Consider the following 54,561-nt stretch of genomic DNA (forward strand, 5'->3'; position numbering starts at 1 on the left):
CTGGTAGGCCGATTGGCCTATGCGGCCGGCATCCTCCCGTGTGGCCCGAACGTGGAATCCCTGGTGCGGCGCGTGTTGACGGGTCGTGTTCGCGCTGTGGCGTCGCGCGGGTACCGTGTGCTTACCAGGAGTCGTCCAGCTCGACCGCCGACCGCAGCGTCGCCGCCGGGGTCCACTGGCGTCGGTGGTCACGCACGGGAGACGGAATGCCGGACAACACCGAGTTCGCCAGCTCCACCGAGAGCTACCGCGGCGAGCTGCTGGCGCACTGCTACCGGATGCTGGGTTCGGTGGACGACGCCGAGGACGTGGTCCAGGAGACGTACCTCCGTGCCTGGCGTTCCTACAGCGGGTTCGAAGGGCGTTCGTCCGTTCGGGCGTGGTTGTACCGGATCGCGACGAATGCCTGCTTGACCGCGTTGCAGCAGCGGAGCCGGCGGGTGCTGCCCTCCGGGCTCGGTGGGCCGGCCGACGATCCCGACACGCCGCAAGTGCCCGCTGGTCCTGGGGTTTTGTGGCTCCAGCCGATCTCCACCTCCACCACCCGGGGGCACGACGGGGTGCGGGAATCCGGTGACCCCGCGGTGATCGTCGCGGAACGGGAAAGTCTGCGGTTGGCGTTGGTGGCCAGCCTCCAGTACCTGCCCGGTCGGCAGCGGGCCGTGTTGCTGCTGCGGGACGTTCTGGCGTTCCCGGCCAGCGAGGTCGCGGAAATGCTCGACACCACGACGCCTGCGGTCAAGAGCATGTTGCAACGGGCGCGGGCTCGACTGGAAGAGGTTTCGGCCGACATGGATCGGGTCACCGAACCCGACGAGCCGGAATTGCGGGCACTGCTGGACCAGTACATCAAGGCGTTCGAGAACTCCGACGCCGCGGCGCTGGAACGACTGCTGCGCGCGGACGCCACCCTCGAAACCGTCCCCAGCGCGACCTGGTTCGCGGGCAAGCAGACTTGTGCGCCGTTCGTCGCCCGGCACGCGATCGGCACGCCCGGCGAATGGCGGCTGGTGCCGATCGAGGCGAACGGGCAGCCCGGCACGGCCGTGTACCGGCGGGGCGAGGACGGGGTGCGCCGGGCTTTCGGCGTCTCGGTGCTCACGCTGGCGGCGGACGGGATCGCGAAGATCGTGCTGTTCGTCGACCCCGGCCTGGTGGCGCGGTTCGGACTCCCGGACGTCGAGCCGGTCGCCACCACCGGCTGAGCAAGAAAATCGCGGTTCCTCCGCGGCCACCCGGGAGTCTCATCTTCCGGGGGCCGCCCGGCCCTCTCCCGGTCGGATGTCCGCACGCTGTGCGCTCACCACAGGAGGCTGCGAGATGAAGTACAGCCTGTTCCTCCCCACCGGCTTCGGACAGGACCTGGTGGGCATCCCGGATCCGGCGGAGGCGTTCGAGACCATCGTCGCCATCGCGAAGGCCGCCGACGACAGCGGGTACCACTCGTTGTGGGCGCCCGACCACTTCCACACCGTCCCGGCCTCGCAGGCCAACTTCTTCGAGGTCTGGTCGACCCTGACCGCGCTGGCCCGGGAGACCACGAACGTCCGGCTCGGACCGATGGTCACCGGCAACGACTACCGCAACCCCGCGCTCCAGGCCAAGATGGCGTCCACTGTGGACGTCCTCTCGAACGGGCGGCTCACGTTCGGCATCGGCGGCGGGTGGTACGAGGCGGACTACGTCGGCTACGGCTACGAGTACCCCACCACCGGTGAGCGGCTGCGCCGGCTGCGCGAGGCCTGCCAGGTGGTGCTCGCCCTGTGGACCGAGGAGGAAGCCACCTTCGAGGGCAAGCACTACCAGGTCAACTCGGCGATCAACCAGCCGAAGGGCGTGCAGACGCCGCACATCCCGCTGCTGGTCGCGGGGTCCGGCGAGAAGGTGACGCTGCGGATCGTCGCCGAGTTCGCCGACCAGTGCAACGTGATCGAGGCGCCCGAGGGCATCGCGCGCAAGCTCGACATCCTGCGCAAGCACTGCGAGGACGTGGGCCGCGACTACGACAGCATCTGGAAGACCACCACCACCCACTGCATCATCCGCGACACCGACGCCGAGGCCCGGGCCGCGATCCCGGTGTGGGCCCCGGACAACTACCCCGGCGACCTCGCCGAGTACGGGCTGATCGGCACGCTGGACACGATCCGCGAGCGCATCGCGGCGTACGAGGCGGTGGGTGTGCAGGAGTTGGCGATCAGCTTCGAGGACCCGACCCGGCTCGACGTGATCCGCGAGCTGGCCACGGCTTTCACGTCCTGACCGACCACCGCCGCCCTCGTCGCCGCCCCCGACGGTGACGAGGACGGCGGTTCCCGGACGGTTCAAGCGGCACAAGGGAACCGGCCGGCGTGGTGGGCGCCGGCCGGTTCGGTGTGCGAGGGGTCAGCTTCGGCGTTCGCGGTCGGTGGTGTCCACCAGGGAGTAGCGGATCGACGCCGCGGCGGCCCTGGTGGCGGAGAGCGCGCCGCGGAGTTCGTCGATCAGGGCCTGCTCGTCCGACCCGGTCCGGGCGTGCTGCGCGGAGAACGCCCGGCCCACCGTCGTCGCCGCCTCCAGGCAGCTCAGCCACGCGTCGAACAGCGGGTCGTCCCACTCCCCCGCGGCGTCGAACCAGGGCAGCTCCGCCTGCTGGCGCACGGTGTCCAGCAGCCGCTGCACGCCCAGGTGGACCGGTGGCGGGACGTCGGGTTCGCGGTCGGACACGGACATCGTCAGACGTCCCCGCGCGGCAGCAGTTCCACCAGCCTGCCCTGCCACAGGTCGTGGAACACCTTCCGCACTTCTTCCGACACCTCGCCGCCGGCCAGTTCGGACAGCGTCCGGCGACCGTCCACAGCGGACAGCAGCGCGAACACCTCCGCCGAGACCACGGTCCGGGGACCCTTGGTGTAGTCGAGGTAGATCTCGTGCTCGGCGTCGGGACCGGCCACGTGGTTCCAGGACATGCGCAGCCGGGTCACCGGCCGGAACCGCACGACCAGGTCGTCCAGCACCGCGCCGGGACGGCGGCGCACCAGGAAGTCCTCGACCACCAGGTAGTCCAGGTCGGTGGTCAGGTAGCTGGTCACGACGTCGTCCACCGTCTGCACGATGGGCTCGGCGTTGTTGTTGAACGAGGTGTTGAGCAGGACCGGCGTGCCGGTGATCTCGCCGAAGCGCTGGATCAACCGGTGGAACCGCGGGTTGCTCTCCGCCTCGACCACCTGCACGCGCGCGGAACCGTCGACGTGGGTGGTCGCGCCCAGTTCCTCGCGCCGGTCCTCGTGCACGTACACCACGAACGACATGAAGTCGTGGTCGGCCTTGGTGTCGGTGAGGTCGAAGTAGGTGTCCGCCGCCTCCGCGGTGACCGCGGGCGCGAACGGGCGGAAGCTCTCCCGCTTCTTCACCATCGCGTTGATGCGGGTGCGGTTGTCCGACGGGCGGGCGTCGGCCAGGATGCTGCGGTTGCCCAGGGCGCGGGGGCCGAACTCGGAGCGGCCGTGCGCCCAGCCGAGCACCTTGCCCTCGGCCATCAGGTTCGCCGCGACCTCCACGATGTCCTCGTGCGGCTCGACCTCCACCTGGTCGCCCCACGCCTTGAGGCGCGCGGCGATCTCGTCGCGGTCGCCCAGGGTCGGGCCGAGGCTCGCGGTGCGCATCCGGGGCTGGGTGGTGCGGTTCCAGCCCGCCTGGAGCGCCGCCGCCAGCGCCGCGCCCTCGGACGCGCCGCCGTCGTGCGAGGCCGGGTGCACGAAGACCTCGTCGAACAGGCCGGACCGCAGGATCAGGCCGTTGAGGCTGCTGTTGTGCGCGACACCGCCGCCGAAGCAGAACTTGCGCAGGCCGGTCACCTTCGCCCAGTGCCGCAGGACGTGCATGACCACGTTCTCCAGCATCTCCTGCACGCCGGCCGCGAAGTCCTGGTGCTGCTGGGTGACCGGCTCGCCGGTGCGGCGCGGCGCGAAGCCCTCGGCGAGGAACCGGGACGCCACGGTGTTCAGCCACGGCGTGCCCGGCGTCAGCTCGTAGCGCCCCTCGTCGTGCAGGGTGTAGAGGCTGTCGAAGACCTCGCGGTACTTCTTGGCGTCGCCGTAGGGCGCGAGGCCCATCACCTTGTACTCGTCGCCGAAGCCGTAGCGCACCAGGCTGATGGCCTCCTGGTAGAACAGGCCCAGCGAGGCGTGCACGGGCTGGGTGTCGAGCAGTTCGAGGTCGCCCGCGCCGGCGCGGTAGAGCGTGCCCGACTCCTCCTCGCCGCGGCCGTCGAGCACCGCCACCAGCGCCTGGTCCATCCCGGACCGCAGGAACGACGACCACGCGTGCGCGTCGTGGTGCCGGGTGAAGCGGACGCGCTCGTCGGGCACCTCGACCCCGAGGCCCTCGGCGAGCTTGTCCTGGATCAGCCGGCGCGCCGAGCGCACCGGGATCTGCGGGATGGCCGCGTACCACGTGTTGAGCGCGTTGTCGCTGAAGACCTCGTCGAAGTAGTAGCCGACCACGTCGACCTCGTCGAGCCCCACGCCCGCGATCTCCAGGCAGGCGCGCACCGCGTTCACCGGGAACTTGGTGGTCTTCTTGATGCGGTTGAAGCGCTCCTCCTCCACCGCGGCCACGAGCTTGCCGTCGGCGACGAGGCACGCCGCGGCGTCGTGCGAGTACGACTCGGGCAGTCCGGGCACGAGGTCGGTGTCCTCGCCGCCGAAATGACCGCTCAATCCCAGTGCCAGCATCGCGTCACCGATCCAATCCAGGAACTCGCGCCGTCGGAACTTGAGACTTCCCCTGGCGGCGAAAGGAAGCGCCGCCGCACGCCCTCAGTCGCCGCGCACCACGCGCAGGTCGTCGCCGTCGAACAGGTCCGGCCGGGTCCAGCCGTCGAGGTCGTACTCGGCCATGCACTGGTCGGCGAACGCCTTCAACGGCTCGGCGCGGCCGGTGGCCTGGTACATCATCATGGTCTGCACGCGGATCGACTCGTTGTCGCCGGAGTAGTTGCGCTCGTACAGCTCGTGGCGGCCACCGAACTCGGTGCCCACGGCGTCCCACAGCAGCTTCATCAGCTTCACCCGGTCGACCGCCAGGCCGCCGTCCGAGCCGCGCAGGTACCGGTCGAGGTACGGCCGCACGTCGGGGTTGCGCCAGTCGTTGGCGTGCGAGTTGAGGTAGATCAAGCCGCTGCCCAGGGTCTGCTGGACGATCTCCTTGACGCGCGGGTAGCCCATGCCCATGAAGATCCGGTACGCGAACCCGTAGTTGGCGTTGGGCTGCACCATGCCGCCCAGCCACTGCTCGGGCGACTTGGCCATCGCGTCGGACATGCCCCAGAACAGGTCGCGCCAGCTCAGAATCTCGCCGACCTGCGCCTGCACGCCGCGGAACCCGGACGTGCCGGTGAGTTCGACGGCCTTCATCACGCAGCCCGCGATGAAGTCGAGCTTGACCGCAAGCCGGGTGCAGCCGTGGAAGGTGAACCGCTCGGCGAAGCCGGAGGCGTTCATGAAGATGTTCGCGATGTCGGCGTCGTAGACGAACACGTTCTCCCACGGCACGAGGACGCTGTCGAAGACCATGATCGCGTCGTTCTCGTCCAGCCGGCTCGACAGGGGGTAGTCGAACGGGCTGCCCATCACCGCGGCCGTCATCTCATAGGACGTCCGGCTGATCAGCTTCAGCCCCGGCGCGTCCATCGGGACGGTGAACACCAGGCCGAACTTCTTGTCCTTGACCGGGAGTCCGTAGTGGGCGATGAAGTTGGCGTTGGTCAGCGCGGAGCCGGTCGCCACGACCTTCGCGCCGGAGACGATCAACCCGGCGTCGGTCTCCCGCTCCACGTGGACGCACACGTCGGCGATCTCGTCGGCCGGCTTGCTGCGGTCGATCGGCGGGTGCACCAGGGCGTGGTTGAAGTACAGCACCCGTTCCTGGGACTCGCGGTACCAGCGCAGCGCGTTGTCCTTGAACGGGCCGTAGAAGTCGGAGTTCGCGATCAGGGTGCCGAAGTACGCGGCCTGGTAGTCGGGGGTGCGGCCCATCCAGCCGTACACCATGCGCTGCCAGGCGGCGATGGCGTCGCGGGAGCGGACCAGGTCGTCCACCGAGCGCGGGGCCTGGAAGAAGGGGTGGGTGAAGCCGCCGTTGCCGGTGTCGGTCGGCACGCGCAGCACGCCCTCGGCCTCGGGCGCGTGCAGCGCGTCGTAGAGCTGGGCGACGGAACGGGCGCTGTTGCGGAACGCGGGGTGCTTGGTGACGTCGTCCACCCGTTCCCCGTACACGTAGACCTCTCGGCCGTCGCGCAACGAGTCCAGGTACTCCCGGCCGGTCATCGGGCGGATGTCGTTGGTCGCCGCGAGGGTCTCGGCGGCCCCTTCCGTCATCGTCATCGCTTGCCTCCAGTGGGGGACACCGGTCTGATGGGGCAGCACGGTGCCCCCGGCCCGCTGATCGTGCCTGCCTTAAATGCCGGCGTGCTTCTTCGAGACTGCCGTTCCCGCCGGACGCCCGTGCGCCCGGCGGGAAGGCGCCCTGATCAGCCCAGCTCGCGCAGGAGCGGGACGACGTCCTCGGCGAACTGGGTGAGGAACCGCTCCTGGTCGTGCCCGGGTCCGTGGAAGACGAGGTGGTTGAGCCCGGCGTCCACATAGGGCTTGATGCCCGCGAGGGCCTGCTCGGGGGTGGAGGCGACGATCCACCGCTGCGCCACCTGTTCGATGGGCAGCTCGTCGGCGAGCCGCTCCATCTCCTCGGCACTGTCCACGGTGTGCTTCTGCTCGGCGGTGAGCGAGAGCGGGGCCCAGAAGCGGACGTTCTCCAGCGCCGCCACCGGGTCCCGGTCGTAGGACAGCTTGATCTCGATCATGCGGTCGACCTGGTCGGCCTCCCGGCCGGACTCCGCGACGCCCTCGGCGAGCGAGGGCAGCAGCTTCTCCTCGTACAGGTCCATGCCCTTGCCCGAGGTGCAGATGAACCCGTCCGCGATGCGCCCGGTGAACTTCGCCATCTGCGGGCCGCCCGCCGCGACGTAGATCGGGACGGGCTGCTCGGGACGGTCGTAGATGCTCGCGTTGACGAGGGTGTAGTACTCGCCCTGGTGGTCGACCTTGTCCTCGGTCCACAGCCGGCGGATCAGCGTGATCGACTCGCGCAGCCGACCCAGCCGCTCCTTGAACTCCGGCCACTCCCGGCCGGACACGGCGATCTCGTTGAGGGCTTCGCCGGTGCCCACGCCGAGGATGATCCGCTCCGGGTAGAGCAGCCCCATCGTCGCGAACGCCTGCGCGATCACCGCCGGGTTGTAGCGGAAGGTCGGGGTGAGCACGCTGGTGCCGATCCGCACCCGCGAGGTCCGCTCACCCACCGCCGCCATCCACGAGAGGGCGAACGGCGCGTGCCCTCCCTTGTGCCGCCAGGGCAGGAAGTGGTCGGACACCATCACGCTGTCCAGACCCACCTCCTCCGCTCGCACCGTGTGCTCGACGAGATCACGCGGTGCGAACTGCTCGGCGGACGCCTTGTAGCCGATCTGCAATGCCATGACGCTCCTTGCGGCTCGACGCTTTCTTCAACGCGGGGTGCGGGCTGTGGGCGGCGGAGTCTGGGAGTGGCGGACTCTGGGGGCGGAGTCTGGAGGGCGGCGGAGTCTCGGGGGCGGCGGAGTCTGGGGGGCGGCTGCGGGCAGCCGGGAACCCGCCGCCGGCGTCGAGCGGCCCGGCCCGTGCGATCGCGTTCGTGCGGTCGTGCTCGTGTGCTCGGGCTCGTGCGCTCGCGCTCCTGTGCTCGCCCGTGTGCTCGGGCTCGTGTGCCGGCGGCGGGTATCAGTGTGTCCATGTGCGCGGGTTGTGCGGTGTTGCGGTTGTGCGGTGTTGCCGTTGTGCGGGTGGTGCGGTGTTGCGGTTGTGCGGAGTGCACTTGCGGATCATGCCCCCGGCAGCCGCACCGACTGGCCGTGGCGGAACACGTTCAGCGGGTCGTAGGCCAGCTTGGCCTGCTGCAGCCGCGGGTAGTTCTCCTTGTGGTACAGGTCGTGCCACGGGACGTCCGACTTGTTCAGCGACGGGTCGTTGAGGTCGATGTCGGCGTAGTTGACGTAGCAGCCGTCGGTGACGTCATTGGGCACCGGCACGCCGCCGGTCTCGACGTACACCTCGCTGTAGACGTCCCGCGCCCAGCCGATGTGCTTGTCGTCCTCGGCCGGGTCGGTCCAGTACGCGGAGTACAGCATCTTGAACGCCGCACCGCGGTGGACCGACGCGGTGTCGTCGGGCGCGGGCGCGGCGATCTCGCCGCCGTACGGGGTGAGCTGCACCGTGACGTTGGGGTTGTTGATGTCGTCCCGGGTCAGGTGCCGGTGGAGGGCGTCGAGCTGGCCCTCCGGGAAGTTGCCGACCATGAACGTCGACTTGTACTCGGCGCGGAAGGTCGGGTCGGTCACCTGGACGTTGGCCATGCCGAAGAACCTGGTGGCCTGCAACCACGGCAGCCTGCGCTGGAAGAAGAACTGCGGCAGGGCGCCGAGGTCGCCGACGGACGCCGTGAGGGCCTCCGGCTCGACGTTGACGCCGTCGTTCATGAACCGGAAGAACTCGGTCAGCCGCTCCTCCGCGTCCGGCGCGTCGGCGTCGATCTGGGCGATCAGTCCGATCTGACCGGCGGCGCGGTGGTTGAGGCCCATGAACGCGGCGATGTCGCGGTTCGGGTTGTCCGGCGCGAAGTTGTCCAGGTGCCACTGGGCGTAGTTGCGCGCCAGCCGGCCGAACTCGGCCCGGTCGATGCTCGCCCACGACCAGCCGACCGCGGCCAGGATCACCTCGCGCGGCGGGCGGGGCAGCAGGTGGCGCGGGTCGTCGCCCTCCGCGCCGGGCGAGCGGAAGAGGTAGCGGGTGACGACGCCGAAGCTGCCGCCGCCACCACCGGTGTGCGCCCACCACAGCTCGCGGTTGGGGTCGTCCTCGTCGCGGGTGGCGACGACGATGCGCGCCTTGCCGGAGGCGTCGACGGTGACGACCTCCACGCCGTAAAGGTGGTCCACGACGAGGCCGAACTTGCGCCCCAGCGTGCCCCACCCGCCGCCGCTGACGTACCCGCCCATGCCGACGGTCGGGCAGAACCCGGCCGGCACGGTGACGCCCCACTTCTTGTAGAGGGTCTCGTACATGCGCAGGATCGTGGCGCCGGCCTCGACCGCGACCGCCCGGTGCTTGCGGTCGAAGTAGACCTCGTCCAGCTCGGTCATGTCGATCACGACCTGCGTCTCGGCGTTGTAGACGAAGTCCTCGAAGCAGTGCCCGCCGGAGCGCACGCTGATCTTCTTGCCGTCCCGAACCGCCTCGCGCACCACCCGCCGCACGTCCTCGGCCGTGCGCACGACGACCACCCGCTCGGGCGCGCCGACCCACCGCTGGTTGACCCCGCGCACGAGGTCTTCGTACTGGCTGTCGGTAGCACCGATGGAGATCTCGTCACCGGCGGACCCGGCGGCGACGAGCGCCGTGCCCTGTTCCATTTCGTCGATCATGGCAATCCCCCGTCCCTGGTCATACCCGGCAATGGCGGACCCATAGCCCGGTTCCCCCGACCGATTTGCGACATTTTCGCAACGCACGGCATTGAATTGATCGCGTATGGATCACTCGCGGCGGCGCGTCACGCCATATGTGACCACAGTCGGACGGGAAAGGAATCGCGACTGCTCGAACTCGTCACCCCCAGTTCACGCGCACTGCCCCCACAACACCTGTTCCGCACACACTCCGCGTCGGGGTCGACCGGCGGCGCGATCATCCTGAAAGGACGGTGGCGGACGGCATCAGTCCTCGCCGGGCTTGAAGTAGGTGTGGTGGTCGGAGCAGAGGATCTTGGCCTTGCGGCGGGCCGGGTCGAACGGGTGGAACTGTTCGGGGACGGTCAGGTCGATCTCGCCCGGGACGCCGTTCGTCCGCAGGCACTCCGCAATCCTGCGGCCGTCCTCCGCCGCGCGCGGGTCTTCGCGGTTGGTGTAGGTGGCCGGGTGCAGGTCCTGACAAGTGAGCCGGGCCGTGTTGAGGACCTCGGCGTCGGTGTCGGCGGGGAACGCGCCGATGACCGCCGTCCCATCGCTTCTCATCGTCGGGGGCGCGAGGTCCACGCCGTTGTCGCGCATGCAGTTGGTGAACTTGTGCGCCCGGTCCGCATTGTCCGTGCCCTCGCACGCGGTCAGGACCGCGACCAGCACGACGACGATGCCCGCCCAGCGAAGTGCCCCCCGACCCCCGCCCCACGCCGCCAAACCTCCGCCCTGCGCCGGCCGACCTCCGCCGCCGCCGCCGCGGCCAGCCGGGCCCGCGGCACCTCCGCCCGCGCCCGCTGCCACACGTGCGCCACGGCCGGGCGGTGAGCCGGGTGCCGACGCCGCGCGGCTGGATGGTGATGAGCGCCGAGGCGCTGGACGGGAGCCCCGCACACCGTCCACGACCACCTGAAAGCGGTGTACCGCAAGACCGGCGTCGGCAGCCGTGAGGAGCTGATGGCCTGCCTGAGCGCGTGAACCCGGTGCCACGCGGGTAATCCATCGTCGCAGAACCCCCTGACGCCGAGACCGTGGAGCAGCCATGCCCTGGGTTCGCCGACACCACCGCCGCACGCCGTACAGCTGGTTCCGCGGCACCACCGTCCGCAGCCACTTCCGCCGGTCTCCCGGCCGGGTCCCCGTGGTGCCGATCGCCATCGCCGTCGCCGTGATCCTGCTGCTCATCGCCATCTTCTGACCCCTTCGACCGGTAACGACCGCCGGTCCGCGACGACATCCCCGGTGTAGGCCTGCCACCCCGAACGACGGGAGGGCCGATGGACACGGAGGACGAACGCGTCGTGCTGCTGGTGGTCGAACCTGACCCGGACGTCGACCCGGACAGCGCCGACCACCTCGCGCGCCGCCTGCGCGCCGAGGTCGCCGCACTCGACGTCGACGCCCGGCTGGCCGCCGACGGACCGCCACCCGACGGCGCTAAGGGGGCCGACGCGGTCACCCTGGGTGCGGTCGTGGTCGGGATGAGCGCCGCCGGCGGGGTGTTCCCGCTGGTCATCGAGACGGTCCGGGACTGGCTCGCCCGACAGTCCGCGCGGCACCGGGTGTCGGTCACCATCGACGGGGACACCATCGCGCTGGAGAAGGCGTCCCCCGAGGAGCGACAGGCGCTGGTGGACGCCTACGTGCGCCGCCACTCGGGGTGACCCCGTGAGCCGGCGACTGGCGCTGTTGATCGCCACCTACGAGTACGAGGACGCCGGACTCCGCCGCCTGACCACGCCCGCCCACGACGCCGAGACCCTGGCCGAAGTGCTGGCCGACCCGTCCATCGCCGGCTTCGAGGTCACCACGCTGGTCAACGAGCCCCTGCACCGGGTGGGCCGCGCGATCGGCGAGTTCTACCGCGACCGCCGCCGCGACGACCTCACCCTGCTCTACTTCACCGGCCACGGCCTCAAGGACGACGAGGGTCGGCTGTACCTGGCGATGACCAACACCATGCGCGACAACCTGCTGTTCACCGGCCTGCCCGCCGAGCAGGTCGACCTGGCCGTGGAGGGCTGCGCGTCCCGCCGGAAGATCCTCGTGCTGGACTGCTGCTACAGCGGCGCGTTCCCGGCCGGCCGCCGCACGAAGGCCGACCCGACCGTCCACACCCTCGAACGCTTCCAAGGCCGCGGCCGCACCGTGCTCACCGCGTCCGACGCCACCCAGTACTCCTTCGAGGGGACCGGCGACCGGCCACAGGGCCGGGCCGCGCAGTCGGTCTTCACCCGGTACCTGGTGGCCGGCCTGCGGGACGGCAGCGCGGACCTCGACGGCGACGGCGACATCACCGTGGACGAGCTGTACAGCTACGCGTACGACCGCGTCGTCGAGGAGATGCCCCAACAACGCCCGAAGAAGCAGGACGACGTCCAGGGCCGCACGATCATCGCCCGCAACGTCAACTGGACCCTGCCGAGCTACCTGGCCAATGCGTTGGCCAGTCCCATCGCCACCGACCGCCTCAACGCCCTGGAGGGCTTGGCACACCTCCGCCGCGTCGGCAACGAGATGGTCAAAGCCCGCGCCGAGCAAGAGATCCGCCGCCTGGCCGACGACGACAGCCGCCAAGTCTCCACCGCCGCGGCCGCCCTCCTGACTCCGACCGAACCGACCGCCACAACCACCGAACCAGCCACCGCGAAACCCGAGCCCGAGCCACCCCGGCCCGCGCCACCCCGGCCCGCGCCACCCCAACCCCAGCCCAAGCCGCGCCAGCCCCAGCCCAAGCCGCGCCGGCCCAAACCCGAGCCGCCCCAGTTCGCCGAAGCCGCCCAGCCCACCGCCGCGACACCGAAACCCCGCCGGCCCGAGTTCGACTTCCGCCGCCTCCTCACCTCCCGCCGCGCCCGGCTGATCGCCGCCCTGATCACCGCACTGGCCCTGATCGCAACCGGCGTCCTGTGGCTGAACCGGGACAAGACCGAATCCGGCGGCACCCAAACAGCCAGAGGCGCGGCCCACGTCATCGCCGGCACGGCCGACAAGGTCGTGCTCAGCCCCGACGCCAAGACCATCGCCGGCTTCACGAGCACGGCAGGCGAACGCGTCCGCCTCTACGACATCCAGACCGGCCAACAGGTCGACGACCTCGCCGGCAACGCGAACTCCTTCGCCTTCAGCCCCGACCCGAACACCCTCGCCCTGGGCAACGAAACCGGCGCGGCGGTGCTGTGGGACCGGACCGCCCGCCTCGCCCGAGCCACCCTCGCAGGCACCACCACCGGCCCGAAACTGGCGTTCACCCAGGACGGGAAGATGATCGCCACCGCCTCCACGTGCGCCTGCAACGACCCGTTCGACAACCCGGTCCGCCTGTGGAACACCGCCGACGGCCAAGGAGAAGCCACCCTCCCCGGCCACACCAACGGCGTCCAGGACATGTCCTTCAGCCGCGACGGCCGCCTCCTCCTCACCGCCGCCGTCGACCGAACCGTCCGGGTCTGGGACGTCGCGACCGGCAAGAACACCGTCACCTTGGACGCCGGCTACATCGCCACCTTCAGCCCCGACGGCACGACGATCGCCGCCAGCAGCCACTACACCGAGAAGATCAGCCTCTGGGACACCGCCACCGGCCGCCGGATCAGGCTCCTCGACGGCACCGGCCAACCGGTGTCCTTCAGCACCGACGGCAAGACCCTCGCCACCACCGACTTCGACGGGAAAGTCGGGCACCTGTGGGAAGTCGCCACCGGCGAGCTGATCAACACCGGCACCGCGGGCGGCCCCTTGGCGATCAGCCCCGACCACCGGACCCTCGCCATCGGCGCCGGCAACGACGTGCAACTGCTCGACGCCACCACCGGCAACCTCAAGGACTCGCTCACCGGGCACACCGCCCGCATCACCGACCTCACCTACAGCGCCGACGGCCGAACCCTGGTGTCCGCCGGCACCGACAGCACGATCCGCGTGTGGCGGGTCGGCTGAGGACATGTCCCGGGTGCCAGACGCTCGCGCTGTTTCAGGACCGAAAACAGCGCGAGCGTCCAACAGTCGATCAGGGGTACTCCACCACGTACACCGGCACGCCGACGCGAGTGGTGTCCGCCGCCTCGCCGAGCCCGTTGACGACGTGGTCGATCGTGCCCGCGCTGAGGTTGACGGTCATGATGTGGTGCAGCCGCACGCCCGGTGTCGACGGCACCTCGAAGCCGTTCTCGGTGTGGATCGACGGGTTGTTCTGGTTGAACACGTACACACCTCCGCCGTGCAGGGTGTGGTGCTTCACGCGATCGCCGACCTTGTAGCCGGCGAAACCCTCGACGGGGCCGTTCATCCAGTCCGCCTGGGTGGGCGGGTCGTAGGGCAGTTCGTTCTGGTACAGCACGGTGGTGCCGTGTTCGCCGTTCCAGACCGTGTTGTACCGCTGGAAGTGCTCGACGAACAGGCCGGTCGCGGTGACGTGGTCGCCGTTGACGACGACGCCGGTCCGGCCGGTGTTGGTGTGCCAGCGCTGGGTGTCGGTGAAGCCCTCGACGCCGTGGTCGCCGCGCCACACCCACGTGTGGTCGATCAGGACGTGGTCGCTGTTGACCTCCAGCGCGGTGTCGGTCTTGCCGACGTGCGGCCCGCCGACGCGGAAGTACACGTCGGACAGCGTGGTCGGGTTGCCCGGGACGCTCCAGCCGCGGGTGTTCTTGCGGCCCACGCGCAGCAGCACCGGCGATTCCTCGGTGCCCGCGTCGACCGTGACGCCGGCGATGACCACGCCCGGCACGTCGGCGACGTCCAGCGGGGTCGAGCCGGCGACGGCGGTGAGGGTGGCGTGGCCGAGGCCGAGCACGACCGTGCCGGGGCGCTTGACCTCGATGCTGCGCGCGACGTCGTACACGCCGGGGGTGAGCAGGAGGTGCTTGCCGCGGGCCAGTTGCCGGTTGATCTCGCGGACGGAGTCGGTCGGCTTGGCGACGAAGAAGTCGGTCAGCGGGACGGTGCGGCCGGGCGTGGGGCCGTCGGCCCACGAGACGCCGCGGGTGTCGCGGCGGGCCTGCGGGACGCGGACCTGGTAGCGGCCGTTCTCGACGAACAGGTACGGCTTCTCGCGGCTGATCGGGGTGCGGTCGAGGGTGGTGTAGGGCGGGGTCGGGAACGTGGCGGCGTCGGGTGCGCCGACCACGCCGGCGAAGACCTGGTTCCAGACGCCGTTGGACCAGCCGGCGACCTCGCTGTCCCGGGTCAGCCACTGCTGCTGGGAGCCGTTGACGACCTGCGGCAGCCGGGAGTCCGCGATGAACCCGCCGCTGGCGTACTGGGGGCCGGCCGGTGCAGTAGTCCATCAGCGAGAACGTGCCGCCGGTGACGTTGAGGCGGCGCACCGAGACCGCCTGCGAGACGGCCCAGAAGTTCGCCGACGAACGGCAGCCGTCCTGGCCCTTGGCGTCGATGTTGACGGTCAGGTTGGACAGGGTGCGCCAGAAGTTGACCAGGGCGAGGCAGTTGCCGGTGCCGCCGTCGGCGAGGCAGCGGTTGTAGACCTCGACCTCGCCGTTGACGACGACGTCGGTGGGCGACGCGCCGAGGCCCGTGATCTCGGTGTAGTAGCCGACCTTGATGTGCAGGGGCTGCTCGGCGGTGCCGTAGGTGCCCGGTTTGAACAGGAACGCGTGCCGGCGGGTGCCCATCTCGTCGTCCACGCGGGCGGCGTGGGTGGCGTCGACGGCGGCCTGGATCTCGGCGACCGGCGTGCTCGGGTCGAACACCCGGACGTCCGCGCCGAGGTCCTGCGATCGCGACGGGCCACCGGACTCGTCGAGCGCGGCGGCAGACGCGGTGCCGGGGGCGGCGGGCGTGGCGGTGGCGGGGGCGGCGAGGGTTGCCGCGGCCAGGGCCAGGGCGAGGGCGAACGCCGGTCTCCGAGCGCGTCGCGGGAAGGGGGCCATGATCGTCATCGACCTGCCTATACCGGTGAGTTGGGGGCGGAACCGGCCGTGAGAGAGCGCTCTCACGAGCGGTGCGCCATTCTTACTCCGCCCGGTCCGCAATTCCAGGGAGGTGACGACTTCCGGTACTTCCCGGCACCGGCGGATCGGCCCTCGGCACCGCCGCACACGGAAGAAGGACCCGTGCGCCCCCGACAGCCGCACGAGCCCTTCGAGTCATCCGCCCTTACCGCTGGGGCTTGACCCCGATCGCGTCGACCACCCCGGTCTCGACCGCGGTGAACTCCAGCACCGTGCCCGCCTTGAACTGGTCCATGTCGGACGTGGTCACCTGGCGCTCACCGATGAACTGGCCGGTCTCCGGGTCGATGATGATGTCCTGGCGCATGTCGCCATCGTCGATGCCCAGCGCGGTGCCCAGCCGGCCGCCCAGGTTGGCCTGCTTCTCGGTCACCTGGAGGCCGGGCACCTTCGCCAGCGCCTTGTAGATGTTGGCCCGCACGTCGCTGCGGATCAGGCCGCTGCGCAGCGCGTCCGCCGCGTAGACCAGCAGTTCGGCGTCACCGCGGTCGTTGTCCGGGGCGTCGTCGCTGAGCCGCTTGAACAGGGCGTCCGGGTCGGTGGGCAGGCTCGCCTGCCACTCGGCGGTCGGGTGCTGCCAGCTGCCGCGGTCCGCGCACTCCTTGCCCTTGTCGGCGAAGAACCCGCCGCACTTGGCGCGCCACTCGCCCTCCGGCCACCCGCCCTCGGTCGGGACGCCCGCGGCCTTGGCCGCCTCCTCGGTGCCGACGACCCACTGCTGGTTGCCGGTGACATCGCGGCGCAGCAGCCACTCGCCCTGCTCGTCGGCCGGGGCCCAGGTCTCCAGCAGGTTCTCCGCCAGCCGGGAGAAGTCCCCGCTGGTGGCCATCCACCAGGCGTGCGTCGCCACGTACCGGTACTGGCCCGGCCCGACCGGCGGGTCCACCGCGCCGATCGCCTGCGCGGCGGCCCGGTCCAGCGTCGCCGCGGCCTCGGCGCTGGCGGGCGCGCGGCCCCGGCCGAACGACACGGTCTGCACGACCAGCCCGGCCGCCACCAGCACGGCCACGGCCGCCGCGCCGAACACCCAGCGCCGCTTCGAGCGCACCTGCTTGGTCTCCCCCGGTTCGGTCACTTCGGTCTCCCCTTCCTCGGTGGTCCGCATGAGCGCCGCCCGCGCACGGGCCAGCACCTTCTCGTCGCTGTCGACGTCGGCGTTGAGTGCGTCCAGCGCGGCGTCCAGCTCGTCGTCGGTCCAGATGCGGTGGATGTTGTCGTCACTCATCGCCGGTCCTCGCGTGGTCGGTCTCGGGTGCGTGGGCGCGCAACCGGCGCCGCACGCGGTGCAGCCGGGAGCGGACGGTCCCGACCGGGATGCCGAGCGCCTCGGCCACCTCGTTCGAGTCCAGCCCGGCCCAGCTGGTGAGCAGGAGGACGTCCCGGTCACCGGCGTCCAGCTCGGCCAGCGCGCCCGCCAGCAGCCGGGTGCGCGCGGCGGCGTCGACCTGGTCGGCCACCCGGTTGCCGTGGTCCTCCTGGCCCGCGGTGGACCCCGCCGCGCGGGCGGCGGCGGCCAGGCCCCGCACCTCCTGGCGCACGTGGCGGCGCAGCAGGTTGGTGGCGATGCCGTAGAGCCACGAGCGGGCGGTGCCGCGTTCCGGGTCGTAGCCGTCCCGGGTCTGGTAGGCGACCAGGAAGGTCTCGCCGACCAGGTCGTCGGCCAGGTCCCCCACGCGGCGGGCCAGGTAGCGGTGCAGCGGCCGGGCGTGCCGGTCGAACAGCTGCCCGAAGACCCGGCTGCGCCCCGGCCCGGACAGGTCCGGCCGGTCGTCCGCGTCGGACGCCTGCGCACCCGCCGGCGTGTGTTGGGTCATCGTCCTCACATCTGGTGTTGCCCGGAACCGCCCGCCACGTTCACGGCGACTTTAGGTGACCAGACGCTCACCGTCCGTCCTGGCCCGCGCTGCCGCCGAGTTCACTCGAACGGGTGGAGTCGGGTGCCACTGCCGGGATCGGGAGCGACAGCACGGGTGCCGGCACCTCGGGAGGTCGCCGTGAACCAGAAGCTGACGCTGAGCCGTGCCGTGCTCAGCGGAACGTGGTCGGCGTGGCCTACCGGTCCGTCACCGACCTGCCGCCGTTCACGCTCTGCGTGGCGTGGCCCCAGGACTCGCGCGCTCCGGCGGTCGCCGCGTTCGTCCGCGCGGCCACGGAGGTCGCGGGTTCACCGGTCGCCACCGACGCGCCGGCCCAATCCGGTGGGTGAGCGCAGAACCCGCCGCCCAACGACATCTGGCTGGACGACGGCGAGTTGCGGGTCTTCGACGGCCGCAAGTGGGTGGCCTACCAGCACGTGCCGGCCGACGCGCTCGGCCCGAACGTGGTGGTGAAGGGCGACGACCCGTCGCCGGGGCGGTGACACCGGTGGGCGACCTGCCCTCGCCGCTGGACGCGATCGGCGCGCTCGACCAGGCGGACCCCATTGTGGCCAAGCTCGCGATCACCGTCCACAGCCCGCGTACCTGCGGTTTTCCGGTCTTCTTGATCGGAACAGGAAAACGTGTGGTTTGGCGGCTCACCCGTTCGGGGTATGTCGGCGAGGCGTCAAGCAGTCGGCGCCCGGGTTTGGGTTGGGATGAGGGCGGTGGCTATGGGTTTGGACTTCGAGGACGCGGTGACGAGGGCGTTGCGCGAGTACGTCCGGCGCGTCACGGCGGCGTTGGGGTTGAGCGGCGAGTGCTCGTTCGTGCAGGCCGAGTGGCCCGCGAACGCTTACATCGCGGTGGACGGCCACCTGCCGGGGTTCCCGGACCGCGACGTCGCACTCCTGTGGGACGAGCGGGACGGGTGGGCGGCGGCGGTCGAGACGCAGGGCGCGGAGGACCTCGTCGTGCGGGCGCGGCTCGGTGGCGACGTCCTGCCCCCGCCCGCCGTGGTCGCGAACTGGCTGACCGGCGTCCTGCACGGTGAGCCGGTGACGCTGCACGCGCCCCGCCGGGGCGGAGACCTCACGGTGCGGCTGCGCACCTACAACGCGTCCGAGTTGTCGCGGACGGCGTGAACGGGGTCGTCGCGGACGGCGTGAAGCCGAGTCGTCGCGGAGAGCGTAAGGGCGAATCGCGTGCGGTCCGCTTGTCGGATCGTCGCGGCGGTCGTACGTTCGAAGTGGACGTGAAGGCGTCACCAGTGCCTCAGGAGACTTGGGCGATGACGGAACCCGAACTCGGCCGGGCGCTGCGGGTCACGACCACCGAGTCCGACGGCGTCGTCGTCCTCGAAGTGGTCGGCGAAGTGGACATGGCCACCTCACCGCGACTGCGCGCTGAGGTGTCGCGACTGCTGGACACCCGGCCCACGGTGCTCGTGATCGACCTGCGCGGGGTGGTGTTCTTCGGGTCGACCGGCATTTCGATGCTGGTGGAGGCCGAGCACCACGCCCGGCGCCTCGGCGTGCCGATGGGGATCGCCGCCGCCCAGCCCACGGTCCTGCGCCCGCTGGCCGCGACCGAGGTGGACGCCCTGGTGACGGTCCGACCGGACCCCGCGACGGCCGCCGCGGCGGTGCTGGGCGACACCCGACCGGAAGCCTCCTGAGCCGACCACCACGAGCGGCTAGCCGAGCTGCGGGCGCCACTCCTCCTGCCAGGCGTGGTGGGAGTCGTAGGCGGTGGCGAGCAGGCGCAGAGTCGCGTCGTCCGCGCCGGCCTCCAACTCGTCGCGCAGGAGTGCCGCCTTCTCCGCGAACGGGACGGGCGCGTGGTCGTCCTCGAACGGTCCGGGGAGCAGGAGCAGGCCCCCGCCCTCGTCGGCGCGCACGATGCGCAGCCGGCCGCGGCCCTCGGCCTCGTCCAACACGGTCGACCCGCCCTCGGCCAGCCGCCGCTCGTCCTCGGCCAGCCGGTCGAGCACGAACCGCCGCAGGTTGTCCCTCACGTCGACGTCCATGCCATCGGGGTGCCCGGTCGCGTCCCGTTTACGCCGACCCCGTCCGGGTAGTCGGGCGGCATGAGCGACACCACCACCGTCGACCGGCTGCGCACCGCCCTGCACGACGTCCGGTACCCGGCGGACAAGGCGCAACTGGCCGACCACGCTTCCCGCAACAACGCCGACGAGGACACGGTGCACGCGCTGCGCTCGATCCCCGACGGCGTCTACGGGTCGTTCGACGAGGTCCTCGGCTCGGTCGCGATCGACCAGAGCCGGGACCGCTAGGCGGTCGGCGGCTCCCGCCGGCCCTGGTCGAGGCCCAAATCCGCGGACTCCTCCGCGTCGGGCATCTCCGGGTCGCGGAACTCCTCGGCGTGGGTGGGACCGCCGGCCCGCAACTGGTCCTCCACCTCGTGCTTCAGCTCGTCGTCCACCGCCGGACCGTGCTGGGTGCTCTCCCGTTCCACGGCACGTCCTCCTCGTCACCGTCGGCATCCACTTCGGACACTCCGGGTACCCCGGATCAACGGGATCCCACCAGTTCGGCCAGCGCCCGGCGGAGGTCGGCGGGGTCGGTGCCGGCCCACCCGACGTAGCCGTCGGGGCGGACGAGCACGAGCGGCCCGCCGTTGCCCGGGACGACCTCGACGCGGTCCTCCCACCCGGTCACGTCCGCGTCCCCCACCAGCACGAACCGCTGGCCGCGCAGCGCCTCGTACAGGCGGCGGCCACCGACCTCGACGTCCGCGGCGCGGGTGCCGACCAGTTCGTGCGCGCCGGCGGGCCGGGGGTAGGTGTAGCCCACCCCGCTGAGCTGCCCGGTCGCCTTGCGGGTGATGGCCGGCACCGACAGCGCCAGCCGCGCGACCGCGCCCCGGACCAGCCGACCCACCCACGACTTGATCATCGCGGCCCGGATGATGCCCCCGCTGCTGCGCAGCACCGCGCGCCCGACCGGGTGGCGTTCGGCCTGGTAGGTGTCCAGGAGCCGGTCGGGCGCGCCGCGCAGCACGGCGGCGAGCTTCCAGCTCAGGTTCGCCGCGTCCTGGAGCCCGGTGTTCATGCCCTGACCACCCGCCGGCGAGTGGACGTGCGCCGCGTCGCCGGCCAGGAACACCCGACCCACCCGGTACTCCGGCACCTGCCGCTCGTCGCTGTGGAAGCGCGACAGCCAGCGGGCGTCGTGCATGCCGAAGTCGGTGCCCAGCGCGCGCTTGGCGACGTCCCGGACCTCGTCGAGGGTCAGCGGCTCGCCATCGGGCACGGCGCGGCGGCGGTCCCAGGCGAACACCCGGTAGTAGCCGTCCCCGAAGGGCGCGATGAACGCGAACGCGTCGCCGACGCCGTTGACGGTCAGCAGCTCGGCGGGCTCCTCGGCCACCTTCACGTCCGCCAGCATGATCGACTTGAGGACGGAGCGGCCGGGGAACGGCTGCCCGATCGCGGCCCGGACCGAGCTGTGGAACCCGTCGGCCCCGACCACGTAGGCGGCGCGGTAGGTCTGGTCGGCGGTGGTGACGGTGACCCCGTCGGCGTCCTGGTCGAGGCCCTTGACCTCGGCGTTGTGCACGATCTCCGCGCCCGCCTTGAGCGCCCGTTCGCGCAGCAGGTCCTCGACGTTGTACTGGGGCGTGATGAGCAGGTAGGGGAACCGGCTCGGCAGGATCCCGAGGTCCAGCTCCACCCCGCCGAACAGCCGGACCTGGTCGAGCGCCGCGCCGGTGGGCACCAGCCGGTCGGCCAGGCCGCGTGCGTCCAGTTGCTCCAGCGAGCGGGCGTGCACACCGAACGCCCGGGACAGGTTCGAGATCCGCCCGTCCCGGCGTTCGAGGACGAGCACCTCGACACCGGCCTCCGCCAGGTCCCCGGCGAGCAGCAGCCCGGTGGGACCGGCTCCGACCACGATCACCTCGGCCATGACTCCTCCTGCGGGTCAACGCTTGTTTGCCAACGCGTGTTGGCATGAAGGTACCGAGCACGCGATGGCGATGTCAACACTTGTTGGCCTACACTCGTTGGCATGACCACTGCCAAGCCCCGCCGCTCGGACGCGACCAAGGAGGCGATCCTCGTCGCGGCCCGCGAGCGCTTCGCCGAGGACGGTTACGAGAGGGCCACCATCCGGGCCATCGCGGCGGACGCCGGGATCGACCCGTCGATGGTCATGCGCTACTTCGGGAACAAGGAGAAGTTGTTCGCGGCGGCGGCCGAGTTCGACCTGCGGTTGCCGGATGTGGCCGGGATGGCGAGGGAAGAGGTCGGCAGAAGGCTCGCCGGGCACGTGGTGGACCGGTGGGACGGCGACGAGACGTTGATGGCGCTGCTGCGGGCGGCCGTGACCAATGCGGCGGCGGTTGAGCGGATGCGGAAGATTTTCGCGACCCAGTTGGGGCCGGTGGTCGCGGCGATCGCCCCGGATCGGGTGGGGACGAGGGCCGGGTTGATTGCGACGCAGGTGTTGGGGATCGCGTTCACGCGGTATGTGCTGCGGTTGCCGCCGGTGGTGGCCATGGAGCGGGACGAGTTGGTGGAGTGGATCGGGCCCACGCTCCAGCGCTACCTGACAGGGACGCCGGACTAGCCGGCCTTCGCCCGCTTTTGATCCCGAGAGCACGTCAGGGCAGGCCCGGGGGCAACCTGCTGCTGCTCACCACCGTGGGCGCGCGGACCGGCATCCAACGCGTGACGCCGTTGGCCTTCGCGCGCGACGGTGAGCGGTACGTGGTGGCCGCTTCCTACGCGGGCGCGTCGAAGCACCCGGCCTGGTACCACAACCTGGTCGCGACCCCGAAGGTCGCCGTCGAGGTGGGCGAGGAGACGTTCGAGGCGGTCGCGACCCCGGTCGAGGACCGGGCCGAGCGGGACCGGCTGTACGCGGCGCTGAACGAGATCTCGCCCATGTTCGGGGAGTACCAGGCGAAGACCGAGCGGCTGATCCCGGTCGTGGTGGTCGAGCGGGTCTAGTCGCAGCTCTCCAGGAGGCGGCGGCCGAGGTCCTTGACTGCGGCGCGCAGTTCGGGGCAGCGCACCACGCGGAACGCCGCGGGCACGGCCGCCAGTTGTTCGGCGTACCAGGTCGGGTTGCTGGTGCTGCCCACGAGGAGCGTGGTCGACGCGTCCCTCTCGGACAGCCGGCCCAGGATGCGTGGCACGCACGGGGCGACCCGGGACAGGGGCGCGTCGATCAGCACCTCGACCTCGTACTCCCAGCCGACGGCCAGGTGGTCTTCGAGTTCTGCCACCGGGTCCAGGCCGGCGGGTGGGGCGAAGGTTTCCTCCAAGACGGTCACCGCGCGGACTCGGTCCACGCGGTAGGCGCGGCGGTCGTCGGAACGGTGCGAACGGCACAGCAGGTACCAGCGGCCGTGGCGGACGACGACCGCCCACGGGTCGACGTCGGCCACCCACTCGGAACCGGACTCCGAGCGGTAGTCCAGGCGGACGCTCCGCTGGTCCGAGCACGCCCGCACGAGCGCGGCGGTGGTTTCCGGCGCGGGTCGGGCGGCGGACCGGTCGGGGGCCGGGGACGTCGTCCGCCGCACCTCCTGGGCCTGCGCGGCCACCGGCTCGGGCAGGGCGTGGATGAGCTTGCCCAGCGCGCTGCCCACCGGGTCGGTCGGGTCGGCGGCGTCGTGGTGGCCGTCGAGCACGGCCATGACCAGCGCCAACGCCTCCGCCGCGGTGAACATCAGCGGCGCCGGGCGCAGGCCCCGCCCCACCCGGTAGCCGCCGTACGGGCCGCGCTCGGACTCGATCGGGACCCCGGCCTCGCGCAGGATGCCGACGTACCGGCGGGCGGCGCGCTCGGACACGCCGAGCTTGTCCCCCAGGCGGTCGGCGGTGATGCCGGGACTGTTCTGGAGGACCTCCAAGGCCAGCAGCGCGCGGGCCGTGGGACTCACATCGGGGGACACGGTCACCATTTCCGGAAGCGGAACGTCCGGAACGCAGCCTAACGTCCGGGGCCATGACCGGCGACACCACGATCCACGAGCCGTCGATGACGGCGGGCGAGGTCGAGATGATGCTCTTCGCGCTGGAACGCTCCCGCGCCCAGTTCGCCTGGAAGGTCGGCGGGCTGGACGCGGCGGCCCTGCGCAAGCCCCACCCGCCGTCCGCGATGACCCTGGGCGGCCTGCTCAAGCACCTGACCCGGGTGGAGGACCAGCGCACCGACCTCGACCTGCTGGGCCGGCCGATCTCCCCGCCGTGGGACACCGCCCCGGACGAGGAGTGGGAGTGGACCTCCGCCGCCGAGGACGACCCGGGCGAGCTGTACGCGCGGTGGCGGGCGGCGGTCGAGCGGTCGCGGAAGGCGTGGGCGGAGGCACTGGCCGACGAAGGGCTCGACCGGTTGTCCGCGCACGCCTACGGCAACGGTGCCCGGCCGAACCTGCGGCGGATCCTGTGCGACCTGCACGACGAGTACGCCCGGCACACCGGCCACGCCGACCTGATGCGCGAAGCCGTGGACGGACTGGTCGGGGAGGATCCGCCCCGGTGAAGATCGGGCCGACCAACGAGGCGTCACAAGAGGACGTGGACGCGATCTTCGGGACGGCCGATGCCGGGCGGTGCCGGTGCCGGCGGTTCAAGGTCGTCGGGTGGATCTGGCGGGACTCCACGCTGGACGAGCGGGTCGACCGGCTCTACGAGCAGACCGCGTGCGGCGAGCCGGACGCGCCCTCGACCAGTGGCCTGGTGGCCTATGTGAACGGCGAGCCGGCGGGGTGGGTCGCGGTCGAGCCGCGCACGGCGTACCCGGAGCTGCGCGGGCAGCGGGTGCCGTGGGCGGGTCGGGACGAGGACAAGGACGACGGCGATGTGTGGGCCGTGACGTGTTTCGTGGTGCGCAAGGGTTTCCGGGGGCGCGGCCTGACCTACCCGCTGGCCCGCGCGGCGGTCGAGCACGCGCGGGACAACGGGGCCAAGGCGCTGGAGGCCTACCCGATGGTCGTCCCGCCGGGCAAGCACATCACGTGGGGCGAGACGCACGTGGGCGTGCGGCAGGTGTTCGAGGAGGCCGGGTTCGTCCAGGTCGCCCACCCGACGCCGCGCCGGGTGGTGATGCGGGTCGAGTTCGGCTGACCCTCACATCCGGGACCAGGCCACGAAGAACAGCACCACCAGCCCGATGACCACCACGACGCCCAGGGTGCCGCCGAGGACGAGACCGGTGCCGAACGCGCCACCCGGCTTGTCCAACCGGAACAGCTTGACCAGGCAGCCGAGCAGGATCGCGCCGACCGCCACACCGATGAACGCGTACGCGTACTCGCCGCCCTTCCAGCCCCAGGAGCCGAAGGTGTCGGACGAGTAGGCGAAGTACAGCGCCACCAGCAGCGCGCACGGCAGCAGGAACCCGCTGAGGCCCAGCAGCCGCCGCCTGTCGATCTCCGTCATGCCGTCGAGTCTGCTCACGCGCCCGGGCCGGGCGCATGAGCAGTTCTACGCGATCACGGGGCCGTGACGACCTGCCCGGCCCACGACAGCCCGCCGCCGAACGCGAACAGCAGCACCGGAGCGCCCGACGGCAGGTCGCCCCGGTCCACCAGCTTGGACAGCGCCAGCGGCACCGACGCGGCGGAGGTGTTGCCGGACTCCACGACGTCCTGCGCCACCACCACGTGCTCGGGCAGGTCCAACTGCCGCACCAGGGCCTCGATGATCCGCAGGTTCGCCTGGTGCGTCACGATCCCGCCCAGGTCGGCTGGGGTCAGCCCGGCCAGTGCGCACGCCTGCCGCGCGACGGCGGGCAGTTCGCTCGTCGCCCACCGGAACACCGCCTGCCCCTCCTGCGCGAACCGCGGCTGCCACTCGTCGACCAGCCGGACCGCGTCGCCCCGGGTCGGGTCCGAACCCCAGGCGACCGGCCCGATCCCGGCCTCGTCCGACGCGCTGAGCACCGCCGCGCCCGCGCCGTCGCCGAGCAGGACGCACGTGCTGCGGTCGGTCCAGTCGGTGACGTCGGACATCTTCTCCGCGCCGATGACCAGGGCGTGCCGGGCCGCGCCGGCGCGCACCGAGTGGTCTGCGACGGCCAGGGCGGTGCAGAAGCCGGCGCAGCCGTTGTTCAGGTCGAACGCCACCGCGGCCGGGATGCCGAGCCGGGCCGCGACCTGGGCGGCGATGGACGGGCACCGGTCGATGGCCGTGCAGGTCGCCACCGTCACCAGGCCGATGTCCGCCGGGTCCAGGCCCGCGCCGGCCAGCGCCTTGGCCGCCGCGGCGGCGGCCAGGTCGGTGACCGACTCGTCCGGCGCGGCGATGCGGCGGGTGGCGATGCCGGTGCGGCGGCGGATCCACTCGTCGCTGGTGTCGACCATCGTCGCCAGGTCGTCGTTGGTCAGGACGCGGGCGGGCTGGTGGTGGCCCAGGGCGGCGATGCGGCTTCCCGGCACGGTGATCTCCTCGGGTTGACTGCGGGAAATATAGCAACCGATCGGTCGGTAGCTAAGATGCCCGGCATGAGCCCGCGCAAGTCCGCCGTCGAAGCCCGCCACACCCGCGAGCGCATCGTCGCGCGGGGCATGGCGATCGCGTCCGTCGACGGCCTGGAGGGGCTGACCATCGGCCAGCTGGCCGCCGACCTCGGCATGAGCAAGGCCGGGGTGCTCGGGCACTTCGGCACCAAGCAGGCGTTGCAGCTCGCGGCGCTGCGGGCGGCCTCGGAGGTGTTCACCCGGACCGTGTGGCGGCCGGTCGAGCACGTCGAACCGGGTCTGCCCCGGCTGCGGGCGCTGTGCGGGACGTGGTCGGAGTACCTGGAGGCCGAACGGGACACCTTCCCCGGCGGGTGCCTGTTCACCACGGCCGCGATCGAGTTCGACGCCCGCGGCGGCCCCGTGCGCGACACCGTCGCCCGGCTGTTCACCGCGTGGCGGCGGCGGTTGGCGACCGAGGTCCGGACGGCGGTCGAGCACGGGGACCTGCCCGCCGGCACCGACCCGGACCAGGTGGCGTTCGAGATCTTCGGCGTGTTCCTGGCGCTCAACCAGGAGATCCACCTGTTCGGCGCGCCCGACGCGGTCGCACGCACCCGGCGGGCGCTGGACCGGGTCCTCGCCGGATAACGTGGACCTGTGGGTGGCTCATCGACGGCACGGCGTCAGCTCAGCGAGTTCCTGCGCGACCGGCGGGCGCGGATCACGCCCGCGGACGTGGGCCTGCCCTCGGCGGGCCGGCGGCGCACACCGGGGCTGCGGCGCGAGGAGGTCGCCGTGCTCGCCGGGGTCGGGGTGTCCTGGTACACGTGGCTGGAGCAGGGGCGGGACATCCGCGTGTCGGGCGAGGTCCTGGACGCCATCGGCCGGGCGCTGCGGCTCGACGACACCGAGCGGGAGCACCTGTACGTGCTGGCGGGCCTGAACCCGCCCCGGACCGTGCGCCGCGACCGCGAGGTCACGCCCGAGCTGCAGCAACTCGTCGACGCCTGGTCGCCCAAACCCGCCCTCCTGCGCGACCGGTACCGCAACCTGCTGGCGATCAACGACGGGACGCGGGCCGTGCTCGGGTACGACGACACCGACCACAACTGCATGATCTCGTTCTTCACCAACACCCGGTACCGCGAGCCCTACGAGCACTGGTCTTCGGTCGCGGCGGCCGTCGTCGCGTCCTTCCGCGCGGACGCCGCGCACACGCCCGACGACCCCGAGTTCCACCGGCTGGTGGCGGAGCTGACGGCGGTGAGCCCGGAGTTCGCCGAGCTGTGGGCGCGGCACGACGTGGCCGTGCCCGCGCAGGCGGTGAAGGCGGTGCACCACCCGGAGGTCGGGCGGCTGCTGTTCGACCTGACGACGTTGACCGTCACCGACCACCCGGACTGGTACCTGGAGCTGTACAACCCGCGACCGGGCACGGGGACCGCCGAGCTGGTGGAGCGGCTGTCACAGCTCAGGGTGGTGGTGGCACACCCAGGTTGACTGGGCACTGCCTGTTCTTGGGTCAGGCGGACAGGCTGGTGCTCATGAACAACCGATTCGACGGCAAGGTCGCTCTGGTCACCGGCGGGACGAGCGGCATGGGGTTGGCGGTCGCGCACCGGCTCGCGGCGGAGGGCGCGCAGGTCGTCATCACCGGCCGGGACAAGCAGCGGGTGGACGCCGCGTTGGTGCCCGGGGTGCACGGGGTGGCCGGTGACGTGGCGAACCTGGCCGACCTTGATGCGCTGATGGACGACATCCGGTCGCGGTTCGGGCGGCTGGACGTGGTGTTCGCCAACGCCGGGGTGGCGTCCTTCCAGCCGGCGGCCGAGGTGACGGAGGCCGAGTTCGACCGGGTCGTGGACGTCAACTTCAAGGGTGTCTACTTCACGATCGCCAAGGCGCTGCCGTTGTTGGTGGACGGCGGGGCGGTGGTGATCAACGCGTCGTGGACGCTGCACCGGGGGATGGCGGGGGCGTCGCTGTACGCGGCGACCAAGGCGGCGGTGCACAACCTGGCGCGGACGTTGTCGGCGGAGTTGGCCGGGCGGCGGATCCGGGTGAACTCGGTGAGCCCCGGGTACATCGAGACGCGGATGTACCACGAGAACGTGGCCGCGGAGGCGTACGACGCCGTCGTGAGCGGGGTGGCCGCCGGGCGGTTGGGGACGTCCGAGGAGGTGGCGGCGGCGGTGGCCTTCCTCGCGTCCGACGAGGGGGCTTACGTCACCGGGCAGGACCTGGTGATCGACGGCGGCGTGGTCGCCACCGTCGCCGGTCCGATGGTCTGAGCCGCCGGGTCCGAGGTCTGCGGGGTCAGGCTCTGCGGGGTCAGGCTCTGCGGGGTCAGGCTCTGCGGGGTCAGGCTCTGCGGGGTCAGGCTCTGCGGGGTCAGGCTCTGCGGGGTCAGGCTCTGCGGGGTCAGGCGAGGAGGACGGGGCAGGCGGAGTGGTAGAAGGCGGTCTTCGCCACTCGGCCCACGGTGCCGCCGTAGCCCCGGCCGATCACCAGCAGGTCCGTGGAGGGCGCGCCGAAGGCCTCGTGCGGGGCGCGGCGGTCGAGGAGGGTCGTCGGTTCGACGTCCGGGGCCATCGCCCGCAGGTACGCGGTGGCGTGACACAGCGGGGTGTCGTCGGGTTCGCCCACCTCGGCCACGCCGCCGAAGTGCAGGTGCAGGTGCAGCAGCCGCAGGCGGGCCGAACGGGCCCGGCAGATCTCGGCCGCCGCGCGCACGACGGCCCGGTCGGAGACGCCGCCGACCGCCGCCGTGACCACACCGGTCCGCAGCGGCAGGCCCCGGACCACGACCAGTTGCCGCTCGGGGTTCTCGGCCGCCGCCGCGAGGCCGTGGAACGGTTCGCCACGCGAACCGACGACCAGCGTGTCGCACTCGAGCGTCCGCAACTCGTCCGGACCGCCGGGGACGAAACGGCCCACGGAAGGCGTCCGCCCGACCACGACCAGTTCCGATCGGGTGACGGCGGCGTGCTCCACCGCCCAGTCCAACGCGCGGTTCGCCGCCTCGGACCCGTCCAGGCCGACCGCGATCGTCCGGCGTGCGCCGAACCGGGGAAGGGCCTCGACGGATTCAGCGACGACTCTCGACATGGCTCGCCTCGCGCGCGTGAGGGGGTTGGGTATCGAAACTGTGCTCCTCTTCGTCCCCGAATGCCAGAGCCGGCCACCCTTTCGGGTGGCAGACCGCGTGGCGTTCAAGGAACTTCGCGACCTCGTACCCATCCTCCAAGGGCAAGGGGTGAAGCGCCAACCGGTCGACACCCAACTCCGCGTACCGGTCCACGGACGATCCGGCAACCGGGCCGATGTGCGTGAAGTCGACCTCCGACCGACCCGATCCGGGCGGCCGGTTCGCCGACTCGAGCGTTGGGATGCCGCTACCCGGCGGACGGGGTCCTGTCGACGACGGTGTAGGGGTCCGGTTGGCGGCCTGCGCGGACCGCGTCGATCAAGAGCAGGACGGGGAACACGGCCGTCACGGCCGCGCCGAGCACGACCAGGGCGGTGGACCCGGTGGTCACGCCGAAGACCACGACGGTCAGGCCGACCAGGTAGACGACGGTGAGGCCGACCGCGACGCCGAGTCGGCCGGACAGCCGCCGGGCGGGGCGCATCCGGGCCAGCCGGCCGGCCAGGCGCGGGTCCTCGGCGGCGAGGTTGCGCTCGATCTCGTCCAGTGCGCGTTTCTCACGGTCCCTCAAGCCCATGACCAGCCACCTCCGCGCGCGGGGTCCCGACCCGTCCAGTATCACCCGAAGCGCCACCCGGTGCGCCAGGGAAGATTGCTCTGTCAGAGCCGGGGGTTACCCCGCGAAAACATGATCGAACCCCTGTGACATGGCGCCGCCTCCGGCGTCGCGGCGAGGCCGCCTGGAAGTCGGCCCATCGGCCCGCGTTTCCCACCGATCAAAAAGCGCGATCGTCGGGAAAGGCGGGCCGACAGGCCGACGCGGCCCCGCGGGTCAGGGCTGCTTGAGGGTCACGCAGCCGAGGCGGGCACCTGCCGTACCCGCGTGTTGGGCGTGGGTGGCCGTCGTCTTCTCGTGGATGACGACGGAGGCGGGCTTGCGGTCGCCCAGTTTCCAGTCCACAGTGGACTTCGCGGTGCCGGCGCCCTTGTCGTCGGTGGTGAAGTCCAGCCAGATCTCGTTGCGCGGGTTGGCGTACGCGGGGTCGACCGACGGGGTCACCGGGTCGATCTCGTCCTGGAAGTGCGGACCGGCCGCCTCGCCCTTCTCGCCGCAGGCCTTGACGTGCGCGTGCGCGCCGTAGGCCCGGCCGGGCTGCAGGCCGGTGACCTTCAGTTCGGTGACGACGCCGGTGTCCGACGTGGTCACCACGACCTCGGCGGACGAGCCCGCCGGGATCAACTCGGGGTGGTACGTGGTCGCCGGACCGTCCGGGGACCAGGTGGCGAACGCGCCACCGCCGCGCAGCGCCACCGACGGCGGCGGCGTGGACGAGGTGGTCGACGTGGTGTTCTGCGCGCCGTTCTGCCCGCAGCCCGTGAGGGCGGCGGCCAGGGTCAGAACGGCAACCGTGCGTGTGCGGATCGCGGCCTCCTACACCGTGCGCGGGGCTGGCGGGCCCCGCGTTCCCAAAAAACCTGCTCAGCCCCGAACCGGGGCTTCTAGAGCCTGCGAATCCCCTCCAGCACCCGCTGGAGCATCTCCAGGTCCGGCATCGCGGAGATCGTCCGCGAGCGGAACATCAGGAAGTCCCGTTCGAGCAGGTCGCTGATCACCACCCGGGCCACGCCCAGCGCGAGCCCGACCTTGGCGGAGATCTCCGCGACCGACTGGGGCACGGCGCACACCTCGAGCACCCGCAGGTACTCCGGGTTCAGGCCGTGCGGCTGCAATCCCGTCGCGACGACGAGCGTGATCAGGTCCAACTGCGGGCCGACCGGCTTGGTCCGGCCGCGGGTGACCTGGTACGGGCGCACCAGCGGGCCGGCGTCCTGGTCGTACCACGCGTGCTCGTCGTCGGTCACGACGCGGGCACCCCTTCCCCGGCGGCCACCGTCACGAGCCCTCACCCCGCGCCTGTTGCACGCCCTGCTGGAACGCCGAGAACCCGGCCCGGGACCGCTCCGGCTCGGGCTCGACGGCCGGTTCGAACAGCGGCAGCGACCCGGACACGCTGCCCAACGACCCGGACAGGCTGCCCAGCGACTCGCCGGGCGCGCGGGTGGCCAGCGACTCGCCGGGCGTGCGGCGGTCCAGCGGGGCGCGGCGCGGCTGCGGCGGGGTGCCCACCGGCGTCAACGTCGCGGTCTCCTCCGCCGGCGACACGGGGGTCTCCTCGGCGATGAGGTCGTTGGGCAGCATCACGACCGCCTGCACGCCGCCGTAGATCGACTCGCGCAGCGCGACCTTGATGCCGTTGCGGTTGGCCAGCTGGCCCACCACGAACAGGCCGATGCGGGTCTCCCCGGTCAGCGCCATCACGCCGAAGTCGGGCGGGCTCTGGAGCCGGCGGTTCAGCTCGGCCAGCCGCTCCTCCTGGATGCCCTGGCCCTGGTCCTCGATCTCGATGACCACCCCGCGCCCGACCCGCGTGGCGACGATGTCGACGTGCGTCTCCGACGGGGAGAACGCGGTGGCGTTGTCGACCAGCTCGGCCAGCAGGTGGATGACGTCGGCGACGACCGCGCCGGTCAGCTTCACCTGGGGCAGCGTGCCGGTGTCGACCCGGCTGTAGTGCTCGGTCTCCGACACCGCGCCGCGCACGACGTCCAGCAGCGGCACCGGGTTGCGCCACTGCCGGCCGGGCCGCTTGCCGCCCAGGATGATCAGGCTCTCGGCGTTGCGGCGGCTGCGGGTGGCCAGGTGGTCGAGCTGGAACAGCAGCGCGAGCTGGTCGGGGTCCTCCTCGGACCGCTCGGCCTTGTCCAGCACCTGCAACTGCTTGTGCACCATGACCTGGTTGCGGTGGGCCATGTTGAGGAACACCGAACGCACGCCCTGCCGGGTCTCGGCCTCCTCGGCGGCGGCGGACACCGCGAACCGCTGCGCCTTCTCGAACGCCCGCGCCACCTGGCCGATCTCGTCGTCGCCGTGGTCGAAGTCGGGCAGTTCGGCGTCCACGTCCACGCGCTCGCCGCGGCCGATGCGCGCCACCACGTCGGGCAGCTTGTGCTCGGCCACCTCCAGGGTGTCCTTGCGCAGCGTGGTGAGCCTGCGGATCAGCGAGCGGGACTGGCGCAGGGCGATGAGCATCGCGGCGAAGGCGAGCAGCAGGATGACCCCGCCCGCGGTCAGCGACGCGGTCAGCACCGCGCCGCCGCGGCTGGTGCCCAGGTCGGCGGCGTAGGTGGAGTGCGCGGCGTAGAGCTTGAGCAGGTTCTCCGACACCGTCTTGTTGGCGTTCTCCCACGCCTCGACGTCGAAGTCCGGGGCGTGCTTGCCCGGCCCCTTGGCCATGATCTTGTCGTCGCCCGCGACCAGGGTCTTCCAGGCGTCGGTGCCCTTGAGGTTGGTGTAGTCCGTGCGCTCCTGGTCGGTCAACCGGGGCACGATGGTCTCGATCAGCTCGTGGTAGGTGCCCATCTGGTGGGCCAGCTCGTGGTACTCCTTCTCGTCCAGGCCGCGCGTCATCGCGCGTTCCACCAGGACGTGCGAGCGGGCCTGGGCCTCGACCGAGCGCAGCAGCTCGGAGCTGATCGTCTGCTCGAAGGCGACCTCGCCGTCGGTGGCCGACCGGGCGATGCCCTGCACGCTCAGGCCGACGAAGTCGATCAGGTCGCCGTAGAAGTCGTAGACCTGGCCGGGGGTCACCGCGCCGAAGTCCGCGCGCTGGCGCATCTGGGGCAGGTCCCGGGAGGCGTCGCCGAGCAGCTGCAGCGGCTTGCGCAGCTCGTCGGGCGCGTCCTCGGCCAGCCGCTCGACGGTCGCGGACAGCTCGACCAGGGCGGTGTCGACGGCGCCGCGCTGGTCGGCCAGGCGCTTGCGGTCGGCGCCGGGGTCGTTGAGCTGGATCGTGGTCAGCCGGCGTTCCTCCTGCACCGCCTGGATGACCCGCGAGCTGGGGCCGAGCGAGCTGCGGACGTTGTCGGCGAAGTTCCGGGTGCTGATCCCCTGGTAGGCCAGGTAGCCGGACAGGACGACGCCCACGACCATGATCGCGATCGACGGGATGAGGGCGATGGCCAGGACGCGGGACTGGATCGTGCCCGATCCCCGCAGACGCTTGAGTGTGCGCATGGACGTCGTCTCTTCAACCTTCCCCGGATCGTCGGCACGCAGCGGGATCGACTCGCCATCACCGGATCGCGGAATCGGACGACAACGAAGTGGCGGGCGCACGGCGCGAAACGCACCGCCAAGAGCGGAAATAACCCCGACAACGGCCGACAAGGCATCCGCAGGCGTCCCGAAGTCACCTGCGGTTCATTTGTTGTGACGCGCTGGACTGGTGTGCGGGGGCTTTTATAGCAGATCTTGCCAGGGGTATCTACCCCAGGGTAGGTAGTACCCGGCGTTGACCAACTGTGAACCCCTAGTTACTCCGAACGGCGGATGGATCTACCCGTTTGGGGTTACCTAGAGTGTCGCGCAACCACGGCCAAAGGGACGCTGACCGCTGTCCCGGGTCGTCGATCGCACCTGTCCGTGTAGTCCCGGCGAACGTGAGAGGGTTTCTCTTCCGACTCCGCGACCCCGCTGACCTCGTCGATCCGCACAAAACTTCGCGCGCACTCGTGCGAATGTCGACGACTTTTCCCGTGGTTCCCCTGCACACCCCCTGCAATAAGTCTGACAAGGAGTTCGGATGGCCGGCGCCGGCGACCAGATCAACCGGGCGGACCCCCCGACCGACCGCAAGCGGGGGATCGGGCGGCGCAGATTCCTGACCTTCGCGATCGCCGCCCCGACGCTGGCCGTCGGCGGGTACGTCGGCTACGACGCCACCGACGCGCAGGCGCTGCCGAGCCTGCCCCAGCCCGCCGACCTGCTCGACCTGGGTGACGTGATCACCCTGGCCAGCCGACCCACCGCGTGGACCATGGCGCTGCGCGTCGAGGAGGACGGCACGGTCGTCTTCGAGCTGCCGCGCGCCGAGTCCGGGCAGGGCATCACCACCGCGGTGGCGATGCTGATCGCCGAGGAGCTGGACGCGAAGCTGTCCGACGTGCGGGTGGAGCTCGCGGACGCCACGCCCAGCCTGCTGTGGAACCAGTTCACCGGCGGCTCGACCAGCATGCGCACGCTGTGGGAGCCGGTCCGCCAGATCGCCGCCGCCGCGCGCGGCCGGCTGGTCACCGCCGCGGCCAAGCGGTGGGGCGTCGAGGCCTCGGTCCTGGTCACCCGCGACTCGGCGGTGGTGGCCGCCGACGGCCGGACGCTGACCTTCGCCGAGCTGGCCGTCGAGGCCGCGACCACGACGTCCGCCCCGGTGACCGCGCTGCCCAAGGACGCCAAGAACTACAAGCTGGTCGGGCAGCCGACCGGCCGGGTGGACGCGCGCGACATCGTCACCGGCAAGGCCAAGTACACGATGGACGTCGAGGTCGAGGGCGCGCTGGCCACGGTCGTCGCCCGGCCGCCCACGATCCGCGGCACGGTCGTCTCGGTGGACGACACCGCCGCGCGGGCGATGCGCGGCGTGGTCGCGGTGACCCGGATCGACACCGGTGTCGCGGTGAGCGCCACGTCGTTCGACATCGCGTTGAAGGCGCGGGACGCGCTGAAGATCACCTGGAAGGACGGGCCGGCGGTCGGGCTGTCCGACAGCACGATCAAGAACAAGCTGCGGTCGGCGGTGGCGCCGCTGGTGGTGCCGGGGCTGCTGTCGAGTGCGCTGGACGCCGAGTTCGACTTCGCGTTCGTGCCGCACGCGCCGATGGAGGTGCTGGGCGCGGTCGCGGACGTGCGGTCGGACCGGGCCGAGGTGTGGTTCCCGTGCCAGTCGCCGATCGTGGCGCAGAACGAGATCGCACGGGCGGTCGGGCTGCCGGTGGACCAGGTGACCGTGCACGTGTCGCGCGCCGGCGGGTCGTTCGGCCGGCGGCTGTTCTGGGACCCGGCGCTGGAAGCGGCCGTGGTGTCCAAGAAGATCGGCAAGCCCGTCCGTCTCATGTGGACGCGCGCGGACGACACCAAGCACGGCCGGCTGCGGCCCGCCTCGCACCACAAGATCCGGGCCACCCACATGCTCGGCGACGTGCAGGCGTTCGAGCACCGGATGGCCGCGGTGGAGACCGACCTCGAGCACGGGTTCGGCGAGATCATCTCGGCCAGCGGCGCGGCGGTGTCCGGCCCGGCCGACGGGTCGCTGTTCTTCCAGCTCTCCGCGACCTGCCCCTACAACTTCGGTGTCGTGACGCAGTTGTTGAGCGAGGTGCCGATGCCGCTGCCGACCGGCAGCTGGCGGTCGGTGTACTCGGCGAACCTGCGCACCGCCGAGGAGATCGTGGTCGACGAACTGGCCGCGAAGCTCGGGCGGGACCCGGTGAAGTTCCGCACCCAGATGCTGAAGTCCGCGCGGGTCAAGGCGGTCTTGGCCAAGGTGGCGGCGGAGGGCCAGTGGGGCAAGGCGATGCCCGCCGGGCACGCGCAGGGCGTCGGCGTGCACGAGGAGTACCGGTCGGCCACCGCGTGCCTGGTGGAGATCGACGCGCGCGACCCGAAGGCGCCGCGCGTGACCCGGGCGACCATCGCGGTCGACGTCGGCCTGCCGGTCAACCCGACCGGGCTCAAGGCGCAGATGATGGGCGGCCTGATGGACGCGATCTCGACGATCCTGCAGGCGGGCGTGCACATCGACGACGGGCGGGTGCGGGAGAGCAGCTACGGCGACTTCCAGTACGCGCGCCAGAAGCACGCGCCGATCAAGCTCGACGTGTTCGTGATGCCGCCCAGCGGCCGACCCGGCGGCGCGGGCGAGTTGGGCGTGCCCGCCGCGGCGGCGGCCGTGGCCAACGCCTACGCCCGCGCCACCCGCACCCGTCCCCGCAGCTTCCCGATCAACTTCTGAGGAGTCCTCGTGCCCACCTACCGGTTCTTCGTCAACGGCGAACACGTCGCCGTCGACGTGGCGGCCGACACCCCGCTGCTGTGGGTGCTGCGCGACCACCTCGGCATCACCGGGCCGAAGTACGGCTGCGGCGTCGGCGTGTGCAAGGCGTGCACCAGCCACATGGACGGTGCGGCGGTGACCCCGTGCACCGTGCCGGTGTCGCAGTGCCAGGGCCGCAAGATCACCACGATCGAGGGCCTGGCCGACGGCGACGACCTGCACCCGGTGCAGGAGGCGTGGATCACCGACGACGTCGCCCAGTGCGGCTTCTGCCAGCCGGGCCAGATCATGGCCGCCGCCGCGCTGCTGAAGAAGACCAAGACGCCGACGGACGCCGAGATCGACGCCATCGAGAACGTGTGCCGCTGCGGCACGTACTGCCGCATCCGCGACGCCATCAAGCGCGCCGCCGCGGCCATGTAGCAGCCGGGGTGCGGTGCGGGCGAGCCCGAACCGCCCCGCACCGCACCTCCCGCTCCCGCCGCGCACCTCCCCGCCCGTCTGGCCCGCACCTCACCCGCCCGCACTCCCCGCCCGTCCGCCCCGAGTGCGCGAAAATACGGCCGTGACCGCCCCCAACGACCCGCCCCAACCACCCGTCCCCAGCACGTCCATCGTCGTCCTGACGCTGGCCCGCCGGGTGGAAGCCGAGCTGAACGCCGCGCTCGCCCCCTTGGAGCTGACGGTGAGCAGGCTCGGCCTCCTCGGGCACATCTCGGGCGTGCCCGGCGCGTCCTTCAGCGACCTGGCGCGGATGTCGGGCATCTCCGTGCAGTCCGTGCACGGCGCGGTGAAGGCACTGGTCGCCGCCGGGCTCGTGCGGGACCTCAACGCCCGCGCCGGCTCCGCCTCCACCATCGAACTCACCCCCGAGGGCACCCGCCTGCTCGACGCCGCCCGGCAGAAGGTGTCCGAAGTGGACGAACGCCTCTTCGGTCCGGACGCCGACCCCGCGCAGCGCAAGGTGGGTGAAGTCGTCCGCGCGACCTTCTCGTTCTGACGCCACCTTCAAGTTGCCTGAAGCATGCGCTAGGCTTCAGGCAACTTGAAGGTTGGAGGTCGCAGTGCACCACGTCCTGCTGTCGATCCACGTGGTCGCCGGCATCGTCTTCGTCGGCGGCTCGGCGGTCGCGGCGAGCCTGTTCCCCCGCTACGCGCCGGTGTCGCCCGCGCCCGAGTCCGGTGAGCGCAACCCCGCCGTCGCGGCCCTGCTGCACCGGGTGACCGGCGGTTACGCCGTCGCGGGCGTCGTCGTGCCGGTGGCGGGCATCGTCCTGGCGTCCGTGCAGGGCCGGATGGGCGAGATCTGGGTGATCCTCGCGATGGCCCTCACCGCGGCGGCCGGCTTCCTGCTGGCCCTGCAGATCCACCCGCGCCAGCGCGCCGCGCTGGCCGAACCCGGCGACGCGCGCAAGCTCAAGGCGTTGTCCGGGCTGGTCGGTGTGTACAACGTCCTGTGGACGGTCGTCGTCGTGCTGATGATCGTCCGACCCGGATCGGGGGCGTGATGACCACGTACGGACTGCTCGTCTTCGACGAGGTCGAGGAGCTGGACTTCGTCGGCCCGTGGGAGGTATTCAGGGCGTCGGCCCTGGTCCGCGCCGCCGGCGACACGGCCGTGCTGATCGCGGAACGCCCGGACCCGGTGCGCTGCGCCAAGGGCCTGCGCGTCCTGCCCGACCGGACCCTGGACGACCACCCGCCGCTGGACGTGCTCGTCGTGCCCGGCGGGCGCGGGGCGCGGCTGGTGCAGACCCGGAACCCGGTGGTGACCGACTGGATCGCGCGGACCGGGGCCACCTGGGTGGTCGGCGTGTGCACGGGCGCGTTCCTGCTGCACGCCGCAGGCATGTTGGAGGGCCGGCGGGTCGCCACGCACTGGCGGCACGAGCAGGAACTGGAGGACCGAGGCGGGGTCACGCTGGTCCGCGACGCCCGGTACGTGGTCGACGGCACCCTGCTGACCAGCCAGGGCGTGTCCGCCGGCATCGACAGCGCCCTGTGGCTGGTGGGCCGCCTGCACGGCCGAGACCACTCCCGCGAAGTCCGCCGCACCATCCAGTACGACCCGGCCCCGCCCTACACCGCCGACGAACCCCTCCCCTGACCCGCCGGGCCGAGGATGAGCGCCGGGCCCGGCGTGGGCGCCGGTTCTGGCATGGGCGCAGGGCTTGGCACGAGCGCCAGGTCTGGGATGTCGGTACCCCGTGGGACAATAGAAGCGGGGGCCGGAGGCCGGCGGTAGAAGCCACGGGCCGGGTGCCGGCGGTAGAAGCCACGGGTCGGGTGCCGGCGGTAGAAGCCACGGGCCGGAGGCCGGCGGTAGAAGCCACGGGCCGGGTGCCGGCGGTGGCAGCCAGGGGCCCAGCGGCCGGCAGGTCAGGTCAGGTCAGGTCAGCGGGTAGGTCATCTCGACGCCCTCCAGCTCCACGCCGTCGGGCAGCGGCACCATCGTCCGCCGCACCTCGCGGAACCCGAACGACCGGTACAGCTGCTCCCCCGGCAGGGTCGCCATCAGCACCAGCGACCGGAACCCCGCCGCCCGCGCCGCCTCGACGCACCGGTCCAGGATCGCCCGCCCCAGCCCGCGCCGGGTCCAGTCGCCGCGCACGAACATCGCGCGGACCCGGGCGGGCTCGGTGGCGGGGTCCAGGGGGCGGTCGTCGGACGCGCCGGGGCCGGAGCCGGTGTAGAGCTTGTCGCGCTTGCTCCAGCCGCCGCACGCCACCACCTCGCCGTCGGCCTCGCACACGTAGTACGTGCCGTCGTCGACCAGCACCGTGTCCGGCACGGTCAGGTGGCGCGCGGCGGACGCCGTGGCGCGTTCGTCGTGGAACCGGGGGAACACCTCCAGCACGGACCGCCGCATCAGGGCGCCGATCGCCGGCACGTCCGCGCTTGTCGCCGTGCGCAAGTCCACGGCGACAGATCATGTCACCTGCCGGGCACCTCGTGCAGGCACAGGTAGTTGCCCTCGGAGTCGCAGAACCAGGCGGCCTTCTCGCCGCCCATGTCCGCGATGTGGTCGACGGTCTTCAGGTCGGGCATGTCGTAGTCCTCGAACCGCACGCCACGCGCCTCCAGCTGCCGGATCTCGCTGGAGATGTCGGAGACCTCGAAGCTGAGCACGGTGTGCTTGCTCTGCGAGCCCTCTTCGGTGGGCAGCAGGCACAGTTCGTTGCCGAACCCGAGGTCGAACCTCCGGCTGCCGTCCGCGCTGGTCCCGGACTGGGTGAGACCGAGTTGGTCGGTGTAGAAGTGGGTGGCCCGCTCCATGTCGGAGACGGGGAGCACGGTGGCTGTTCTCGTATCGGTGAGCATTGAGCACCTCCTCCAGACGCCAGCAATGGTGCGCCCGAACGGGTTACTCGGCAACGCGTGTTCGTGTTCCGTAAGACTCGAGGTGCTTGCCGAACCAGTCCGCCGCCAGCCGGGCCACCCGGTCCAGCGCACCGGGTTCCTCGAACAGGTGGGTCGCGCCGTCCACGACCTCCAGCGCCCACTCGCAGGTCAGCTGCCCGGCCGCCGCCCGGTTGAGGTCGAGCACCTGGTGGTCGCGCCCGCCGACGATGAGCAGCGTCGGGGCCCGCACCCGCCGCAACGCGCCGTGCGCGAGGTCCGGCCGCCCGCCCCGGGACACCACCGCCCCGACCGGCACGCCTGCGGCGGCCACCAGCGCGGCGGCGGCCCCGGTGCTCGCCCCGAACAGGCCGACCGGCAGCTTGGCGGTCTCGGGACGGTCCCCGCACCACCGGATCGCGTCGGCCACCCGGCCGGCCAGCAGCCCGATGTTGAACCGCAGGTGCCCGGTGCGCACGTCCACCCGTTCCTCGTCGGGGGTGAGCAGGTCCAGCAGCAGCGTGGCCAGGCCTTGGCCGCGCAGGTACGCGGCCACCGCCCGGTTGCGACCGCTGTGCCGGGAACTGCCCGAGCCGTGCGCGAAGACGACGACGCCCACCGGGTCCGGCGGCACGCCCAGGTCACCCGCCAGATTCCCCACCCGCACCGCGACCGGGTCCTCCATGCCCAGGGAGTTCACGGCCCGGCCGTCCCCGAAACGTGTAGTCGCCCGGACGCGCGGGTAACCCATCGGTTCCGCCGAGTCGGGGAGTGGTGCCGTGCGGAAGCAACGCGAACGCCTCTTCCGGGACCGCCGCGACGCGGGCCGCGTGCTGGCCGGGCTGCTCGCGCACTACCGCGACCGGGACGACGTGGTCGTGCTGGCGCTGCCGCGCGGCGGTGTGCCGGTCGCCTACGAGGTCGCTCAGGCGTTGCACGCGCCGCTGGACGTGTTCCTGGTGCGCAAGCTGGGACTGCCACGCCAGCCTGAGCTGGCGATGGGCGCGCTGGCCTCCGGGGGCGTGGTCGTGCTCAACGACGACGTGGTCCGCCAGGCCCGCGTGGACGAGCAGACCATCCGCCGGGTCACCGAGCAGGAGCAGAAGGAACTGCTGCGGCGCGAGCGCGCGTACCGGGGTGCGGCGCACATGACCGACGTGGCCGACAAGACCGTGGTGCTGGTGGACGACGGCCTCGCCACCGGTGCCAGCACGCGTGCCGCGGTCCGGGCGCTGCGGCAACTGCGGCCCGCGCGGCTGGTGGTGGCGGTGCCGACCGCGCCGCCGTCGACGTGCCGGGAGCTGGCCCGTGAGGTCGACGAGATGGTGTGCGCGTCCACGCCCCGCGACTTCATCGCCGTCGGCGGGTCGTACGTGAACTTCGGCCAGACCACGGACGACGAGGTCAGGTCGCTGCTGCGGGGTGCCGAGGGGACTCCGGTCGCCGACACCACCACCGCCGTGCTGCGCGGTGACGCGGTGCCCGCGCCGGGCGGGGTGCTGTCCGACGAGGTCCTGTTCGACCTGGTCGGAGATGCGGGCTTGGTGTTGATCGGCGAGGCGTCGCACGGGACTCACGAGTTCTACGCCGCCCGTGCGGCCATGACCCGGCGGCTGGTGGAGGAGAAGGGCTTCCGCGCGGTGGCCGTCGAGGCGGACTGGCCGGACGCGTACCGCGTGAACCGCTACGTCCGGGGGCACGGCGACGACCGGGACGCCGAGCAGGCGCTGCGCGGGTTCGAGCGGTTCCCGGCGTGGATGTGGCGCAACACCGACGTGGTGGAGTTCGTGACGTGGCTGCGCGGCCACAACGAGCGGGCCTCCGAACAGGTCGGCTTCTACGGCCTGGACCTGTACAGCCTGCACCGGTCGGCCGCGGAGGTCGTGGCGTACTTGGAGGGCGTCGACCCGCAGGCCGCCGCGCGGGCGCGCGAGCGGTACTCGTGCCTGGAACACGGCGAGGACGGCCGGTCCTACGCACGGGCGGCGGCGTTCGGCGCCGGGGACGACTGCGAGCAGCGGGTTGTGGAGCAGCTGGTGGAGCTGTGCACGTCGATGCCTTCGGCTGCGCTACCCGACGACGAGCGCTTCCACGCCGAGCGCAACGCCCAGCTGGTGCGGTCGGCCGAGGAGTACTACCGGACCATGTTCGGCGGGCGTGTGTCGTCGTGGAACCTGCGGGACCGGCACATGGCCGAGACGTTGGAGGCGTTGCGGGAGCACTTGGACACCAAGATCGTGGTGTGGGCGCACAACTCCCACCTGGGTGACGCCCGGGCGACGGAGTTCGCGACCCGCGGTGAGCTGAACGTCGGCCAGCTCGTGCGGGAGCGCTTCCCCGACGACTGCCGCCTGATCGGCTTCACCACGTACACCGGCACCGTGACCGCGGCGGACGACTGGGGCGGCCCGGCCGACCGCAAACGCGTCCGACCGGCCCTGCCCGGGAGTGTGGAGGAGCAGTTGCACGAGGTGGGCGGCGACTTCGCCCTGGCCTTTCCCACTGCACCCCGCGGCGCACGGGTCCTGCGAACGTCCCGCCTGGAACGCGCCATCGGCGTCATCTACCGCCCCCACACCGAACGCCACAGCCACTACTTCCGCGCCCGCCCCGCCGACCAGTTCGACGCGGTGATCCACGTCGACCGCACGACGGCTTTGGAACCCTTGGAACGCACCCCTCGCTGGGACCGCGGCGACCTCCCCGAGAGCTACCCCCACGCAGTCTGATCACCACCGCCAAACCCGCTTCCCGACCGCTCCAGCCGGGAATTGTCGGTGCCCCGTGGGACAATGGAAGCGGGGGCCGGAGGCCGCGCCCAAGCCGAAAACCGCCGCCGCACCAGCCACCGCACCGCACCAGCCCCGGCACCGCACAAGCCCCGCACCGCGCGCCGCCGCAACCGCCGCGAGCCCCGCACCGCGAGCCACCACACCGCCCCGAGCCCCGCACCGCGAGCCGCGAGCCGCCGATGAGCCCTCCGCCGCGAGCCGCCGCACCGCGAGCCCCGCGCCGCGAGCCGCCACACCGCGAGCCCCGCGCCGCGAGCCGCCACACCGCCGCGAGCCGCCGGTCAGTCCGCCCGATCCGGTTCCCGGGCCGCACTCCCCGCCGACCCGCCGGCCTCGTCCGCCGACTGCCCGCGCCCCACCGCCTCAGCCGCCTCCTCGGCGTCCACCGGGTCCCGAGCGGTCTCCGGCTCCTCCTCCGCCAACCGGTCCTCCAAAGGCCGCGCATGGGCCTGCTCATAAGGCGTGGTCCCGTACTTGTCCGCCCCCGACCACCGCTCCGGCGGGTCCATCCCGGCCTCCAGCGGGTCGGCGCGCAGCCGGTCCTCGTCGAGGTCCTCCGCGCTGTTCAGCGCCGCCGGATCGGTCTCCACCGCATCCGGCGCCCCGGTGTCCTGCGGCGCCGCGTAGGACGCCAGTTCGTCGCCCCTGTCAGTGCTCATGCTGTGCGTGTACCCGCCCGCACGCGCCTCAACCCGATCAAGACCCCCGCGTACCCGCCCAGCACCGCCAACCCCGCCCACCACGGCAGCGGGAAGTACCCACCCGCCACCACGTAGTGCCAGACCACCTGCGGATACGCCACCTGCGTCTGCACCACCGAGAACCCGGCCCCCGGAGTCACCACCAACAACCACGATGCCGCCGGCCACACCAACGCCACCAGGTAAGGCACCACCACGGTCCCGACCGCCACCACAGCCGCCACCCACCGCCGCATGAACCCACGCAGCCCGTACGCGTACGCCGCCACCAGCGCCAGGAACACTCCGACACCAAGCAACACACGCCCCGCGGTCAACCACGGCAAACCCTCCACAAGGGGCAGAGCCCCCAACACCCCCACCGCGAACGGCCACCGCGCCGACCACACCACCAGCACCACAACGGCCAACACCAACCCAAGGACCTGCAACGAACGCCCGCCCACCGGCCCGATTTCACCCGACCCGGTGACGGTGAACGTCCCACCGGACTCGACCCCGCCAGCCGCACGGTCCCGCTTCTCCCAGTCCGTGGTCCCCATCGTCCCCACCGCCGAACTGGTCCACTTCGCGTCCGGCCCGTCCACCACCACGTTGTCGAACACCCCCGTCGCCTGCGTGAACCGCGACTGCGTCGACACACCCACCACCGTCACATCACCCGGAGAGGTGACGAACAACCCGACCTGAGCGGTGTCCGGCAACGACACCCGCACCTCGCCCACCCGCGTCCACGACACCCCGTCGACCGAGTTATCCCCCGTCACCACGTCCCCGTCACGCCGCAACCGCAGCCACCGCGCCGAAGCCGAACCGGCCGTGTCGTGGACGTAGTCGTGCTGCATCCGCACCCCGTGCGCACCGGTCAGCATGAGCGCCGCGTACGACGAGCCCTGCGTGAGGCCGTCCTTGACGATCACGCCCGCCTTCGCCCACGGCACCAGTCCGGGCACGATCTTGTCGTGGTCGGGCGGCGGATAGGTGATCGTCCCCTCCATCGACGCCACCCGCGCCGTGATGGAGCCGTTGACGCCCAACGGCCGGTGCATGAAGAAGAACTGGTCGCTCACCGGGGTCCCGTCCGGCCCGACCGGATCCTTGGGGCATTCGACCTCGACGTCCCCCTGGCTGCACGACGACCGGTCGAGCAGCGGGGCGAACAGTCCGGGCAACGCGATGAGCAGCACGGCGACGAAGGCCGCGACGATTCTGGTTCGCACGGGGTCCGGTTCTACGGGGACGGCGGTGACACGGGCCGAACCGCCGCTGTCACACCGTTGTCAGGTCCGGCGGGGCATGCTGGCGGGCATGTTGCGCGGGCGGACGACGGTGGGACAGCGGTTCACCGTGCTCTACGCGGTGGTGTTCCTGATCTCCGGCGCTGCGCTGGCGGTCCTGATCAACCTGCTCGGCAGCGACATCACGAGCACGGCCCCGCTCGGCACGCCCCCGGTGGACCCGGGTTGGGAACAGGCCCGCTCCCGGCAACTGCTGGTCGGCACGCTGATCGCACTGGCCATGATGGCCGCGGTCTCCGTCCTGGTAGGCAAGGCAGTCGCAACCACAGTGCTGCGCCCCTTGCGGACCATCACCGCCGCCACCCGCCGGATCACCGCCGAGAACCTGCACGAACGCCTGGCCGTGGTGGGCCCGTCCGACGAGGTCAAGCACCTGGCCGACACCATCGACAGCTTGCTCGAACGCTTGGAGACGTCCTTCACCGCCCAAAAAGGATTCGTCGCCAACGCCTCCCACGAACTCCGCACCCCCCTCGCCACCATGCGCGCGACCCTCGACGTGACGGCGGCCAAACCCGACGCCCCCGCCCAAACCTTGACGTTGGTCGAGCGCCTCCGCACCGAACTCGACCACGTAGACCACCTGCTGGCCGGCCTCCTGACCTTGGCCCGCGCCGGCGTCCCCACCGAAACGACCCCGGTCTCCCTCCCCGCCTTGGCCACCACCGCCCTGACCGCCCGCGCAGAGACCATCACCCGTCGAGACCTTTCAGTGCACAAAGATTTTCAGCCGCAGGAAATACCTGGGAGCCCGACGCTGCTCGCCCAACTGGTCGACAACCTCGTGGACAACGCGGTGCGCCACAACGTCGACGGCGGCTGGCTTCGGATCGCCACCGGTTCCGAACTGGTGGTGGAGAGCGGTGGTGCGGTGCTGGCGCAGGCGGACGTGGACCGGCTCGGTCGGCCGTTCCAGCGGCTCGCGGACCGGACCGGGTCGGACAGCGGGTCGGGTCTGGGCCTGTCCATCGTGGCCGCCATCGCCGCCGCCCACGGCGGTGCCGTCGAACTGCTCGCCCTGCCCGAGGGCGGCCTGCGGGTCACCGTGCGCTTCGGAGGTGTCGAGTGAGGGTGCTGGTGGTCGAGGACGCGCGGGCGCTCGCGGAGGTCGTGGCGGAAGGGTTGCGGGATCAGGGGATGGCGGTGGACATCGCGCACGACGGCCTGACCGCCGCCGAGAAGCTCGACGTCACCGAGTACGAGGTGGTGGTGCTGGACCGGGACCTGCCGGGCCTGCACGGCGACGCCCTGTGCCAGGTGATCACCGCGTCGGACGACCGGCCGATGGTCCTGATGCTGACCGCGTCGGGCGCGCCGGAGGACCGGGTGCGCGGCCTGACCCTGGGCGCGGACGACTACCTGGCCAAGCCGTTCCACTTCCCGGAACTGGTGCTGCGCGTCCAGGCCCTGTCCCGCCGCCGCCCGACCGCGCGGGCGCGGACCCTGCGCGTCGGCGGGGTCGAACTGGACCCCGTGCGCCGGACCGCGACCCGGGACGGGGTGGCGCTGGCGTTGTCGGTGAAGGAGTTCGCGGTGCTGGAGGCGCTGCTGCGGGCGTGGCCGGGGTACCTGAGCGCGGAACGGCTGCTGGAACAGGTGTGGGACGAGCACGCCGACCCGTTCACCAACACGGTCACCGTCACCGTGGGCCGGTTGCGGCGCAAGCTGGGCGGGCCGCCGGTCATCGCCACCACGCCGGGTGTCGGGTACCGGATCGGGGGCTAGCGTGTTGATCAAGTGGGTGCGGTGCGAGGTGGTCGACCGGGACGCGTTCGACCGGGGTCAACGGGGGTGGTCGGCGCTCGCGGGCCTGCCGGGGTTCCTCGGGCAGTGCGGCGGCTTGGCCTCCGGCCCCCGATCCCATTCTCCCACGGAGCACCGACAATCCGACGCTTCCACGGATGTCGCCCACGTGTTCGGGTTGTGGCGGAGCGAGGCCGACCACCGCGCGTTCCTGACCGGCCCCCACGACCGGCTGGCGGCGGACCAGGCCGGGTCGTACTCGGCGATCGAGGTCCGACTGTTCGAGCGCGTGCGCGACATCGGCGGGGGTTTCCCGGCACGGGGCTCGGTGGTGCGGCTGGCGCATTGCCGGGTTCGGGACGGCCGGCGGGCGCACTTCGAACAGGCACAGGCCTCGGTGTGGAACCCCGGCATGGCCGCCGCGCCCGGCATGCTCGGCGGCGTGTTCGCCCACGGCGACAGCGGCTTCCTGGTCCTGACCAGCTGGGAATCCGCCGACCACCACCGCCGCTACACCACCGACGTCTTCCCCGACCTGTTCCTCCGGTCAGGGGCGCGCGACGACCTCGAAGCCGTCGCCGGCGCCGTGATCGACCTGGACCCGGCCTGGTCGGTCGGCTAGCGGCCGTCGACCCGGCAGGCGTCCACGTCGTCCGCCACCACGACCGGCCGGTCCGCCCACGCCGTCTCCAGCGCGTTCGCGAACAGCTCCACCGGCTGCGCACCGGACACGCCGTACCGACCGTCCAGCACGAAGAACGGCACCCCGTTCGCCCCCAACCGCGACGCCTCACGCTCGTCGGCGCGCACCGCGTCCAGATAGGCGTCCGGGTCGTCCAACACCCGCCGCACGTCCGCACCGTCCAACCCGGCCTCGACCGCGACCTCGACCAGGTCGTCCCGGGTGAACAGCGACCGGGCCGCACCGAAGTGGGCCTCGAACATCCGCTGCAGCACCTCGTGCTGGACACCGCGCTCACGCGCCAGGTGCAGCAACCGGTGGGCGTCCAGCGTGCTCCCGACCTCGCGGTCCGTCCGGTACGCCAGGCCCTCCCCGCGCGCCAGCTCGGCGACCTGGTCGTCCATGCCGGCCGCACGCGGCCCGTACTTCGCCGCCAGCACCGACGGCACCGACTCGGTGTGCCGACGCCCCGGGTCCAGCTCGAAGGACCGGTGGACCACCTCCACCTCGTCCCGGTGCGCGAAGCCCGCCAGGGCCTGCTCGAACCGGGCGGTGCCGATGTAGCACCAGGGACAGACGAGGTCGCTCCAGATCTCGACGCGCACGGGGTTCCTCACGGGTACACTAACCAACGGAAAGCACTAACCATTCCACAGTACACCGGGAGCCGGCGATGAACTTCGACGTCTTCGCCAAGGACTGCCCGTCCCGCGAGGTCCTGGACCACCTCACCGGGCGCTGGGGCGTCCTGGTCCTGGCCGGCCTGCGCAAAGGCCCCGCCCGGTTCAACGCCCTGCGCCGCCGGGTCGACGGCGTGAGCGAGAAGATGCTCTCCCAGACCCTCCAGGCGCTGGAGCGCGACGGATTCGTGCACCGGGAAGTGCTCGCCGCCATGCCCCCGAGCGTGAACTACTCCCTGACTCCCCTCGGTGAGTCGACCGCCGACCACCTGCTGGCCTTGATCGACCACCTGGAGGCCAACATGCCCGCGGTCCTGGCCGCCCGCGCCACCGGCTAGGGCACCAGCACCGCCGCGCCGCTCACCCGGTCCGCCGCCAGGTCCGCCAACGCCCGATCAGCCCGGTCCAACGGGTACTCGGACGTCGTCACCGACAGGTGGTGCCCACCCGCGAACGCCAGGAACTCCCGTGCGTCCTCGCGCGTGTTCGCCGTGACACTCCGCACCTGCTTCTCGTAGAACAAGTGCCGCTGGTAGTCCAGCACCGGCACATCACTGAGGTGGATCCCGGCGATCGCCAACGTCCCACCCCGGTCCAACGCCTCCAGCGCGGGCAGCACCAACTCCCCCACCGGCGCGAACAACACCGCCGCGTCCAACGGCTCCGGCGGCGCGTCGAAGGCGCCACCCGCCGAAGCCGCTCCCAACTCCAGCGCCAGCTCACGCGCCGCCGCGCTGCGGGTCAGCACGTGCACCACCGCGCCCTGCGCCAGCGCCACCTGCGCCGCGAGGTGCGCACTCGCCCCGAACCCGTAGATCCCCAACCGGCCACCCGGAGGCAGCGAAGCCCGTTTCAAGGCCCGATATCCGATGATTCCGGCACACAGCAACGGCGCCAGCTCGACGTCCCGATACCCGTCCGGCAACACGTGGGCGAAGGCCGCCGGCACGGTCGCGTACTCCGCGTAACCACCGTCCGCGTCCCACCCCGTGTACACCGACGAGGGACACAGGTTCTCCGCCCCGCGCACGCAGTACTTGCACGTCCCGCAGGTCCCGCGCAGCCACGCCACGCCCACCCGGGTCCCCGCCGGCAACGCCCCCTCGACCACCTCGCCGACCACCTCGTGCCCCGGCACCACCCCCGGCCGGTGCACCGGCAGGTCACCCGCCGCCACGTGCAGATCCGTCCGGCACACCCCGCACGCCGTCACCCGGACCAGCACCTCGTCCGGACCGGCCACCGGCACCGGCTCCTCCGACGGCGTCAACAGCGGCCCAGGCCGCAACACCCGCCACGCCCGCATCCGTGCCCCTTCAGCATCTGAGCCCCCTTCAGCCCGCCTGGACAGACCGCAGCAGGTCGAAGTGGGCCGTGCGAGCCCGCACGTGCGCCCAATACGCCTCCCGCGCCAGCTCCACGATCGCAGTGAGCCGGGACGCCAGCACCCCGTCCCGCCGACACACCACCACGTGCCGCATCCACACCGGGCTGCCCGCGATCGGCCGCACCACGACGTCCTCCCCCGACGGGTACACCGGCTGGCACGGCGCCACCGCCCGCCCCTCCGCCACCAGCGTGCGGATCGAGTCGGTGCTGGAGATCGAGTACCGCACCCTGGGCCGGAACCCGCGCTGCTCGCACACCGCGTGGAAGCAGTCCGGCCAGCCCGCGCCGTCCGAGGGCGTCATCACCCAGGTCCGGTCGGCCAGTTCCTCCAACGGCACTTCTTCCTTGCACGCCAACGGATCTTCGGCGGCGACCGCCACGAACACCGGTTCCCGCGCGATCGGCTCACACGCCATCGCCGCCGTCGAGTGCAGCTCGTAACCCGGGTAGTCCACGGTCGTGGCGACGTCCAGCCGACCGGCCGCGACCAGGTCCCAGAGCAGGGCGGGCGAGTAGTCCATGGTCAGCCGGACCTCGTGGTCGGGCAACTGCTCCCCCAGCCGCTCGGCCAACCCGATCGACACCGAGCCCACGACCCCGCCCAGCGCCACCACCGTCGTGGCCTGCTCGGTCAGCCGAGCCGCGTCCCGCCGCAACTCCGCCACCCCGTGCAGGATCGCCCGGGCCCGCAGCAGCACGAAGTCCCCCACGAGCGTCGGCGACATCCCCTGCGGCAACCGCGCGAACAGCGGCGCGCCGATCTCCTCCTCCAGCCGCTTGAGGCGCGCGGACAGGGCGGGCTGGGACATCCGCAGCAGCGCGGCGGCTTTGGTGAGGCTGCCGGTCTCCGCGATCGCGCACACCGTCCGCAGGTGACGCAGCTCCAGCTCCATCCGTCGAGCGTAGGCAGGGGTGCCAGGCGCATCAATCGGCATAACGCGTGTCGATCGGGAACGCTATTTCCGCTGATGGGCGCAGCGGTCCCATAGTGGGCTGCGTTCCGGCCACACGCGTGTTCGTGGCTCCCTGCACGGAATGGAGCGCCCTCATGCGCATTCTGTCCGTACTAGCAGCTGTCGCCGCCCTACTGGCACAACCACTCACCGCCGCCGCAGCACCCACCGTGGTCAAGGAGGTCTTCGCGCCCGACGGCACCATCACGCGAGCCCGCGTCCCCCAACCCCCGACCACCCCCGCCGTCCTGGCCACGGCCGCCGAGGTGGTCCCGATCCAGCAAACCGGCCCGTCCTCGTCCCGCTTCGACCTGGTCTTCGTCGGTGACGGCTACACCGCCGCCGAGTTGGCGACGTTCCACCAGCACGTGGTGGCCCGGTGGGCGGAGTTGAGCGCGATCGAGCCGTACAAGTCGCTCAAGCAGTCCTTCAACGTGTGGCAGGTCAACGTCGTGTCCCAAGAGTCCGGAGTGGACAACGACCCGACCAGGGGCGTCCGCCGCAACACCGCTCTGGACATGTACTTCTGGTGCGGGAACATCGAACGCCTGCTCTGCGTGAACGAGACCAAGGCCCGCCAGTCCGCCGCCTCCGCGCCCGAGGCGGACCAGATCCTGGCCCTGGCGAACACGACGAAGTACGGCGGTGCCGGCGGCGGCGTGGCGACGTCCTCGGGCGGCAACGCCCAGGCCACGTGGATCGTCGCGCATGAACTCGGTCACTCGATCGGTGGCTTGGCGGACGAGTACGACTACCCGAACGACCTGTACACCGGGAGCGAGCCGAAGGAGCCCAACGTCTCCAAGTACACGAGCGCCCAGATGACCCAGTACCGGGTGAAGTGGTACGCGCACTTGGGGAAGGTTTCACCCGATGGGGGCGTCGTTGGAACCTACGAGGGCGCTTACTACCACCGTCGCGGCGTCTACCGGCCCACGGAGAACTCGCTGATGCGCAGCCTGGGCAGGCCTTTCAACATCATCGGCCTGGAAACCATGCGCGCCGCGATCCTCAGCCACACCCACTGACGCCTCAGCCCGGGTCGCCCCGACGCTTGCGGTGCACGACCCAGGCGAAGTCCACCACCAGCCCGACCGCGATGACGATCAGGAACACCGCCAGCCCCGGGTAGTCCGCCCGCCACAGCAGCACCGCGGCACCCGCGTTGAGCAGGACCCCGAAACCCGCCAACCACAGGCGCAACGTCAACGCGCTGCGCGGCGGGGCGGGCGGGGGCAGTTCGTCCATGTTCGACGGGTTCCCCCGCTCCTCCCCGCCAACCCCCCGGAAATTGTCGTACCCCGCCGGCATGCTCGAGTCCTGACCGGAAGGGGTGCGTGATGACGATCGAAGTGGCGAGCAAGCGGCGGCGGACGCAGGGGGTCGGGGACGCCGTGGTGTTGGACGTGACGTCCCGCGGGGTCGAGCCGTGGGTCCGGTTCAGCCCGTTCTTCCCGCACGGCGGCGTACCGGTGCCGTTCACACCGGACGTCGTCGGGGCGTCGGTGGAAGGGGTGTGGCAGGCGTTGAAAGTGTTCGAGGGGGCGGACGTGGACGTGGGCAAGTTGTCGGTGACCACCATGAAAGGCCTCAAACGCACGGTCCGGAAGCACGGACCCGTGCGGGGCCACCGCGCGGGCCTGCACGGCACAGACCTGCTCGACTACCGGGCCGCGCGCAGAGACATCTACCTGCCCACCTACCGCTGGGTCCTCGACCACCGCGTCGCCGACCTGGTGGACGAATTACGCGCACTCTCGGCCCACCGAAGAGTCGTGCTGCTCGACTACACGACGAACGGCGATGTGGACGACACCTCCACACCGCTGTCCCACGCTGCGCTGATCGTCCACCGCACAACAAACACCTGGCCAACCTGACCCCGCCCCTCCCCGTCCCCGCGATCGGCGCGGACGTCCCGAGCGCAGTAGCGTCGCCGAAAGTGGCGATCGGTTCGGGGAGTCGCGGTGGACGGTTACGGGTTCACGGTCGCGTTGGTCGCGGTGCTCGTGTTGCTCAACGCGTTGTTCGCGGGCAGCGAGATGGCGCTCATCTCCTTGCGCGAAGGGCAGTTGCGCTCACTCGAACGGGAAGGAGGTACCACCGCGCGCAAACTGGTCCGGCTCGCCCGCGACCCCAACCGGTTCCTCGCCACGATCCAGATCGGCATCACGCTCGCCGGGTTCCTGGCCTCGGCGACGGCCGCCGTGTCGTTGGCGAAACCGCTCGTCCCGATGCTCGGCTTCCTCGGCGGCGCGGCGGACGCGGTGGCGGTCGCGCTCGTCACGGTGGTGCTGACGTTCCTCACCCTCGTGTTCGGCGAGTTGGCGCCCAAACGGCTGGCGATGCAGTACGCCCTGCGCTGGGCGCTGCTCGTCGCCCGACCCCTGGACTTCCTGTCGGCGTTGTCCCGGCCGGTGGTGTGGGCGTTGAGCGCCTCGACGAACGTGGTGGTGCGGTTGTTCGGCGGCCGGGCGGAGGCGGACTCGGCGCAGCTGTCCCCGGAGGAGCTGCGGGAACTGGTGGAGGCCCAGCGCGGGCTCAACGTCGAGCAGCGCATGATCATCACCGGTGCGCTGGAGATCCACGAGCGCCGCCTGCGGGAGGTGCTGGTGCCGCGCCGGGCCGTGGTGACGCTGGCCGCCGACACCGACGTGCCGACCGCCCGGGCCGTGCTGGCCACGTCCGGGCACTCCCGCGCGCCGGTGGCGACGACCGGGCACCTCGACGACGTCATCGGCGTGGTGCACCTGCGCGACCTGCTGGACGACGGGGCCGAGCTGGTGAAGGTGGCGCGCCCGCCGGCGGTGTTCCCGGACTCGCTGCGGGTGTCCGACGCGCTGCGCCGGTTCAAGGCCGAACGCGAGCAACTCGGGCTGGTCGTGGACGAGCACGGCGCGATCGCGGGCATCGTCACGCTGGAGGACCTGCTGGAGGAGATAGTCGGCGAGATCTACGACGAGACGGACCGCAACGTGCTGGCCGTGCGCACCGACGACGACGGCTCCCTCGTGGTGCCGGGCACGTTCCCGGTCCACGACCTGACCGACATCGGCGTCGACCTGCCCGACGCGCCCGAAGGCGACTACGCCACCATCGCCGGCCTGGTGCTGGTGCTGCTCGGCCGCATCCCGGAGGGTCCGGGCGACCGCGTCGAGGTGTCCGGCTGGACGATCGAGGTGCTGGGCGTCGAACACCACGCCATCACGTCGGTCCGCCTCCTGCGCCGGCCCTACAGCTGAACACGCACCCGCTGCACCACCTCCGCAGCGGACCCTCCGCGCACCCGCAGCGCCACACCCCAGCCGAACCTCCGCGCACCCGCAGCGCCACACCTCAGCCGAACCTCCGCCCAGCCGAACCTCCGCGCACCCGCAGCGCCGGAGCCCCATCTGCGCGAGGCCTACAGCTGTAGGTCCGGGTCCTCGGTCACCGACCGCAGCGGGGTCAGCGTGGCGTGGCCCTCGGCGAGCAGTGCCGCGTCACTGCCCGGCGGCAACTCGCCCTCCACCACCACGGTCGTCAACCGGATCGACCCGTCGTCGCTCTCCTTGACCCGGCTGCGCACCATGCCGAACTCCGCCAACCCGGCCCGGCGCGGCGGTCCAGAGTCCGGCAGGTTGGGCACGTTCAGGTTGAGGGCCGCGCCCTCGGGAAGCGCCGCCAGCCGGTCGAACAAGCCCGAAGCCACCCGCACCGCCGTGTCCCAGTGCACGTCGGCCTCCGGCTCCAGCCCCACGTCCAGCGACACCGCCATGGCCCGCGCGCCGTTGATGGACGCCGTCAGCGCCGCGCCCACCGTGCCCGAGTGCAGGACCGCCCGCCCCACGTTCGCACCCCGGTTCACCCCGGACAACACGACCTCCGGCGGCTCGCCGAACGCCCCCTGCGACGCGACCAGCGCGATCAGACCGGGGTGGGCGGCGACCGCGTAGGCGGGAACGCCGTCCAGGCCGGGCAGGACGCGGCGCTCGACCTCCACCCGCCGCTCGTCCTCGGCGGCGGTCAGGCCCGCACTGGTGCCGCTGGACTCGCGGGCCGGCGCGGCCACCACCACCTGCCAGCCGTGCGCCACCGCGCCCCGCGCCAGCGCCGCCAGGCCCGGCGAGTCGATCCCGTCGTCGTTGGTGATCAGCACCTTCACCTGTCGTCTCCCCACCGCTCGATCCGCACCCGGCCGACCAACTCGCGCACCACGTCCCCGCTGCCCGACCCCAGCCCGTGCCGGGTGACGTTCACCGCACCCGCCGCCGCACCCAACCGCACGGCGTCCACCAGCGACTCGCCACGCGCCAGCCCGGCGGCCAGCCCGGCCGTCATCGAGTCACCGCCGCCACGCGTGTCGACCGGCATCAGCTCCGGCGTCGACACCAGCAGGAACTCCCCCGAAACCCACGCCAACGTGTCCTCCGCGGCCCGCGACACCACCACCGCCTCCGCCCCCGACGAAGCCACCTCCCGACACGCCTTCGCCAGGTCGGACAGCTCGTCGGACGCGGCCAGCCCGTCGGCCACCAGCTCCTCGTGGCTGACCTTCACCACCGCGGGTCCACCGGCCAGCGCGGCGGCGAGCCGGTCGCCGGACAGGTCGACCACCACGGTGCAGCCGTTCGCGCCCAGATCGCGGGCCAGCCGCTCGTACACCGAGTCGGGGACCGGCGAGTCCTCCTCCGCGGGGCCGCTGAGCACCGCGACGCCCGCCGCCAGGGCCTCGACCAGGGTCATCTCGTACAGGTCGTCCAGCTCGTGCCGGGACAGCGCGTCGGCGGGCATCCGGACCACCTCGTCCCGCGCGCCCTCGCGGCGGTCGTGGACGTAGCCGCCGTTGCGGGCCGCCACGTCCCGCGCCCTCAGGTCCACGTCGATCAGGTGGCGCAGCACCTGCCCGGTCTCGCCGCCCAGCGCGGCGCACACCACCACGTCGACCCCGAGGGACCGGATCATGCGGGACTGCCACACGCCCTGCCCGCCCGCGTGGATGTGGATGTCGGGCTGACCGTCGAGCTGCTCCACGGTCACGGTCAACTCCGGCGACGGCGCGAACACCGCGACACGACCTCTAGTCATGCCGCTCGTTTACCCCGTCCCGCGGGTCGTTTACCCCGCCCGCCGCCCCAACACCCGATCACACACCCGACGCCGACCGCGCCCCA

Annotated in this window: 61 protein-coding genes; 30 read left to right on the top strand and 31 right to left on the bottom strand. The window is 71.8% G+C overall.

The window, feature by feature from the left end:
• The first annotated feature begins 206 nt into the window (after positions 1-206).
• On the top strand, positions 207-1,205 hold the full coding sequence (locus tag RIN75_RS18460) for a sigma-70 family RNA polymerase sigma factor (protein WP_309113191.1): 999 nt from the start codon (positions 207-209) through the stop codon (positions 1,203-1,205).
• 115 nt (positions 1,206-1,320) lie between these two features.
• Positions 1,321-2,262, top strand: coding sequence for an LLM class F420-dependent oxidoreductase (locus RIN75_RS18465; protein ID WP_309113192.1), 942 nt, complete (start codon positions 1,321-1,323; stop codon positions 2,260-2,262).
• A 123-nt stretch (positions 2,263-2,385) separates the two neighbouring features.
• Here RIN75_RS18465 and RIN75_RS18470 read toward each other — a convergent pair whose 3' ends face one another.
• From RIN75_RS18470 to RIN75_RS18495, 6 genes are all read right to left on the bottom strand, one after another.
• Positions 2,386-2,712, bottom strand: a complete 327-nt coding sequence (locus RIN75_RS18470) for a hypothetical protein (protein ID WP_309113193.1) — start codon at positions 2,710-2,712, stop codon at positions 2,386-2,388.
• Positions 2,713-2,714: 2 nt separating this feature from the next.
• Positions 2,715-4,715: a carbamoyltransferase C-terminal domain-containing protein gene (locus RIN75_RS18475; protein ID WP_309113194.1), complete on the bottom strand. Its 2,001-nt coding sequence runs from the start codon at positions 4,713-4,715 to the stop codon at positions 2,715-2,717.
• Positions 4,716-4,799: 84 nt separating this feature from the next.
• On the bottom strand, positions 4,800-6,365 hold the full coding sequence (locus RIN75_RS18480) for a 4-hydroxyphenylacetate 3-hydroxylase family protein (RefSeq protein ID WP_375295978.1): 1,566 nt from the start codon (positions 6,363-6,365) through the stop codon (positions 4,800-4,802).
• Positions 6,366-6,511: 146 nt separating this feature from the next.
• On the bottom strand, positions 6,512-7,516 hold the full coding sequence (gene fgd, locus RIN75_RS18485) for a glucose-6-phosphate dehydrogenase (coenzyme-F420) (protein WP_309113195.1): 1,005 nt from the start codon (positions 7,514-7,516) through the stop codon (positions 6,512-6,514).
• 381 nt (positions 7,517-7,897) lie between these two features.
• The gene (locus tag RIN75_RS18490; RefSeq protein WP_309113196.1) at positions 7,898-9,496 is read right to left on the bottom strand and encodes an FAD-binding protein; all 1,599 of its coding nucleotides are present in this window, start codon (positions 9,494-9,496) and stop codon (positions 7,898-7,900) included.
• A gap of 291 nt (positions 9,497-9,787) precedes the next feature.
• Positions 9,788-10,192: a hypothetical protein gene (locus tag RIN75_RS18495; RefSeq protein ID WP_309113197.1), complete on the bottom strand. Its 405-nt coding sequence runs from the start codon at positions 10,190-10,192 to the stop codon at positions 9,788-9,790.
• 376 nt (positions 10,193-10,568) lie between these two features.
• Between RIN75_RS18495 and RIN75_RS18500 the strand changes: the two genes are divergently transcribed.
• The 3 genes from RIN75_RS18500 to RIN75_RS18510 all read left to right on the top strand — a co-directional run bounded on the left by RIN75_RS18500 (position 10,569) and on the right by RIN75_RS18510 (position 13,465).
• The gene (locus tag RIN75_RS18500) at positions 10,569-10,724 is read left to right on the top strand and encodes a hypothetical protein (RefSeq protein ID WP_309113198.1); all 156 of its coding nucleotides are present in this window, start codon (positions 10,569-10,571) and stop codon (positions 10,722-10,724) included.
• Positions 10,725-10,803: 79 nt separating this feature from the next.
• Positions 10,804-11,190, top strand: a complete 387-nt coding sequence (locus RIN75_RS18505) for a hypothetical protein (protein WP_309113199.1) — start codon at positions 10,804-10,806, stop codon at positions 11,188-11,190.
• A 4-nt stretch (positions 11,191-11,194) separates the two neighbouring features.
• On the top strand, positions 11,195-13,465 hold the full coding sequence (locus RIN75_RS18510; protein WP_309113200.1) for a caspase family protein: 2,271 nt from the start codon (positions 11,195-11,197) through the stop codon (positions 13,463-13,465).
• A gap of 70 nt (positions 13,466-13,535) precedes the next feature.
• Here the strand turns inward: RIN75_RS18510 and RIN75_RS18515 are convergent, their stop codons facing one another.
• The gene (locus RIN75_RS18515) at positions 13,536-14,654 is read right to left on the bottom strand and encodes a hypothetical protein (protein WP_309113201.1); all 1,119 of its coding nucleotides are present in this window, start codon (positions 14,652-14,654) and stop codon (positions 13,536-13,538) included.
• Positions 14,655-14,833: 179 nt separating this feature from the next.
• Here RIN75_RS18515 and RIN75_RS18520 point away from each other — a divergent pair, with 179 nt between their 5' ends.
• Positions 14,834-15,010 carry a hypothetical protein gene (locus tag RIN75_RS18520; protein ID WP_309113202.1) on the top strand — a complete coding sequence of 59 codons (177 nt, stop codon included), beginning with the start codon at positions 14,834-14,836 and terminating at the stop codon, positions 15,008-15,010.
• A 633-nt stretch (positions 15,011-15,643) separates the two neighbouring features.
• Here RIN75_RS18520 and RIN75_RS18525 read toward each other — a convergent pair.
• Both RIN75_RS18525 and RIN75_RS18530 read right to left on the bottom strand, forming a co-directional pair.
• Complete coding sequence (locus tag RIN75_RS18525) at positions 15,644-16,723, bottom strand: CU044_5270 family protein (RefSeq protein ID WP_309113203.1); 1,080 nt, start codon at positions 16,721-16,723, stop codon at positions 15,644-15,646.
• Positions 16,716-17,312, bottom strand: a complete 597-nt coding sequence (locus RIN75_RS18530) for a sigma-70 family RNA polymerase sigma factor (RefSeq protein ID WP_309113204.1) — start codon at positions 17,310-17,312, stop codon at positions 16,716-16,718. The genes RIN75_RS18525 and RIN75_RS18530 overlap by 8 nt, the downstream gene beginning before the upstream one ends.
• Positions 17,313-17,545: 233 nt before the next feature.
• Here RIN75_RS18530 and RIN75_RS18535 point away from each other — a divergent pair, with 233 nt between their 5' ends.
• The 3 genes from RIN75_RS18535 (at position 17,546) to RIN75_RS18545 (ending at position 19,032) form a co-directional block, all read left to right on the top strand.
• Positions 17,546-17,704: a hypothetical protein gene (locus RIN75_RS18535; RefSeq protein ID WP_309113205.1), complete on the top strand. Its 159-nt coding sequence runs from the start codon at positions 17,546-17,548 to the stop codon at positions 17,702-17,704.
• 384 nt (positions 17,705-18,088) lie between these two features.
• Positions 18,089-18,499 (top strand): DUF6292 family protein, encoded by a 411-nt coding sequence (locus tag RIN75_RS18540; RefSeq protein ID WP_309113340.1) that lies wholly within the window; start codon positions 18,089-18,091, stop codon positions 18,497-18,499.
• Positions 18,500-18,645: 146 nt separating this feature from the next.
• Positions 18,646-19,032, top strand: coding sequence for an STAS domain-containing protein (locus RIN75_RS18545; RefSeq protein WP_309113206.1), 387 nt, complete (start codon positions 18,646-18,648; stop codon positions 19,030-19,032).
• A gap of 18 nt (positions 19,033-19,050) precedes the next feature.
• Here RIN75_RS18545 and RIN75_RS18550 read toward each other — a convergent pair whose 3' ends face one another.
• A complete protein-coding gene (locus RIN75_RS18550; RefSeq protein WP_309113207.1) occupies positions 19,051-19,383 on the bottom strand; it encodes a hypothetical protein in 333 nt (110 codons plus the stop codon).
• Positions 19,384-19,443: 60 nt separating this feature from the next.
• Between RIN75_RS18550 and RIN75_RS18555 the strand changes: the two genes are divergently transcribed.
• Positions 19,444-19,653, top strand: a complete 210-nt coding sequence (locus RIN75_RS18555) for a DUF2795 domain-containing protein (protein ID WP_309113208.1) — start codon at positions 19,444-19,446, stop codon at positions 19,651-19,653.
• On the opposite strand, the gene RIN75_RS18560 is transcribed toward RIN75_RS18555, so the two are convergent.
• Positions 19,650-19,835 carry a hypothetical protein gene (locus tag RIN75_RS18560; RefSeq protein WP_309113209.1) on the bottom strand — a complete coding sequence of 62 codons (186 nt, stop codon included), beginning with the start codon at positions 19,833-19,835 and terminating at the stop codon, positions 19,650-19,652. The two genes, RIN75_RS18555 and RIN75_RS18560, sit on opposite strands and share 4 nt — an antisense overlap.
• Positions 19,836-19,891: 56 nt before the next feature.
• The gene (locus tag RIN75_RS18565) at positions 19,892-21,286 is read right to left on the bottom strand and encodes an FAD-dependent monooxygenase (RefSeq protein ID WP_309113210.1); all 1,395 of its coding nucleotides are present in this window, start codon (positions 21,284-21,286) and stop codon (positions 19,892-19,894) included.
• Between the two features lie 102 nt (positions 21,287-21,388).
• Here RIN75_RS18565 and RIN75_RS18570 point away from each other — a divergent pair, with 102 nt between their 5' ends.
• Complete coding sequence (locus RIN75_RS18570) at positions 21,389-21,949, top strand: TetR family transcriptional regulator (RefSeq protein ID WP_309113211.1); 561 nt, start codon at positions 21,389-21,391, stop codon at positions 21,947-21,949.
• Positions 21,950-21,966: 17 nt separating this feature from the next.
• Positions 21,967-22,332 (top strand): nitroreductase family deazaflavin-dependent oxidoreductase, encoded by a 366-nt coding sequence (locus RIN75_RS18575; RefSeq protein WP_375295979.1) that lies wholly within the window; start codon positions 21,967-21,969, stop codon positions 22,330-22,332.
• On the opposite strand, the gene RIN75_RS18580 is transcribed toward RIN75_RS18575, so the two are convergent.
• A complete protein-coding gene (locus RIN75_RS18580; RefSeq protein ID WP_309113213.1) occupies positions 22,329-23,291 on the bottom strand; it encodes a WYL domain-containing protein in 963 nt (320 codons plus the stop codon). The genes RIN75_RS18575 and RIN75_RS18580 overlap by 4 nt on opposite strands.
• 44 nt (positions 23,292-23,335) lie before the next feature.
• Between RIN75_RS18580 and RIN75_RS18585 the strand changes: the two genes are divergently transcribed.
• Positions 23,336-23,872 (top strand): DUF664 domain-containing protein, encoded by a 537-nt coding sequence (locus RIN75_RS18585; protein ID WP_309113214.1) that lies wholly within the window; start codon positions 23,336-23,338, stop codon positions 23,870-23,872.
• Positions 23,869-24,456 (top strand): GNAT family N-acetyltransferase, encoded by a 588-nt coding sequence (locus RIN75_RS18590; RefSeq protein ID WP_309113215.1) that lies wholly within the window; start codon positions 23,869-23,871, stop codon positions 24,454-24,456. Before RIN75_RS18585 ends, RIN75_RS18590 begins: the two co-directional genes overlap by 4 nt.
• A 3-nt stretch (positions 24,457-24,459) precedes the next feature.
• On the opposite strand, the gene RIN75_RS18595 is transcribed toward RIN75_RS18590, so the two are convergent.
• Together RIN75_RS18595 and RIN75_RS18600 are read right to left on the bottom strand one after the other, a co-directional pair.
• Positions 24,460-24,771, bottom strand: a complete 312-nt coding sequence (locus RIN75_RS18595) for a hypothetical protein (protein ID WP_309113216.1) — start codon at positions 24,769-24,771, stop codon at positions 24,460-24,462.
• Between the two features lie 53 nt (positions 24,772-24,824).
• Positions 24,825-25,769 (bottom strand): beta-ketoacyl-ACP synthase III, encoded by a 945-nt coding sequence (locus tag RIN75_RS18600; protein ID WP_309113217.1) that lies wholly within the window; start codon positions 25,767-25,769, stop codon positions 24,825-24,827.
• Positions 25,770-25,835: 66 nt separating this feature from the next.
• On the opposite strand from RIN75_RS18600, the gene RIN75_RS18605 reads away from it, so the two are divergent.
• From RIN75_RS18605 to RIN75_RS18615, 3 genes are read left to right on the top strand one after another with little or no spacing between them, the layout of a single operon-like run.
• A complete protein-coding gene (locus RIN75_RS18605) occupies positions 25,836-26,441 on the top strand; it encodes a TetR/AcrR family transcriptional regulator (protein ID WP_309113218.1) in 606 nt (201 codons plus the stop codon).
• Positions 26,442-26,450: 9 nt separating this feature from the next.
• Positions 26,451-27,293, top strand: coding sequence for a helix-turn-helix transcriptional regulator (locus RIN75_RS18610; protein ID WP_309113219.1), 843 nt, complete (start codon positions 26,451-26,453; stop codon positions 27,291-27,293).
• 44 nt (positions 27,294-27,337) lie between these two features.
• Positions 27,338-28,084, top strand: coding sequence for an SDR family oxidoreductase (locus RIN75_RS18615; RefSeq protein WP_309113220.1), 747 nt, complete (start codon positions 27,338-27,340; stop codon positions 28,082-28,084).
• Between the two features lie 130 nt (positions 28,085-28,214).
• Here the strand turns inward: RIN75_RS18615 and RIN75_RS18620 are convergent, their stop codons facing one another.
• The 5 genes from RIN75_RS18620 to RIN75_RS18640 all read right to left on the bottom strand — a co-directional run bounded on the left by RIN75_RS18620 (position 28,215) and on the right by RIN75_RS18640 (position 33,016).
• Positions 28,215-28,901, bottom strand: a complete 687-nt coding sequence (locus RIN75_RS18620) for a universal stress protein (protein WP_309113221.1) — start codon at positions 28,899-28,901, stop codon at positions 28,215-28,217.
• A gap of 287 nt (positions 28,902-29,188) precedes the next feature.
• Positions 29,189-29,518: a DUF3040 domain-containing protein gene (locus tag RIN75_RS18625; RefSeq protein ID WP_309113222.1), complete on the bottom strand. Its 330-nt coding sequence runs from the start codon at positions 29,516-29,518 to the stop codon at positions 29,189-29,191.
• A gap of 255 nt (positions 29,519-29,773) precedes the next feature.
• Positions 29,774-30,253 (bottom strand): superoxide dismutase family protein, encoded by a 480-nt coding sequence (locus tag RIN75_RS18630; RefSeq protein ID WP_309113223.1) that lies wholly within the window; start codon positions 30,251-30,253, stop codon positions 29,774-29,776.
• A gap of 188 nt (positions 30,254-30,441) precedes the next feature.
• Positions 30,442-30,804 (bottom strand): DUF742 domain-containing protein, encoded by a 363-nt coding sequence (locus RIN75_RS18635; RefSeq protein WP_309113224.1) that lies wholly within the window; start codon positions 30,802-30,804, stop codon positions 30,442-30,444.
• Positions 30,805-30,835: 31 nt separating this feature from the next.
• Positions 30,836-33,016, bottom strand: coding sequence for a nitrate- and nitrite sensing domain-containing protein (locus RIN75_RS18640; protein WP_309113225.1), 2,181 nt, complete (start codon positions 33,014-33,016; stop codon positions 30,836-30,838).
• A 568-nt stretch (positions 33,017-33,584) separates the two neighbouring features.
• On the opposite strand from RIN75_RS18640, the gene RIN75_RS18645 reads away from it, so the two are divergent.
• From RIN75_RS18645 to RIN75_RS18665, 5 genes are all read left to right on the top strand, one after another.
• Positions 33,585-35,789 carry a molybdopterin cofactor-binding domain-containing protein gene (locus tag RIN75_RS18645; RefSeq protein ID WP_309113226.1) on the top strand — a complete coding sequence of 735 codons (2,205 nt, stop codon included), beginning with the start codon at positions 33,585-33,587 and terminating at the stop codon, positions 35,787-35,789.
• A 9-nt stretch (positions 35,790-35,798) separates the two neighbouring features.
• Positions 35,799-36,254: a 2Fe-2S iron-sulfur cluster-binding protein gene (locus tag RIN75_RS18650; protein WP_309113227.1), complete on the top strand. Its 456-nt coding sequence runs from the start codon at positions 35,799-35,801 to the stop codon at positions 36,252-36,254.
• Between the two features lie 142 nt (positions 36,255-36,396).
• On the top strand, positions 36,397-36,831 hold the full coding sequence (locus RIN75_RS18655) for a MarR family transcriptional regulator (protein ID WP_309113228.1): 435 nt from the start codon (positions 36,397-36,399) through the stop codon (positions 36,829-36,831).
• A 64-nt stretch (positions 36,832-36,895) separates the two neighbouring features.
• On the top strand, positions 36,896-37,339 hold the full coding sequence (locus RIN75_RS18660; protein WP_309113229.1) for a hypothetical protein: 444 nt from the start codon (positions 36,896-36,898) through the stop codon (positions 37,337-37,339).
• Entirely contained in the window at positions 37,339-37,938 is a 600-nt protein-coding gene (locus RIN75_RS18665; protein WP_309113230.1) for a DJ-1/PfpI family protein, read from the top strand. Before RIN75_RS18660 ends, RIN75_RS18665 begins: the two co-directional genes overlap by 1 nt.
• Before the next feature lie 282 nt (positions 37,939-38,220).
• Here the strand turns inward: RIN75_RS18665 and RIN75_RS18670 are convergent, their stop codons facing one another.
• From RIN75_RS18670 to RIN75_RS18680, 3 genes are read right to left on the bottom strand one after another with little or no spacing between them, the layout of a single operon-like run.
• Positions 38,221-38,751: a GNAT family N-acetyltransferase gene (locus RIN75_RS18670; RefSeq protein ID WP_309113231.1), complete on the bottom strand. Its 531-nt coding sequence runs from the start codon at positions 38,749-38,751 to the stop codon at positions 38,221-38,223.
• Positions 38,752-38,765: 14 nt separating this feature from the next.
• Positions 38,766-39,152, bottom strand: coding sequence for a VOC family protein (locus tag RIN75_RS18675; RefSeq protein ID WP_309113232.1), 387 nt, complete (start codon positions 39,150-39,152; stop codon positions 38,766-38,768).
• Positions 39,153-39,195: 43 nt separating this feature from the next.
• A complete protein-coding gene (locus RIN75_RS18680; RefSeq protein WP_309113341.1) occupies positions 39,196-39,855 on the bottom strand; it encodes a dienelactone hydrolase family protein in 660 nt (219 codons plus the stop codon).
• Between the two features lie 94 nt (positions 39,856-39,949).
• Here RIN75_RS18680 and RIN75_RS18685 point away from each other — a divergent pair, with 94 nt between their 5' ends.
• Positions 39,950-41,899: an erythromycin esterase family protein gene (locus tag RIN75_RS18685; protein WP_309113233.1), complete on the top strand. Its 1,950-nt coding sequence runs from the start codon at positions 39,950-39,952 to the stop codon at positions 41,897-41,899.
• Positions 41,900-42,243: 344 nt separating this feature from the next.
• On the opposite strand, the gene RIN75_RS18690 is transcribed toward RIN75_RS18685, so the two are convergent.
• Both RIN75_RS18690 and RIN75_RS18695 read right to left on the bottom strand, forming a co-directional pair.
• Complete coding sequence (locus RIN75_RS18690) at positions 42,244-42,621, bottom strand: hypothetical protein (protein ID WP_309113234.1); 378 nt, start codon at positions 42,619-42,621, stop codon at positions 42,244-42,246.
• Positions 42,618-43,883 (bottom strand): hypothetical protein, encoded by a 1,266-nt coding sequence (locus RIN75_RS18695; protein ID WP_309113235.1) that lies wholly within the window; start codon positions 43,881-43,883, stop codon positions 42,618-42,620. The genes RIN75_RS18690 and RIN75_RS18695 overlap by 4 nt, the downstream gene beginning before the upstream one ends.
• An 88-nt stretch (positions 43,884-43,971) precedes the next feature.
• On the opposite strand from RIN75_RS18695, the gene RIN75_RS18700 reads away from it, so the two are divergent.
• From RIN75_RS18700 to RIN75_RS18710, 3 genes are read left to right on the top strand one after another with little or no spacing between them, the layout of a single operon-like run.
• Positions 43,972-45,030, top strand: coding sequence for a HAMP domain-containing sensor histidine kinase (locus RIN75_RS18700; protein ID WP_309113236.1), 1,059 nt, complete (start codon positions 43,972-43,974; stop codon positions 45,028-45,030).
• Positions 45,027-45,686 carry a response regulator transcription factor gene (locus RIN75_RS18705; protein WP_309113237.1) on the top strand — a complete coding sequence of 220 codons (660 nt, stop codon included), beginning with the start codon at positions 45,027-45,029 and terminating at the stop codon, positions 45,684-45,686. The genes RIN75_RS18700 and RIN75_RS18705 overlap by 4 nt, the downstream gene beginning before the upstream one ends.
• Before the next feature lies 1 nt (position 45,687).
• Positions 45,688-46,326 (top strand): DUF4937 domain-containing protein, encoded by a 639-nt coding sequence (locus RIN75_RS18710; RefSeq protein WP_309113238.1) that lies wholly within the window; start codon positions 45,688-45,690, stop codon positions 46,324-46,326.
• Here the strand turns inward: RIN75_RS18710 and RIN75_RS18715 are convergent.
• Positions 46,323-46,991 (bottom strand): DsbA family oxidoreductase, encoded by a 669-nt coding sequence (locus RIN75_RS18715; RefSeq protein ID WP_309113239.1) that lies wholly within the window; start codon positions 46,989-46,991, stop codon positions 46,323-46,325. The two genes, RIN75_RS18710 and RIN75_RS18715, sit on opposite strands and share 4 nt — an antisense overlap.
• Positions 46,992-47,059: 68 nt before the next feature.
• Here RIN75_RS18715 and RIN75_RS18720 point away from each other — a divergent pair, with 68 nt between their 5' ends.
• Positions 47,060-47,404, top strand: coding sequence for a helix-turn-helix domain-containing protein (locus RIN75_RS18720; protein WP_309113240.1), 345 nt, complete (start codon positions 47,060-47,062; stop codon positions 47,402-47,404).
• Here RIN75_RS18720 and RIN75_RS18725 read toward each other — a convergent pair.
• Positions 47,401-48,372 (bottom strand): zinc-binding alcohol dehydrogenase family protein, encoded by a 972-nt coding sequence (locus tag RIN75_RS18725; RefSeq protein WP_309113241.1) that lies wholly within the window; start codon positions 48,370-48,372, stop codon positions 47,401-47,403. The two genes, RIN75_RS18720 and RIN75_RS18725, sit on opposite strands and share 4 nt — an antisense overlap.
• A 28-nt stretch (positions 48,373-48,400) precedes the next feature.
• Complete coding sequence (locus tag RIN75_RS18730; RefSeq protein WP_309113242.1) at positions 48,401-49,348, bottom strand: LysR family transcriptional regulator; 948 nt, start codon at positions 49,346-49,348, stop codon at positions 48,401-48,403.
• A 155-nt stretch (positions 49,349-49,503) separates the two neighbouring features.
• Here RIN75_RS18730 and RIN75_RS18735 point away from each other — a divergent pair, with 155 nt between their 5' ends.
• Positions 49,504-50,436: a M64 family metallopeptidase gene (locus RIN75_RS18735; protein WP_309113243.1), complete on the top strand. Its 933-nt coding sequence runs from the start codon at positions 49,504-49,506 to the stop codon at positions 50,434-50,436.
• 4 nt (positions 50,437-50,440) lie between these two features.
• Here the strand turns inward: RIN75_RS18735 and RIN75_RS18740 are convergent, their stop codons facing one another.
• Positions 50,441-50,656 (bottom strand): DUF6343 family protein, encoded by a 216-nt coding sequence (locus RIN75_RS18740; protein WP_309113244.1) that lies wholly within the window; start codon positions 50,654-50,656, stop codon positions 50,441-50,443.
• Positions 50,657-50,748: 92 nt separating this feature from the next.
• Here RIN75_RS18740 and RIN75_RS18745 point away from each other — a divergent pair, with 92 nt between their 5' ends.
• Positions 50,749-51,288 (top strand): DUF6939 family protein, encoded by a 540-nt coding sequence (locus RIN75_RS18745; RefSeq protein WP_309113245.1) that lies wholly within the window; start codon positions 50,749-50,751, stop codon positions 51,286-51,288.
• A gap of 87 nt (positions 51,289-51,375) precedes the next feature.
• Positions 51,376-52,650, top strand: coding sequence for a hemolysin family protein (locus RIN75_RS18750; RefSeq protein WP_309113246.1), 1,275 nt, complete (start codon positions 51,376-51,378; stop codon positions 52,648-52,650).
• Between the two features lie 161 nt (positions 52,651-52,811).
• On the opposite strand, the gene surE is transcribed toward RIN75_RS18750, so the two are convergent.
• Together surE and RIN75_RS18760 are read right to left on the bottom strand one after the other, a co-directional pair.
• Positions 52,812-53,552: a 5'/3'-nucleotidase SurE gene (gene surE, locus RIN75_RS18755; protein WP_309113247.1), complete on the bottom strand. Its 741-nt coding sequence runs from the start codon at positions 53,550-53,552 to the stop codon at positions 52,812-52,814.
• Positions 53,549-54,475 (bottom strand): PfkB family carbohydrate kinase, encoded by a 927-nt coding sequence (locus RIN75_RS18760; RefSeq protein WP_309113248.1) that lies wholly within the window; start codon positions 54,473-54,475, stop codon positions 53,549-53,551. The genes surE and RIN75_RS18760 overlap by 4 nt, the downstream gene beginning before the upstream one ends.
• Positions 54,476-54,561: the final 86 nt, after the last annotated feature.

The sequence above is a fragment of the Saccharothrix sp. genome (genome assembly GCF_031180885.1).
Taxonomy (GTDB): domain Bacteria; phylum Actinomycetota; class Actinomycetes; order Mycobacteriales; family Pseudonocardiaceae; genus Actinosynnema.

Bases quoted from the DNA above. Each gene is read 5' to 3' on its own strand.
- RIN75_RS18490 (WP_309113196.1), bottom strand. From the start codon at position 9,496: ATGATCGACGAAATGGAACAGGGCACGGCGCTCGTCGCCGCCGGGTCC.
- RIN75_RS18680 (WP_309113341.1), bottom strand. From the start codon at position 39,855: ATGGAGGACCCGGTCGCGGTGCGGGTGGGGAATCTGGCGGGTGACCTG.
- RIN75_RS18595 (WP_309113216.1), bottom strand. From the start codon at position 24,771: ATGACGGAGATCGACAGGCGGCGGCTGCTGGGCCTCAGCGGGTTCCTG.
- RIN75_RS18540 (WP_309113340.1), top strand. From the start codon at position 18,089: ATGGGTTTGGACTTCGAGGACGCGGTGACGAGGGCGTTGCGCGAGTAC.
- RIN75_RS18555 (WP_309113208.1), top strand. From the start codon at position 19,444: ATGAGCGACACCACCACCGTCGACCGGCTGCGCACCGCCCTGCACGAC.
- RIN75_RS18625 (WP_309113222.1), bottom strand. From the start codon at position 29,518: ATGGGCTTGAGGGACCGTGAGAAACGCGCACTGGACGAGATCGAGCGC.
- RIN75_RS18505 (WP_309113199.1), top strand. From the start codon at position 10,804: ATGGACACGGAGGACGAACGCGTCGTGCTGCTGGTGGTCGAACCTGAC.
- RIN75_RS18700 (WP_309113236.1), top strand. From the start codon at position 43,972: ATGTTGCGCGGGCGGACGACGGTGGGACAGCGGTTCACCGTGCTCTAC.
- RIN75_RS18665 (WP_309113230.1), top strand. From the start codon at position 37,339: ATGACCACGTACGGACTGCTCGTCTTCGACGAGGTCGAGGAGCTGGAC.
- RIN75_RS18740 (WP_309113244.1), bottom strand. From the start codon at position 50,656: ATGGACGAACTGCCCCCGCCCGCCCCGCCGCGCAGCGCGTTGACGTTG.
- RIN75_RS18745 (WP_309113245.1), top strand. From the start codon at position 50,749: ATGACGATCGAAGTGGCGAGCAAGCGGCGGCGGACGCAGGGGGTCGGG.
- RIN75_RS18730 (WP_309113242.1), bottom strand. From the start codon at position 49,348: ATGGAGCTGGAGCTGCGTCACCTGCGGACGGTGTGCGCGATCGCGGAG.
- RIN75_RS18570 (WP_309113211.1), top strand. From the start codon at position 21,389: ATGACCACTGCCAAGCCCCGCCGCTCGGACGCGACCAAGGAGGCGATC.
- RIN75_RS18475 (WP_309113194.1), bottom strand. From the start codon at position 4,715: ATGCTGGCACTGGGATTGAGCGGTCATTTCGGCGGCGAGGACACCGAC.
- RIN75_RS18725 (WP_309113241.1), bottom strand. From the start codon at position 48,372: ATGCGGGCGTGGCGGGTGTTGCGGCCTGGGCCGCTGTTGACGCCGTCG.
- RIN75_RS18565 (WP_309113210.1), bottom strand. From the start codon at position 21,286: ATGGCCGAGGTGATCGTGGTCGGAGCCGGTCCCACCGGGCTGCTGCTC.
- RIN75_RS18735 (WP_309113243.1), top strand. From the start codon at position 49,504: ATGCGCATTCTGTCCGTACTAGCAGCTGTCGCCGCCCTACTGGCACAA.
- RIN75_RS18530 (WP_309113204.1), bottom strand. From the start codon at position 17,312: ATGACCCAACACACGCCGGCGGGTGCGCAGGCGTCCGACGCGGACGAC.
- fgd (WP_309113195.1), bottom strand. From the start codon at position 7,516: ATGGCATTGCAGATCGGCTACAAGGCGTCCGCCGAGCAGTTCGCACCG.
- RIN75_RS18460 (WP_309113191.1), top strand. From the start codon at position 207: ATGCCGGACAACACCGAGTTCGCCAGCTCCACCGAGAGCTACCGCGGC.
- RIN75_RS18640 (WP_309113225.1), bottom strand. From the start codon at position 33,016: ATGCGCACACTCAAGCGTCTGCGGGGATCGGGCACGATCCAGTCCCGC.
- RIN75_RS18580 (WP_309113213.1), bottom strand. From the start codon at position 23,291: ATGGTGACCGTGTCCCCCGATGTGAGTCCCACGGCCCGCGCGCTGCTG.
- RIN75_RS18760 (WP_309113248.1), bottom strand. From the start codon at position 54,475: ATGACTAGAGGTCGTGTCGCGGTGTTCGCGCCGTCGCCGGAGTTGACC.
- RIN75_RS18550 (WP_309113207.1), bottom strand. From the start codon at position 19,383: ATGGACGTCGACGTGAGGGACAACCTGCGGCGGTTCGTGCTCGACCGG.
- RIN75_RS18525 (WP_309113203.1), bottom strand. From the start codon at position 16,723: ATGAGTGACGACAACATCCACCGCATCTGGACCGACGACGAGCTGGAC.
- RIN75_RS18615 (WP_309113220.1), top strand. From the start codon at position 27,338: ATGAACAACCGATTCGACGGCAAGGTCGCTCTGGTCACCGGCGGGACG.
- RIN75_RS18720 (WP_309113240.1), top strand. From the start codon at position 47,060: ATGAACTTCGACGTCTTCGCCAAGGACTGCCCGTCCCGCGAGGTCCTG.
- RIN75_RS18545 (WP_309113206.1), top strand. From the start codon at position 18,646: ATGACGGAACCCGAACTCGGCCGGGCGCTGCGGGTCACGACCACCGAG.
- RIN75_RS18500 (WP_309113198.1), top strand. From the start codon at position 10,569: ATGCCCTGGGTTCGCCGACACCACCGCCGCACGCCGTACAGCTGGTTC.
- RIN75_RS18620 (WP_309113221.1), bottom strand. From the start codon at position 28,901: ATGTCGAGAGTCGTCGCTGAATCCGTCGAGGCCCTTCCCCGGTTCGGC.
- RIN75_RS18605 (WP_309113218.1), top strand. From the start codon at position 25,836: ATGAGCCCGCGCAAGTCCGCCGTCGAAGCCCGCCACACCCGCGAGCGC.
- RIN75_RS18690 (WP_309113234.1), bottom strand. From the start codon at position 42,621: ATGAGCACTGACAGGGGCGACGAACTGGCGTCCTACGCGGCGCCGCAG.
- RIN75_RS18470 (WP_309113193.1), bottom strand. From the start codon at position 2,712: ATGTCCGTGTCCGACCGCGAACCCGACGTCCCGCCACCGGTCCACCTG.
- RIN75_RS18585 (WP_309113214.1), top strand. From the start codon at position 23,336: ATGACCGGCGACACCACGATCCACGAGCCGTCGATGACGGCGGGCGAG.
- RIN75_RS18465 (WP_309113192.1), top strand. From the start codon at position 1,321: ATGAAGTACAGCCTGTTCCTCCCCACCGGCTTCGGACAGGACCTGGTG.
- RIN75_RS18675 (WP_309113232.1), bottom strand. From the start codon at position 39,152: ATGCTCACCGATACGAGAACAGCCACCGTGCTCCCCGTCTCCGACATG.
- RIN75_RS18480 (WP_375295978.1), bottom strand. From the start codon at position 6,365: ATGACGATGACGGAAGGGGCCGCCGAGACCCTCGCGGCGACCAACGAC.
- RIN75_RS18645 (WP_309113226.1), top strand. From the start codon at position 33,585: ATGGCCGGCGCCGGCGACCAGATCAACCGGGCGGACCCCCCGACCGAC.